This is a genomic window from Winogradskyella luteola, assembly GCF_019203985.1.
GTDB lineage: Bacteria > Bacteroidota > Bacteroidia > Flavobacteriales > Flavobacteriaceae > Winogradskyella > Winogradskyella luteola.
Map to the genome: position 1 here is coordinate 227,567 of NZ_JAGSPD010000003.1, position 57,671 is coordinate 285,237.

General features: G+C 34.4%; 48 protein-coding genes (2 of these 48 running past the window's edge). 14 read left to right on the forward strand and 34 right to left on the reverse strand.

Features of this window, described 5'->3' with window-relative positions; all coding sequences use genetic code 11:
- Together hemN and KCG49_RS05155 are read left to right on the forward strand one after the other, a co-directional pair.
- A protein-coding gene (gene hemN, locus KCG49_RS05150) for an oxygen-independent coproporphyrinogen III oxidase (protein WP_218545127.1) crosses the window boundary here: on the forward strand, positions 1-347 show its final stretch. Its footprint begins 1,018 nt before the window's first position; the window shows 347 of its 1,365 coding nt (coding positions 1,019-1,365); the start codon falls outside the window, past its left edge; the stop codon is at positions 345-347.
- Positions 348-358: 11 nt separating this feature from the next.
- Positions 359-1,192 carry a universal stress protein gene (locus tag KCG49_RS05155; protein ID WP_218545128.1) on the forward strand — a complete coding sequence of 278 codons (834 nt, stop codon included), beginning with the start codon at positions 359-361 and terminating at the stop codon, positions 1,190-1,192.
- Positions 1,193-1,299: 107 nt separating this feature from the next.
- On the opposite strand, the gene KCG49_RS05160 is transcribed toward KCG49_RS05155, so the two are convergent.
- From KCG49_RS05160 to KCG49_RS05195, 8 genes are all read right to left on the reverse strand, one after another.
- Complete coding sequence (locus KCG49_RS05160) at positions 1,300-2,001, reverse strand: sulfite exporter TauE/SafE family protein (RefSeq protein ID WP_218545129.1); 702 nt, start codon at positions 1,999-2,001, stop codon at positions 1,300-1,302.
- Positions 2,002-2,003: 2 nt separating this feature from the next.
- A complete protein-coding gene (locus KCG49_RS05165) occupies positions 2,004-2,450 on the reverse strand; it encodes a FixH family protein (protein ID WP_218545130.1) in 447 nt (148 codons plus the stop codon).
- A 55-nt stretch (positions 2,451-2,505) separates the two neighbouring features.
- Positions 2,506-3,930 (reverse strand): cytochrome c oxidase accessory protein CcoG, encoded by a 1,425-nt coding sequence (gene ccoG, locus KCG49_RS05170; protein ID WP_218545131.1) that lies wholly within the window; start codon positions 3,928-3,930, stop codon positions 2,506-2,508.
- 21 nt (positions 3,931-3,951) lie between these two features.
- Complete coding sequence (locus KCG49_RS05175; protein WP_218545132.1) at positions 3,952-4,926, reverse strand: cbb3-type cytochrome c oxidase N-terminal domain-containing protein; 975 nt, start codon at positions 4,924-4,926, stop codon at positions 3,952-3,954.
- Positions 4,923-5,108, reverse strand: coding sequence for a CcoQ/FixQ family Cbb3-type cytochrome c oxidase assembly chaperone (locus KCG49_RS05180; protein WP_218545133.1), 186 nt, complete (start codon positions 5,106-5,108; stop codon positions 4,923-4,925). The genes KCG49_RS05175 and KCG49_RS05180 overlap by 4 nt, the downstream gene beginning before the upstream one ends.
- A 7-nt stretch (positions 5,109-5,115) precedes the next feature.
- The gene (gene ccoN, locus KCG49_RS05185) at positions 5,116-7,308 is read right to left on the reverse strand and encodes a cytochrome-c oxidase, cbb3-type subunit I (RefSeq protein WP_218545134.1); all 2,193 of its coding nucleotides are present in this window, start codon (positions 7,306-7,308) and stop codon (positions 5,116-5,118) included.
- Positions 7,309-7,318: 10 nt separating this feature from the next.
- Positions 7,319-7,504: a cbb3-type cytochrome oxidase assembly protein CcoS gene (ccoS, locus tag KCG49_RS05190; protein ID WP_218545135.1), complete on the reverse strand. Its 186-nt coding sequence runs from the start codon at positions 7,502-7,504 to the stop codon at positions 7,319-7,321.
- A 75-nt stretch (positions 7,505-7,579) separates the two neighbouring features.
- Positions 7,580-9,955: a heavy metal translocating P-type ATPase gene (locus KCG49_RS05195; protein WP_218545136.1), complete on the reverse strand. Its 2,376-nt coding sequence runs from the start codon at positions 9,953-9,955 to the stop codon at positions 7,580-7,582.
- Positions 9,956-10,065: 110 nt separating this feature from the next.
- On the opposite strand from KCG49_RS05195, the gene KCG49_RS05200 reads away from it, so the two are divergent.
- The gene (locus tag KCG49_RS05200; RefSeq protein ID WP_218545137.1) at positions 10,066-10,743 is read left to right on the forward strand and encodes a Crp/Fnr family transcriptional regulator; all 678 of its coding nucleotides are present in this window, start codon (positions 10,066-10,068) and stop codon (positions 10,741-10,743) included.
- Positions 10,744-10,932: 189 nt separating this feature from the next.
- On the opposite strand, the gene KCG49_RS05205 is transcribed toward KCG49_RS05200, so the two are convergent.
- Positions 10,933-14,151, reverse strand: coding sequence for a WD40/YVTN/BNR-like repeat-containing protein (locus KCG49_RS05205; RefSeq protein WP_218545138.1), 3,219 nt, complete (start codon positions 14,149-14,151; stop codon positions 10,933-10,935).
- A gap of 123 nt (positions 14,152-14,274) precedes the next feature.
- Here KCG49_RS05205 and KCG49_RS05210 point away from each other — a divergent pair, with 123 nt between their 5' ends.
- Positions 14,275-15,411, forward strand: coding sequence for a vWA domain-containing protein (locus KCG49_RS05210; RefSeq protein WP_218545139.1), 1,137 nt, complete (start codon positions 14,275-14,277; stop codon positions 15,409-15,411).
- An 85-nt stretch (positions 15,412-15,496) separates the two neighbouring features.
- Positions 15,497-16,960: a MoxR family ATPase gene (locus KCG49_RS05215; protein WP_218545140.1), complete on the forward strand. Its 1,464-nt coding sequence runs from the start codon at positions 15,497-15,499 to the stop codon at positions 16,958-16,960.
- A gap of 86 nt (positions 16,961-17,046) precedes the next feature.
- Here the strand turns inward: KCG49_RS05215 and KCG49_RS05220 are convergent, their stop codons facing one another.
- A complete protein-coding gene (locus KCG49_RS05220; RefSeq protein ID WP_218545141.1) occupies positions 17,047-19,446 on the reverse strand; it encodes a TonB-dependent receptor in 2,400 nt (799 codons plus the stop codon).
- Between the two features lie 189 nt (positions 19,447-19,635).
- Between KCG49_RS05220 and KCG49_RS05225 the strand changes: the two genes are divergently transcribed.
- Positions 19,636-20,706 (forward strand): sensor histidine kinase, encoded by a 1,071-nt coding sequence (locus tag KCG49_RS05225; protein WP_218545142.1) that lies wholly within the window; start codon positions 19,636-19,638, stop codon positions 20,704-20,706.
- A complete protein-coding gene (locus KCG49_RS05230; protein ID WP_218545143.1) occupies positions 20,703-21,431 on the forward strand; it encodes a LytR/AlgR family response regulator transcription factor in 729 nt (242 codons plus the stop codon). The genes KCG49_RS05225 and KCG49_RS05230 overlap by 4 nt, the downstream gene beginning before the upstream one ends.
- Position 21,432: 1 nt before the next feature.
- Here the strand turns inward: KCG49_RS05230 and KCG49_RS05235 are convergent, their stop codons facing one another.
- From KCG49_RS05235 to KCG49_RS05255, 5 genes are read right to left on the reverse strand one after another with little or no spacing between them, the layout of a single operon-like run.
- Positions 21,433-22,005 carry a YdeI/OmpD-associated family protein gene (locus KCG49_RS05235; protein ID WP_218545144.1) on the reverse strand — a complete coding sequence of 191 codons (573 nt, stop codon included), beginning with the start codon at positions 22,003-22,005 and terminating at the stop codon, positions 21,433-21,435.
- 5 nt (positions 22,006-22,010) lie between these two features.
- Complete coding sequence (locus tag KCG49_RS05240) at positions 22,011-23,645, reverse strand: M1 family metallopeptidase (protein WP_218545145.1); 1,635 nt, start codon at positions 23,643-23,645, stop codon at positions 22,011-22,013.
- A gap of 45 nt (positions 23,646-23,690) precedes the next feature.
- Positions 23,691-25,037, reverse strand: a complete 1,347-nt coding sequence (locus tag KCG49_RS05245) for a M28 family peptidase (protein WP_218545146.1) — start codon at positions 25,035-25,037, stop codon at positions 23,691-23,693.
- A 10-nt stretch (positions 25,038-25,047) separates the two neighbouring features.
- Entirely contained in the window at positions 25,048-26,193 is a 1,146-nt protein-coding gene (locus KCG49_RS05250) for a DUF6265 family protein (protein ID WP_256259874.1), read from the reverse strand.
- Between the two features lie 57 nt (positions 26,194-26,250).
- On the reverse strand, positions 26,251-27,846 hold the full coding sequence (locus tag KCG49_RS05255) for a nuclear transport factor 2 family protein (RefSeq protein WP_218545147.1): 1,596 nt from the start codon (positions 27,844-27,846) through the stop codon (positions 26,251-26,253).
- Between the two features lie 204 nt (positions 27,847-28,050).
- Here KCG49_RS05255 and KCG49_RS05260 point away from each other — a divergent pair, with 204 nt between their 5' ends.
- Positions 28,051-28,890 (forward strand): DUF8693 domain-containing protein, encoded by an 840-nt coding sequence (locus KCG49_RS05260; RefSeq protein WP_218545148.1) that lies wholly within the window; start codon positions 28,051-28,053, stop codon positions 28,888-28,890.
- 123 nt (positions 28,891-29,013) lie between these two features.
- On the opposite strand, the gene KCG49_RS05265 is transcribed toward KCG49_RS05260, so the two are convergent.
- From KCG49_RS05265 to KCG49_RS05320, 12 genes are all read right to left on the reverse strand, one after another.
- Positions 29,014-30,825 carry an acyl-CoA dehydrogenase FadE gene (locus KCG49_RS05265; RefSeq protein ID WP_218545149.1) on the reverse strand — a complete coding sequence of 604 codons (1,812 nt, stop codon included), beginning with the start codon at positions 30,823-30,825 and terminating at the stop codon, positions 29,014-29,016.
- 52 nt (positions 30,826-30,877) lie between these two features.
- A complete protein-coding gene (locus tag KCG49_RS05270; protein WP_218545150.1) occupies positions 30,878-31,216 on the reverse strand; it encodes a four helix bundle protein in 339 nt (112 codons plus the stop codon).
- Positions 31,217-31,253: 37 nt separating this feature from the next.
- A complete protein-coding gene (locus tag KCG49_RS05275; RefSeq protein ID WP_218545151.1) occupies positions 31,254-32,444 on the reverse strand; it encodes an acetyl-CoA C-acyltransferase in 1,191 nt (396 codons plus the stop codon).
- Between the two features lie 51 nt (positions 32,445-32,495).
- Positions 32,496-34,904 (reverse strand): 3-hydroxyacyl-CoA dehydrogenase/enoyl-CoA hydratase family protein, encoded by a 2,409-nt coding sequence (locus KCG49_RS05280; protein WP_218545152.1) that lies wholly within the window; start codon positions 34,902-34,904, stop codon positions 32,496-32,498.
- Position 34,905: 1 nt separating this feature from the next.
- Positions 34,906-35,361: a MarR family winged helix-turn-helix transcriptional regulator gene (locus tag KCG49_RS05285; protein WP_218545153.1), complete on the reverse strand. Its 456-nt coding sequence runs from the start codon at positions 35,359-35,361 to the stop codon at positions 34,906-34,908.
- Positions 35,362-35,491: 130 nt separating this feature from the next.
- Positions 35,492-35,884 (reverse strand): hypothetical protein, encoded by a 393-nt coding sequence (locus KCG49_RS05290; protein WP_218545154.1) that lies wholly within the window; start codon positions 35,882-35,884, stop codon positions 35,492-35,494.
- A 77-nt stretch (positions 35,885-35,961) separates the two neighbouring features.
- Positions 35,962-37,008: a response regulator transcription factor gene (locus KCG49_RS05295; RefSeq protein ID WP_218545155.1), complete on the reverse strand. Its 1,047-nt coding sequence runs from the start codon at positions 37,006-37,008 to the stop codon at positions 35,962-35,964.
- Positions 37,001-37,423, reverse strand: coding sequence for a hypothetical protein (locus tag KCG49_RS05300; RefSeq protein WP_218545156.1), 423 nt, complete (start codon positions 37,421-37,423; stop codon positions 37,001-37,003). Before KCG49_RS05300 ends, KCG49_RS05295 begins: the two co-directional genes overlap by 8 nt.
- Before the next feature lie 120 nt (positions 37,424-37,543).
- Positions 37,544-39,319: an AMP-dependent synthetase/ligase gene (locus KCG49_RS05305; RefSeq protein WP_218545157.1), complete on the reverse strand. Its 1,776-nt coding sequence runs from the start codon at positions 39,317-39,319 to the stop codon at positions 37,544-37,546.
- A 383-nt stretch (positions 39,320-39,702) separates the two neighbouring features.
- A complete protein-coding gene (purL, locus tag KCG49_RS05310) occupies positions 39,703-43,383 on the reverse strand; it encodes a phosphoribosylformylglycinamidine synthase (protein WP_218545158.1) in 3,681 nt (1,226 codons plus the stop codon).
- 174 nt (positions 43,384-43,557) lie between these two features.
- On the reverse strand, positions 43,558-45,414 hold the full coding sequence (locus tag KCG49_RS05315) for an endonuclease (protein ID WP_218545159.1): 1,857 nt from the start codon (positions 45,412-45,414) through the stop codon (positions 43,558-43,560).
- A 103-nt stretch (positions 45,415-45,517) separates the two neighbouring features.
- The gene (locus tag KCG49_RS05320; protein WP_218545160.1) at positions 45,518-46,729 is read right to left on the reverse strand and encodes an RsmB/NOP family class I SAM-dependent RNA methyltransferase; all 1,212 of its coding nucleotides are present in this window, start codon (positions 46,727-46,729) and stop codon (positions 45,518-45,520) included.
- Positions 46,730-46,968: 239 nt separating this feature from the next.
- On the opposite strand from KCG49_RS05320, the gene KCG49_RS05325 reads away from it, so the two are divergent.
- The 4 genes from KCG49_RS05325 to KCG49_RS05340 all read left to right on the forward strand — a co-directional run bounded on the left by KCG49_RS05325 (position 46,969) and on the right by KCG49_RS05340 (position 49,591).
- On the forward strand, positions 46,969-47,547 hold the full coding sequence (locus tag KCG49_RS05325; RefSeq protein WP_218545161.1) for an RNA polymerase sigma factor: 579 nt from the start codon (positions 46,969-46,971) through the stop codon (positions 47,545-47,547).
- Between the two features lie 42 nt (positions 47,548-47,589).
- Positions 47,590-47,901: a hypothetical protein gene (locus tag KCG49_RS05330; protein ID WP_218545162.1), complete on the forward strand. Its 312-nt coding sequence runs from the start codon at positions 47,590-47,592 to the stop codon at positions 47,899-47,901.
- Positions 47,902-47,912: 11 nt separating this feature from the next.
- Positions 47,913-48,368 (forward strand): hypothetical protein, encoded by a 456-nt coding sequence (locus tag KCG49_RS05335; RefSeq protein ID WP_218545163.1) that lies wholly within the window; start codon positions 47,913-47,915, stop codon positions 48,366-48,368.
- Between the two features lie 167 nt (positions 48,369-48,535).
- Positions 48,536-49,591 carry a WD40/YVTN/BNR-like repeat-containing protein gene (locus tag KCG49_RS05340; protein ID WP_218545164.1) on the forward strand — a complete coding sequence of 352 codons (1,056 nt, stop codon included), beginning with the start codon at positions 48,536-48,538 and terminating at the stop codon, positions 49,589-49,591.
- Between the two features lie 60 nt (positions 49,592-49,651).
- Here KCG49_RS05340 and KCG49_RS05345 read toward each other — a convergent pair whose 3' ends face one another.
- The 7 genes from KCG49_RS05345 to KCG49_RS05375 form a co-directional block, all read right to left on the reverse strand.
- A complete protein-coding gene (locus tag KCG49_RS05345) occupies positions 49,652-50,104 on the reverse strand; it encodes a sensor of ECF-type sigma factor (protein ID WP_218545165.1) in 453 nt (150 codons plus the stop codon).
- A 16-nt stretch (positions 50,105-50,120) separates the two neighbouring features.
- On the reverse strand, positions 50,121-50,624 hold the full coding sequence (locus KCG49_RS05350) for a hypothetical protein (protein ID WP_218545166.1): 504 nt from the start codon (positions 50,622-50,624) through the stop codon (positions 50,121-50,123).
- Between the two features lie 83 nt (positions 50,625-50,707).
- Positions 50,708-51,250, reverse strand: coding sequence for an RNA polymerase sigma factor (locus KCG49_RS05355; protein ID WP_218545167.1), 543 nt, complete (start codon positions 51,248-51,250; stop codon positions 50,708-50,710).
- Positions 51,251-51,704: 454 nt separating this feature from the next.
- The gene (locus KCG49_RS05360) at positions 51,705-53,531 is read right to left on the reverse strand and encodes an ABC transporter ATP-binding protein (RefSeq protein ID WP_218545168.1); all 1,827 of its coding nucleotides are present in this window, start codon (positions 53,529-53,531) and stop codon (positions 51,705-51,707) included.
- A gap of 3 nt (positions 53,532-53,534) precedes the next feature.
- Positions 53,535-55,262, reverse strand: a complete 1,728-nt coding sequence (locus tag KCG49_RS05365) for a phospho-sugar mutase (protein WP_218545169.1) — start codon at positions 55,260-55,262, stop codon at positions 53,535-53,537.
- A gap of 78 nt (positions 55,263-55,340) precedes the next feature.
- The gene (locus KCG49_RS05370) at positions 55,341-56,291 is read right to left on the reverse strand and encodes a glycosyltransferase family 2 protein (protein ID WP_218545170.1); all 951 of its coding nucleotides are present in this window, start codon (positions 56,289-56,291) and stop codon (positions 55,341-55,343) included.
- A 55-nt stretch (positions 56,292-56,346) separates the two neighbouring features.
- Positions 56,347-56,862, reverse strand: a complete 516-nt coding sequence (locus KCG49_RS05375; RefSeq protein WP_218545171.1) for a DUF4199 domain-containing protein — start codon at positions 56,860-56,862, stop codon at positions 56,347-56,349.
- 160 nt (positions 56,863-57,022) lie between these two features.
- Here KCG49_RS05375 and KCG49_RS05380 point away from each other — a divergent pair, with 160 nt between their 5' ends.
- On the forward strand, positions 57,023-57,274 hold the full coding sequence (locus KCG49_RS05380) for a type B 50S ribosomal protein L31 (RefSeq protein WP_185789574.1): 252 nt from the start codon (positions 57,023-57,025) through the stop codon (positions 57,272-57,274).
- Positions 57,275-57,377: 103 nt separating this feature from the next.
- Positions 57,378-57,671, forward strand: the 5' portion of a protein-coding gene (locus KCG49_RS05385) for a GlmU family protein (RefSeq protein WP_218545172.1). Its footprint extends 882 nt past the window's final position; only the first 294 of its 1,176 coding nucleotides appear in the window; the start codon lies at positions 57,378-57,380; its stop codon lies off the right edge, out of view.

Consider the following 57,671-nt stretch of genomic DNA (forward strand, 5'->3'; position numbering starts at 1 on the left):
ATGTAAAATCAATAGAGGACTATTATCATTTAGTGAATGAGGATATTATACCTGTTTATCGTGGACATATTTTGAATGCTGAAGATCTTATAATTAGAAAGCATATTCTTAATTTAATGTGCCATTTTAAAACCTCTTGGTTACATGCTGAAATGGCATTTAAAGAACTACCAGAAGTCCTTATAAAACTTAAAGAATTTGAACAAGACGGTTTAATTGAGTTTGAAAGAAGGCAAGTAACCGTAACAGAAAAAGGGAAACCTTTTATTAGAAATATTTGTATGGCGTTTGATTTGCTTCTACAGCGTAAAAAACCAAATACTCAGTTGTTTTCTATGACTATTTAAAAACTGATATTATGAAAAAAATTATTGTACCCGTAGACTTTTCTGAGCATTCAGAATATGCTTTAGAAGCCGCAGCTTATATTGCTAAAAAGCACCATTCTAAACTGATTGTTTTGCATATGCTGGAATTGTCCAATGCTATTATTTCGGTAGGTAATGATACGTTAAACGAAGAGGCTGTATTTTACTTAAAGTTAGCCGAGAAAAAGTTTGAAGAATTTTTAGATAAACCATACTTAGATGGTATTGAAGTCGCACCAATAGTTAAACATTTTAAAGTATGGAGTGAAGTTAATGATGTTGCCAATGAGCACAATGCTAATCTTATAGTAATGGGTTCTCACGGAGCCAGTGGAATTAAGGAAGTTTTAGTGGGTTCTAATACCGAAAAGGTGGTACGTTATTCAGATGTGCCTGTTTTAGTGATAAAACACAACCCTATTTTAATGGAGTTTGAAAACGGAGTATTTGCAAGCGACTTTTCCGATGCAGCTGTTACTCCATACCTTAAAGCAAAAGTAACATTTGATAAGCTTAAAGTGAAAATGCACCTGGTTTATGTGAACTCACCAGACGGTAATTTTAAAAGCTCCACAGAAATAGATAAACAGGTTTCTAGATTCTTGAAGAAAGCAGATGGTGATTTAGAAAATTTGAGTAAAGTAAATGTAGTTTCAGATTATTCTATAGAAAAGGGCATCTTAAACTATGCTAATGTTATTGGAGCTGATGTTATTGCCGTAGCTACACATGGTAGAAAAGGCTTGGCACATTTCTTAGAAGGCAGTATTTCTGAGGATATAGCTAACCATTCTACATTGCCGGTAATGACCTTTAAAATATAATACTTGATATTTGTTAGTTAGTGATTTTGTAATGTCAAGTTAAAACACCAAGGATTAGATTCTCTGGTGTTTTTTATTTTAAATTAACACAGCTTAATATAAATATATTAATGGCATTCTATAGCACTCGAAACTGTTTCAACAACCGGAATGGGAGAGAGGTAAGGAATTCCCAAACCTAGACCACGAAGGATAAACAAAACTCCAATGATTATCACAAAAAAAGGAATTGCTTTTTGGATGCGTTGTTTTACAGTGTGGTTTAGAAATTTTCCTAAATATATCGCTGAAGTCATTAAGGGTATGGTTCCTAATCCAAATAAAATCATATAAAAACTTCCTTGGAGTAAACTCCCCGTTGCTATGGCTCCAAAAACGGCCATATATACCAAACCACAAGGTAAAAACCCATTTAAAAAACCAATAGTTAAAAATGTATCTGCTGTCTTCTTTTTTAAGGCTTTACCCAAATTTGACTTTACTTTTGATATGAGTTTGTTTAAGGGTTGGGACAAATTATACTTACCTATAGTTTTATAAGGTATAATTACCAAGACAATCATAATAATACCAATGGCAATTGATAGCTGTTGCTGAATTCCAAAAATGTAGAGGCTTTTGCCAACCAAGCCAAAAACCAAGCCAATTAAACTATAGGCCAATAATCTTCCAAAATGATAAACACCAATCTGACTTACTTTTTTAAAAGAGTTAGAACGATCTACAGGTAACATAAAGGCAATTGGGCCACACATGCCAACGCAATGTAGACTTCCCAATAGACCTAATATGAGCGCAGAAACTAACACTTTTAGTACACAATTTCTTCTTTAAAAAGATATGGATTAGAATTATACGTCCAATCAATTTTAATGTTCCAGCGACCATCTAGTAAACGTTTGTCAGGTATGAGCAAATTGTGGTCAGATAATGAAATCTTAGTTTCAAAATCCAGATGTTTATTAGGTGGTCTGTATAGGAACACTGTACCTTCAATATTTTTTATGTCCAAATTTTCAGGAAACATAATCACTATACCTTCTTCTGCTTTATGCCAAGAAATATCACTTTTTAGAGTTTTTGAATTTTCTTCTTTTTCAATATCATTTTGAAATTTTAGTTCCTGTTGATAGTAGTCTTCAACGACTAAATCATGGTCGTATTTTTTATCTGTACTCATACTAATAACAAAGTACATAATGAAAGCTATAAAACAAGCAAATGCAATGACGATGGCTGTTCCCCAATTTATTTTCATAACAAAATTTATTTTGCTATCCTGAACTTGTTTCAGGATCTCTTTATTTATCTTTTTAATTATAACTGCGAGGCCCAAGGAAACTAACAGTTGTAGTTTCGATTAATTCCTCATTGCTATAAACGTCTAGTCTCAATTTATTTTTATCGCCAGAGAGATCACTTTGTCTCAATTCTATAAACATGGTGCCTTCAGCAATACCTTGAGCTTCTATTTTAAATGTATCTGAGGTTGATACTAATTTAATTTCTCCCTCAAGACCTCTTAACTTAAAGCTAATGTCTTCTATATTCTCGGTGGTTTTATTCACTAATTTATAGGTAAAGACATTACTTATAATACCATTGTCTTTATGCTCATATAATTGACCTGGTAATCTTAAAACTACAGCTTCAACGTCATTTCTTAAGGCTAGCATTCCTCCTAAAATACCAATTAAAATTACGAGAACTGCTATATAGCCTTTCATACGAGCAGTGAGTTTAAAAGGTGCTTTTTTCTCTATGTTATCTTCACTCGCATATCTAATTAATCCTTTAGGGAGATTAATTTTTTCCATAATGATGTCGCATTCATCGATACAAGCTGTACAATTCACACATTCTAACTGTGTACCATTTCTTATGTCTATTCCCGTTGGGCAAACATGTACACACTGAAAACAGTCTATACAGTCTCCATGACCTAAAGCTGTTCTATCTTCATTTTTTCTAAACTTCTTTCTTCCGTTTTCGCCTTCGCCACGTTTGTGGTCGTAGGCAACAACTATAGATTTGTTATCCAGTAGTACGCCTTGTAATCGCCCATAAGGACATGCGATAATACATACCTGTTCCCTAAACCACGCAAAAATAAAATAAAATACCCCAGTAAAAATCAGTAACGGTATCAAAGTGCCCATGTGCTTAAACGGCCCCTCAACGATATATGCGAGTAATTTATCACTGCCGATTAAATAGGCGAGGAAAACATTTGCGATTAAAAAGGATACAGCTAAAAAAATAAGCCATTTTAAAAGTCGCTTTCTAATCTTTTCTGCATCCCACTTTTGCCTAGCCAGTCGCATTTGTTTGTTTCGATCTCCATCAATCCAATATTCAATACGTCTAAACACCATTTCCATAAAAATGGTCTGTGGACAAATCCATCCACAAAAAATACGACCAAATCCAACGGTAAATAGTGTGATAAATACCACACCAATTATCATTGAAATCACAAACAAATGAAAATCTTGAGGCCAAAACGGAAATCCAAAAATATTGAAACGTCGCTCTAGGACATTAAACAATAAAAATTGATTACCGTTAACCTTTACAAAAGGTGCAGCAAATAGGAACGCCAATAAAACATAGCTAACTATTTTTCGTTTTTCATAAAAATAACCAGAAGGTTTTTTAGGAAATACCCAATTACGTTTACCTTCTTTATTAATGGTACCTATTGAATCTCGAAAAACTTCATTTTCTGGCGTTTCCATTTTTTAGAACAGCATTAGAATTTAATAATTAATAGAAGTCTCTAATGAATCGTTGATAACGTTTTTAACTTCAACTTTTACATCATGTACTTCTTCACCAGTTTCTGTATCTTTTAAGGTGGCGTCTATCCACACTTCACCTTCGGCAGCTTTAGGTTCTGCGGGAGTTGTACCTTGAAATTGAAGAACATAACTGGCTACTTGTGCCATCTCAAGAGGTTTTAACTCAGATTTCCAAGACACCATACCTTTTCCATCACGACCTCCTTCAGAAATTGTTCTAAATACATTTTTAATACCTCCGCCTAAAATCCAATTTTCATCGGTAAGGTTTGGTCCAATTCCGCCACCTCCATCGGCTTTATGGCAAGCTACACAGTTAACTTCAAATATTTTTTTACCAGCATTTAGATCTCCTGCCTCAGTTAATACTTCAACGGTATTAATATCGACTAAATTCTTTGCGGTTCTTTTATATTCTTCAATAGCTCTGTTGGCTTCGGCATATTCAATTTCATATTCAGCAAACTGATCATCAGCATTGAGTACATGGTAACGAATCATGTAAATTACCGCAAAAATTATGGTAAGATAAAAACTATAGACCCACCACGGCGGTAAGTTGTTATCAAGCTCTTTTATACCATCGTAATTGTGGTCTAAGATAATTTCACCCTCTTGTTCAATTGGTTTAGAGCCCAAGAGTTTACTGTATGTATCTTTAATCCATAGACCTAATTTAGAAGGACTATTTCTTTTAGCATCCATACGTGCTCTACCTTCTTCATCTAAACTTTGATACAATATATTATCCATAGAGCTTACTATACCTTCAATGGCAATAAGTATAAGCAGTACTAACAATAAGAATAATAAGATAATTGGTTGTTCCATAAATGCAGGTTGATCACCTGAATCAATGAAGTATTCTACGAGTGCAGCAATGGCAAAAAATACAAGAGGCACTCTTATGTATGATGGGATTAGATTTCTCATGATATAGTGTCGTTTTGGTTATCTAATGGTAAATTACTAACGGTTGATATGTATTCTTTTTTTGCGGTAAATACCCAATAGAATAGTATTACAAAGAAAATAAAGAATATGAGGAGCGATATCATAGGATAGATTTCTATACCTGTGATGCTTTCCATATGATTTTTTACAAATTTTAGCATGACGTTCTTAGTTTTGAGCAGTTTCGTTAGTAATATCCTTTACCTTTATATCGGTTCCTAAACGCTGTAAATAAGCAATCAGCGCTACGATTTCTCGATTTCGCATTTCTACGAAATCTTCACCACCAGCTTGTTTATCTGCCTCATAGGTTTTAACAAAATCAGGATCTGAGTAAAGGTTCTTTTCAATTTGTGTGCCCTGCTCTAACATAGAAGCTTGTGCATTGGCAATATCCTCTTCAGTATAAGGTACTCCTAAACTTACCATGGTTTCCATTTTCTTTTCGGTCATGGACTTATCCAACTCGTTTTTTACCAACCATTGATAAGCAGGCATAATGGAACCACTAGAGGTGCTTTGTGGATCGTACATGTGGTTTAAGTGCCAGTTATCGGAATATTTGCCACCAATCCTGTGCAGATCTGGCCCAGTACGTTTACTTCCCCAAAGGAATGGGTGATCATATACAAACTCGCCTGCTTTGGAGTATTCTCCATAGCGTTCTACTTCACTTCTAAACGGACGTATCATTTGAGAGTGGCAGCCAACACAGCCCTCTCTAATATATAGGTCACGACCTTCCAACTCCAGAGGTGTGTAAGGTTGTACGCTGCTAATAGTAGGAATATTAGACTTTACAACAATTGTTGGTATAATTTGAACAATACCACCAATTAATATTGCTATCGTAGCATATATGGTTAACATAACTGGTTTACGCTCTAACCAAGTGTGCCAACCTTCACCAGCTACACGTCTTTTAGATACACGTTGTAAAGCGGGTGCTTCTGCCAACTCATCAGTGACTTTATTCTCGGATTTTACAACAGTCATTATGATGTTATAGACAAGTATTAGCATACCAGTGATATAAAGTGTGCCACCAATGGCACGCATCCAGTACATTGGCATTATTTCAGTTACTGTTTCTAAGAAATTACCGTAAACCAAAGTTCCGTCTGGATTAAATTGTTTCCACATACTAGCTTGAGCAAAGCCAGCAACATACATTGGTAGTGCATATAGTATAATACCCAAAGTGCCTATCCAAAAATGCATATTTGCTAAGCCTGTAGAATGTAGTTTTGTTTTAAATAATCTTGGAATTAACCAATAGATCATACCAAAAGCAAGGAATCCATTCCAGGCTAATGCACCTACGTGCACATGGGCAATAATCCAATCGGTAAAGTGCGCAATAGCATTTACGTTTTTAAGTGAAAGCATTGGACCCTCAAATGTTGCCATACCGTAACCAGTGATTGCAACAACCATAAATTTAAGAACGGGATCAGTACGTACTTTATCCCATGCTCCACGTAAAGTCAACAATCCATTAATCATACCTCCCCAAGATGGTGCGATTAACATTACTGAAAACGCAACACCCAAATGCTGAGCCCACTCTGGTAAAGCGGTATATAATAAATGGTGAGGTCCAGCCCAGATATATATAAAGATTAATGACCAAAAGTGAACAATAGATAAGCGATAAGAATATACTGGACGATTCGCTGCTTTAGGCACAAAATAGTACATCAATCCGAGGAAAGGTGTTGTTAAGAAAAATGCAACAGCATTATGTCCGTACCACCATTGTACTAAGGCATCTTGTACGCCAGCATAAACAGAATAACTCTTCAGTCCGCTTACAGGCAATTCTAAACTGTTAAAAATATGAAGTACAGCAACGGTAACAAAGGTTGCAAGGTAGAACCAAATAGCTACATACAAATGTCTTTGACGACGCTTTAGAATTGTGGCGATCATATTAACACCAAACGCAACCCATACTAAAGCAATGGCAATATCAAAAGGCCACTCAAGCTCTGCATACTCTTTTGAGGTTGTTATACCCAAAGGCAAGGTGACTGCTGCTCCCACAATGATTAATTGCCAAGCCCAAAAATTGAAATTACTAAGAAAATCACTAAACATTCTTGCTTTTAGTAAACGCTGTAATGAGTAATATACACCTGCAAAAATTGCGTTACCTACAAAGGCAAAAATCACAGCATTAGTGTGTAACGGTCTTAAACGACCAAAACTTAGCCACGATATTCCATCCGTCATATTTGGGAATAAAAACATAAAGGCCAGAATAAGGCCTACCAGCATACCAACAACGCCCCAAAGTATGGTGGCGTAGAGGAATTTTTTAACGATTTTATTATCGTAATAGAATTGTTGCATCTCCATATTAAAAAAATTAGTCAGTTTTTATATCTGTTGATTTTTCGGTTTCTGATTTTACGAGTTCGTCTTCAAAGAGCATACGTACTGAAGGCGTATAACTATCATCATACTGTCCTGATTTCACAGCGGCAATGAATATGAAAAAGAAAGCAACGCCCACAATGACACTAACAGTTAGTAAAATATATATAACACTCATACCTATTTTGAAGTTATGGCTCAAAATTACTCTTGAACTTGTTTTTAAAACATGATATTTATCATGTTGAATTATTTATTTTAATTTTCTCCCTAAAAGATTGGTGGAAATTGTCGTAAAAACCACAATGCTAATAGAACTCAAAGGCATTAATATTGCGGCAACAACAGGTGCCAATTGACCTGTAACTGCAAAATACAATCCAATGATGTTATATATAAATGAGAGAACGAAACTCCATTTAATAATTTTTATAGCTGATTTTGAAGCTTTGATGTATTGATAGAGTTCTTTAAACTTTGAAGCATCTAAAATGGCATCGCAAGCGGGAGAGAAGACATTAACATCCTCGGATATAGCAATACCAACATCGCTTTGTGCCAATGCACCGGCATCGTTTAGACCATCCCCAATCATAAGTACTTTTGCACCTTCAGACTGATGGTATTTGATAAACTCTAACTTGTCCTCAGGTTTTTGGTTGAAAATTAATTTGGTTTTAGCTGGAAGTAATTTTTTTAAATTTTCGCGTTCACCCTCATTGTCTCCAGATAGAATTACCAAATCAAATTGCTTTTTAAGTTGATTGAATAATTTAGAAACCCCTTTTCTATAGCTGTTATAAAACGTAAACTTTCCTTTATAAACTTTATTACTACTAATATGAACGGTAGTGTTTAAAACTGAAGTTTCTTCTGGCTTACCGACAAAACTAGCTGATCCAATTTTAAGATTTATATTGTCGTGCTTGGCTTCAATTCCCTTTCCGATATGTTCTTTAAAGCCATCTAGCGTAACAATATTGTTTTCTTCTAAGATGTTGTAAAGTGTTCTGCTTAATGGATGATTAGATCCGCGAAGCGAATTCTTAAGAACTAAGTTTTCAGATTCAGATAAAGATAGTCCATCGTATTGCGCATTACTGCTTTTATTTGAGGTGATGGTGCCTGTCTTATCAAAAATAATGGTGTTGATTTGCGCTAATTGTTCAATGACACTGGCATTTTTTATGTAGAATTTCAGCTTTCCAAAGATTCTCAATAAATTCCCGAATGTAAAAGGCGCAGATAAAGCAATAGCACAAGGACATGCAATAATCAGTACTGCTGTAAATACGTTCATGGCTTTGCTGGCATCGTTAAATAGCCAAAATGTTGTAGCAACTATGGCAATGGCTAAAATGGCAATAGTAAAATGTTTACTAATATTATTGGTAATATTTGTAAAACCATCTTCTTTGTTTTTGTTGAAAACATCGTTACTCCACAATTGTGTTAGATAACTCTGCTCCACAGATTTAAGGGCTTCGAGTTCAATAACTCCAGCTGTCTGTTTGCCACCTGCAAAGAGTTTGTCGCCAGATCGTTTTGAAACAGTTTGGGATTCACCAGTTACAAAGCTATAATCTATTTTAGCTTTGCCGTTTATTAATATGCCATCAACAGGAATTAATTCTTCATTTCTAATTAAAAGACGATCTCCCTTTTTAATATCGTAAACCTGAATGGAGTTTTCGTTACCGTTTTTTTCAATTTTAGTTATGGCAATAGGAAAGTAGGATTTATAATCGCGCTCAAAGGATAGGAAATCATAGGTTTTTTGCTGAAAGAACTTTCCAACCAAAAGAAAGAATACCAAACCTGCCAAGCTATCAAAGAAGCCTGAACCTAAGTCGAACATAATTTCAACTGTACTTCGAATAAAAAGTACAGATATCCCCAATGCAATTGGCACATCAATGTTAAGGAGTTTTGCCTTTAAACCTTTAAATGCCGAAATAAAATAATCTTGTGCCGAGTAGAAAACCACAGGAACAGAAAGTGCAAACATTAACCAGCGAAACATAGGTTTGTACTGCTCTAGCCAGTATTCATTGACTTCAAAGTACTCAGGAAAAGATAGAAACATAATATTTCCAAATCCAAAACCTGCAACACCAAGTTTATAAATTAGTGTTCTATTGATATGCTTTTTTCCTGATTTAAAATCGTCTAAGCTTATGTAAGGTTCGTAGCCAATTGAGCTAAGTAACAAAACAATGGATTTTAAATCAGTTGTTTTAGAACTGTAGGTAACTCTAACTGTTTTCTTACCAAAGTTGACTTGAGAATCCGATATGCTTGGGTTGAGTTTATTTAGGTTTTCCAATATCCAAATACAAGAGCTACAATGAATATGAGGAATGTAAAGTGTTACAATTTCTATATCGTCACTTCTAAATTCTGTAAGCTTTTCAATGATGTTCTCTTGTGAAAGAAAATCGTATTTACCCTCTATTTCCTTGGGAATGGCACCAGGAGAATTTTGTAAATCGTAATAACAGGTTAAATCATTTTCGTTAAAAATCTCAAAAACAGTTTTACAACCATTACAACAAAATGATTTTTCCTGAAACGTAATTGCGTGATTACCACAATCATCACCACAATGAAAACACGTATCGTTTTCCATTTTTATTTGCTCATTTATACCTGTAACAAAGGTGACACAACATTAACTTTTAAAATATGATATTTGTCATGTAATTAGTATCTTTGAATTACGATCACAAAACAATAGGTATGAGTAAATGTGAATCTTGTATTATTAGAGAATTTAACTCTTTAAAATCGCTGACGCGCGAAGAATTAATGCGTGTCTCTGCATGCAAAACAGGCAAAATCTACAAAAAAGGCCAGGTAATATTTGAGGAAGGTGAAACGCTCAATGGAGTTTATTGCGTGAGAGATGGTGTTTGCAAACTCACTAAACTAAGTGAGAATGGAAAAGACCAAGTTGTTAAATTGGTTGTTAAAGGAGGTTTGTTGGGTAAACGCTCTTTAGTATCTGAGCAGAAAACCAACTTAAGTGCAGTAGCTTTAAATGACATGGAAATGTGCTTTATTCCGAAGAGTGAAATCATGAACGATTTAACAAAGAATCCAAAATTCACCATGGATGTTCTAAAGAAAATGGCTGAAGACTTAAAAGTATCAGATGAATCTTTAGTTAAAATGGCGCAGAAATCCGTAAAATGTAGAATGGCTGAAATCCTTATGTACATTCATGATAATTTTGGGACTGATGATGATGGATATTTAAGTATTGTGCTATCTCGTAAGGATTATGCAAGTATAGTGGGTACAGCTACAGAGTCTGCGATTAGAATACTCTCTCAGTTTAAGAAAGAGGGTATAATCTCAACTTCTGGTAAGCGTATAAAGATCGAAGATTATAGAAGTCTTAGATGGATTGAGTAAGAATGTCACCATCTGAAAAGATGTCATTCTGAATGAAATAAAAAACCTAATTACTTTTATTTTTTTGATTATTAAATAAGTAATGTTTTAGCTTTCACATTCCGGCTTTACTCCAGTGTAAACAGGCTTAGTCTTACAGCCTTGAATTAGAAATCAACTCATTTTTCCAAACAACGTCTTATTCAATAATTAATCTATTTTAAAGGTTTTTATTTCCTTAAAAGGATTGGTTTCAACTTGCCTCATACGAGTTTCGTAGTCTTTCCATTGCTTATTAAAAAAAGTATTTGTTTCGCTGAAAAATTCATTTAGCGCATTTTTAGCATGTTTAATTAAGGTCGTTTCAGTAGAGGTTAAACCCGTTTGACTATTATAAGTATAGCTCTGTGCAGTTCTTAAGCGTTGTAATGGGGTGACTTCGGGATTTCTAGTTATACCTTGACGTTTATCTACTTTACCTAAGTATTTATCTATTAAACTATCTATGGTTTTTACGGTCTCTTTTGAAGCATCAATCTCATCTTTGTATTGCTCTTTATCCAGTTCAGATAACTCTTTTTTATAAGTCTCAGCAATACCTTTACTTTCAACTAATTGTTTTACGGCATCTGCGGCCGTTTTTTGTAATTGTTCGAGTTGTTTAGCTGTAGCATAAACTTCATCAATATTTTTCTGAGATACATTTAGCCTCGGATCCGATTCTACTTTTATTGCAGTTTCAGACGTTAGGTTACCATAATGCAAAACTGCTTTATAAGTACCTGGCTTTACAGATACACCAGCTGGCTCTCTAGTTTCTTTTCTAATTGTTCTTGATGGTCTGCTAACACCTGCCTCATTCATATACCAAGTCCATTTATGGATGCCATTTTCTTTAGGTGCTTTTCGTTTTAAAGTTCTAATTAAACGATTGCCGTCATATAACTTTAAGGTCAGCGAATCCCATTTGATCGTATTTTTTTCATCCATAGATGCTTCATTATTCTTAATAACGTCATCATCCTTTTTCGCTTCCTTTTCCTCTTTATTTGGCACCTCCTGTTTGTTGAAGAGGTAAGAAAAACGAGCACCTCTATCACGATTTTCGCCATTATACAGAGCATCTCCTCCAAAACGACTTCCGGTTGGTTGCTGATAAGCCACTTGATATGCAGTTGGCGGCTCAAACAATTGTATGTTAGAATTTATTGTAGACGCATTTTTTGCCATTGCTCTTAATGGCCTAATATCATCTAAAACCCATGCGGCTCTTCCGAAAGTTCCAATAACTAAATCGTGCTCCCTAGGTTGAATGACTAAATCCTTTACTGATGTTGTAGGAAAGCCTTCCGTCCATTTCGTCCATTTTTTGCCTGCATTTATAGAAATGTACAAGCCATCATCGGTTCCCAAAAACATAAGATTTGGTTCTACTAAATCTTCAACTATGGCTAAAGTGTAGCTTTGTACATCATTCTCATTGACGATACGTTCCCAGGTTTTGCCATAGTTCTTAGTTCTATAGGCATAAGGAGTGTAATTAAAACGTCTATAGTCGTTAGCAATTAAAAGTGCCTCACCTTTATTTATATTCGATGCTTTAATCTGCGCAATCCAACTTCCAGTTGGTAATCCTTTAATGTTTTTTGTGACTTCGTTCCAATTGTTTCCTCCGTCTGTGGTATAATGAACCCTGCCATCATCAGTGCCTGCCCAAAGCATATCTTTTTCAACAGGCGATGGCTCAATCACCAAAATGGTACAGTGATTTTCTGCACCAGTGGCATCCATAGTTAAGCCACCACTTTCAGACTGTTTTTGTTTTTCTGGATCGTCAGTCGATAAATCTGGAGATATAACCTCCCAAGTTTCACCCTTATCAGTGGATTTGTGAACAAATTGACTACCAAAATAAATCGTGCTATTATTAAAAGGATCAATATTTATTGCAGAATTCCAATTGAAACGCAATCGTACATCAGCATTGGGATGTGTAGGTCTTACACCATAGTTGTTTCCTGTTTGCCAATCGTAACGGCTTACAAAACCTTGCTGGCTCATTGACCAGCCATAACGAGAATCATCTCTATCGGGAACTACATCAAAACCATCTCCAAAACTAATTTCTTGCCAATAACTATTTCTAATGCCTTGAGCACGCCAAACATAAGCTGGCCCTCGCCAAGAACCATTATCTTGCATACCACCATAGACATTGTATGGATATTCATTATCGATGTTAATATGATAGAACTGAGCCACAGGTAGGTTACCAATGAACCGCCATGTTTTTCCTCCATCTTTAGTGATATTCATACCACCATCGTTTCCATCTATCATAAAATTACCATTGTTTGGATGAATCCACCATGCATGATGATCTGGATGTACACCATTGCTCACTCCATAAGCTGGCATCAGTTGAGTGAAGTTTTTTCCTCCATCCTCTGAAACATTTACGTAGGTGAATACGGAATAAACCCTATTTTCATTTTGTGGATGTACATAGATTTCAGAATAGTAGAATGGACGATTGCCAATGTCATTTTTGTCATTTATTTTTTTCCATTTAAAACCACCATCCTCGCTTTTATATAGAGCATTCTTTTTAGCTTCAACCAAAGCATAAATAATATTCGGTTTGTTTGGTGCTATGGCTATACCAATTCGACCTAAATTTCCTTTAGGGAAACCATCTTCATCGGTGATTTTTTTCCAAGTTTCACCACCATCATATGTAATGTGCAAACCAGAACCTTCACCGCCAGAGTTAAAAAACCATGGATCGCGTTTGTGCTCCCACATGGCCGCAATTAATTTATTCGGATTTGTAGGGTCCATCACTAAATCTGCAGCTCCGGTTTTATTATTGGCAAATAAGATTTTATTCCAGGTTTTCCCACCATCAGTAGTTTTAAATACCCCACGCTCAGGATGTTCTCCCCAAGGAGAACCAATAGCACCAACATAAACGATATCGGGATTTGTTGGATCCACGATAATTCTATGGATATGTCTTGTTTTTTCTAAGCCCATAGCCATCCATGTTTTTCCTCCATCAAGCGATTTATAAACTCCATAACCGCCATTAAGCGAGTTGCGTGGATTGCCTTCGCCTGTGCCAACCCAAATTACGCTAGGGTTAGATTGTTGAATTTCTACTGCTCCAATAGATGCCGTTAATTCTTCATCAAAAATAGGCTCCCATTTTATACCGCCAGAGGTTGATTTCCAAAGCCCACCAGAAGCGGTGCCGACGTACATTACATCAGGATTGTTAAGGACAACATCAATAGCCGTAACACGACCAGACATACCGCCTGGACCAATATTTCTCGGTGCCATATTTTTGACCATATCCATTGAAAATTCTTGTGCAGAAAGTGTTGCTATACAGATTAGTAAAAGCAGAGATAAATAGCTTCTCATTATTTTTGGGTTAGTTCAGAAAAGTTTAAAATTAGTAAAAAGAAATTTTACAAATCTTAATGTGGTGTTAAGGTGTTTTAAAGCCTGTTTTTTAATTCAAAAAAGCGTTATTTTTACATAACAATGGAAGAGAAAAGAAAAAAAGCGGGTTTTGTCTTTAAAACCTATGAAGCACCTCATCAATCTCCTTTTGATAAATTATTCGAAATCTTTAAGGAATTAATTACCTATACCTCTGGAGATTTTGATGAAGCCATCGATTGGCTACGTCAATTGGATAAAGAATATGAGCTTACTACACCAGAGTATACGATTGATGATTTTATCGAAGACCTTAAAAATAAAGGCTACATAAGAGAAGAGATAGACCCAACAGAAAATGGCGATGGTAAAGGCAAAACTACTATTACGGCTAAAACCGAACGTGCCATACGCCAACAGGCTTTAGATCATATTTTTGGTAAAATAAAGCGCAGTGGTTCGGGCAATCATAAAAGCAAAGGAGTTGGTTTAGGCGATGAGCATACTGGCGATTTTAGGGCGTATCAGTTTGGGGATGCTTTAGATAAAGTATCCATGACCGAAAGTTTACGTAATGCGCAGATTAATAATGGAATAGGAGATTTCAGTTTAACTGAAGATGATTTGGTGGTAGAAGAGACGCTACATAAAAGCCAGATGAGTACAGTACTAATGATTGATATTAGTCACAGTATGATTCTATACGGAGAAGACCGTATTACTCCTGCCAAGAAAGTAGCTATGGCTTTATCGGAATTAATCACCACGAGATACCCAAAGGATACGTTAGAGATTTTAGTATTTGGTAATGATGCATGGCCTATAAAAATTAAAGATTTACCGTATTTAAAAGTTGGACCTTACCATACCAATACTGTTGCAGGATTACAATTAGCTATGGACATGCTACGGAGAAAACGCAACACCAATAAGCAAATATTTATGATTACAGATGGTAAACCAAGTTGCTTACGTATGCCAGACGGTCAGTACTACAAAAACAGTAATGGTCTAGATCCATATATCACAAATAAGTGTTACGCAATGGCACAACAAGCCAGACGTTTGCATATTCCTATAACCACATTTATGATTGCAGAAGATCCCTATTTAATGCGGTTTATTAGAGAATTTACGCAAGCCAATAGAGGCAAAGCATTTTATACAGGATTGAAAGGCTTAGGCGAGATGATTTTTGAAGATTACGAAAACAATAGAAAAAGAAGAATTAAAGGCTAATTAAAAGACAAAAGAATAAAGAGAATAGAAGAAAAACGACTAAATCTATTTTCTTTTTTCTAGAATCTTTTTCTAAAAAATATATATGAAAATAGAGACTATAAAAACACTAGGAGAATTAAAAAAAGCAGGATACCAATCAAAGTCTATTAAAGATGAACTGAGAGATAACTTAATTGAAAATATAAAAAATAAGGTTACTACTTTTAAAGGTATTCATGGTTATGAGAATACCGTGATCCCTGAGTTGGAGCGGGCAATTTTATCGAGACATAATATTAATTTATTAGGACTTCGAGGTCAGGCAAAAACCCGTCTGGCACGTATGATGGTGAATTTATTGGATGAATATATTCCTGTTGTGGAAGGTTCAGAAGTTAATGATGACCCATTACAGCCTATTTCGAGATTTGCTATAGAATTGATTGCCGAAAAAGGTGACGGTACACCAATTACTTGGTTATATCGTAACGAGCGTTTTGCAGAAAAATTAGCAACACCAGATGTTACGGTTGCTGATATTATTGGAGATGTGGATCCTATAAAAGCAGCTAATTTAAAATTGAGTTATGCCGATGATCGTGTGATTCATTATGGAATGATTCCACGTGCCAATCGTTGCATATTTGTAATTAACGAATTGCCAGATTTGCAGGCCAGAATTCAGGTGGCATTATTTAATATTTTACAAGAAGGTGATATACAGATTAGGGGATTTAAATTACGCCTGCCGTTAGATATGCAATTTGTATTTACTGCGAATCCTGAAGATTACACCAACCGCGGCAGTATTGTCACGCCATTGAAAGATAGAATTGGTTCTCAGATTTTAACGCACTATCCTGATACAGTAGAAACGGCAAGAATGATTACTTCGCAAGAAGCAAATTTAGATAAACGCCAAGCAGATGTTGTTTATGTACCTGATCTGGCAAAAGATTTATTGGAACAAATTAGTTTTGAAGCTCGTGAAAGTGAATATGTTGATGTAAAAAGTGGAGTCAGTGCACGTATGAGTATTACTGCTTTTGAAAATCTGTTGAGTACCGCAGAGCGACGTGCTCTAATTGCTGGTGATGATAAAACTACAGTACGTTTATCAGATTTTATTGGAGTGATTCCTGCCATAACAGGTAAAGTAGAATTGGTATATGAAGGTGAGCAAGAAGGTGCTGATTTTGTTGCCAATACTTTAATGGATGAGGCTATTAAAACTTTATTCCCGAAATACTTCCCAAAAATTGAAAAGCTAGAAAAGCAAGGGGAAGAAACACCTTATGATGATTTAGTGTCTTGGTTTTTTAATGGTGAAGGTTTTGAATTGTTAGATGAGTATGATGACGCAACTTATAAAGCTAAACTGGATGAAGTAACACCTTTAGATGTATTATTGGCGGATTACCAACCAGACATTGATAAACGCGATGTTTATTTTGAAAAAGAGTTTATCCTTTGGGGATTGGTACAGTTTAAAAAGCTTAGTAAGTATCGTTATTCAGAAGGTTTGCAGATTAAAGATCTTTATGGCAGTTATATTAGTGGATTATAAATTTTAAAAAAGGAAGCCAATTGGCTTCCTTTTTTATTGCCTTTTTGATGACTTAAAACCCAGTAAAATAATACACAGTTTAAATCTTAATCTATTCTATTTTTTTCGGCTTCTATGCCCGTTTTTCGTTTACGTACTTTTTTAATTTCATTTCTTCCAAAATTATAGGTAGCACTAAAGCGTATTTGTCTGCTATCGCTTCCACCATTGCCATCAATAAATAAGTCTCCAAAACGTGTAGTACCTCGCCATGGAGATGTAAATAGAATGTCATTAAATCCTAATCTAGCAGTGAGTTTATTATCCATGAATTTCTTTTGGAATGCTAAATTTAAAGACCCGAGACTTCGGGTTTCGTAAGTGCCACCCCAAACCGAAGGTGAACTGTACCATCCAGAAACTTCAAACGTAATAGCTTTAGGAAGCTTAAATGTATTTTGCGCATATAGGCTTAATGTATTTTGTCTGGTTGATACAAAGTCTGGGTTAGTAGCTTCATAGATGCTTCGGTAGGCGTTTACACTAAAATAAATACGCCACCAATCATTAAATTTTGTGGGATATGAAATACCGAGATTAATTATCTTTTGGTCGGCTACATTTCTTTGAATGATAAAGTTTTGGTCATCACCAACAGCTTCGGTAACCTGAGCAAAAAAGTCGGATATAAAGCTATAGCTTAATGATGTGGTTAACCTGTAATTATAGGTGTGCGATAACTTTATGTTATCCGTATACTGAGGCTGCAAAAATGGATTGCCCTGTCTAAACGATAACTCATCAATTCTATACTGAAATGGATTTAAACTCTGATAGTTTGGTCGTTGTATACGCTTACTGTAAATAAGAGCTAAGCTGTTTTTTTGATTCATTTGATAGGTAATTCCTCCGCTAGGAAACCAATTGGTATAATTGCGTTTTACACGATTATTAGCATTCACTTGATTACTCTCTAATTGACCATCTGAAATGGTATTCTCCATTCTCAGTCCAAACTGTAAATTCAACTTATCAAGTTTTCGGCTGTAATTAAAGTAAGCGGCACTAATCTGTTCATCATAATTAAAATCATTGGATTGAGATTCGTCTAAATCATTATTACCATTAGTTCTATCATAGGCATCAAAACTGTTTTCGGTATTTACTTTAGAATATTTTACGCCAAGACTCAAGATCCCTTTTAAAAAGTTTTGCTCGTAATCTATTTGGCCAGATATGATTGAAATGTCTATTGGTGTATCAAAGAAGACGATATTTTCACTTAGCACTTGTGTTTCATCTCCGTTAAAATAGCGATTAGGTTGCAGGTTTTCGCGCTCGCTATCATACTTTCCGTAATCTAGATCTATATTTAAAACATGCCCTAAAGTATCTTTAAATCTGTAGTTAATGTTTGTAAATAGGTTAGAAGTTCTGTTTTTAGAATCACTACCAGCTACAAGAACTTCTGAGGGGTTATTTGCGCCACTTGGTGTAATTGGAGTTCTTGAATCACTTTCGGAATTAGAGTTATTAAAATTACCATTAATAATGATTCCAAAAGTAGATTTCTTATTGGCATAGTAATCAAAACCAAGCTTTATATTGTTACGATTACTGTCAAAAACACTTTCTGTTCTTGCATTAAAGTTTGTCTCATTTTGCGTACGATTAAGATTGATGAAACCGGTGCTTTTTCCAAAGAAGTTATTATAAGTACCATAGATACTTGTTTTTTTATTTCTGTTGTTAAAGGATATAGAATTACTGGTTCTGGCAAAATCACCAATGGTTAAAGACGATGCCACTGTACCATTGGTACCTAATGACTTATCTGTTTTTAATATTATATTTATAATACCTGCATTGCCTTCGGCATCATAACGTGATGAGGGTTGAGTTATAATTTCTATGGACTCGATATCTGCTGCTTGTAAAGTTTTGAGAAAGTTTACCAGATCTGACCCTCTTAATACAGAGGGTCTACCATCTATGTAAAATAGTACACCAGTTTTACCTTCAACAATAATACTATCTGAGTTGTCAATAATGATGCCTGGTGCTTTTCGTAATAACTCAAAGCCAGAATCTCCAATGGCATTTATGGTTCCTGCAACATTAAAAATAGTTTTGTCTGCTCTAACTTCTATCATTGGCTTTTCGGCAACAATAGTGACTTCGTCTAACTCGGCGGAATCTTCAAGCATTATAATATTAGAGAAGCTTTTATCATTATTGCTCAATACAAAAGCTTCTGACTTATAATCTTTTAGACCAAGGCTGGTTATCATAAGCATATACGAACCATTTTTAATATTTTTAAATTGAAAGTTTCCTAAGTCATCAGAAAGTTCACCTTTTATAAACCCACTGGTTTCAGTATTTAATAATGATATAATTGCTGATGGAACTGGTTGTTGGTCTTCTGATATGATTTTTCCTGTAATAGAATTTTGTGCTGTAATGGACCCAAAAAGCAATAGCAAGAGTAGTGTAAACGGTTTCATAGAATTGTATTAAAATTTCTGTGAGACAAATTTGAAATACTTGTGTATTTTACACACGTCATAACTGTTGAGTTGGGATATAAGACGATAAATAGGGATTCCCATTCGTCGGTATATAGGTCAACTCGTCTTTTTTTGATGATATAGAGCCTATATATAAAGTATATTTGAATATTAAATCTTATTTATATGAAAAAGAAGTTTTACAATAAGAGGTTTATGTCAATAAAAGTTGGCGAACTCTTATGTTTTATTGGTTTCTATTTCTTTTTTGCAATTTTTTACTACGTTACATTATATATAAATAGACAAGGTTATACAGATAAGAATGACAAATTTTTTAATCTTATAACGGTTATCGATGATAGTGGTTTAGACTATTTTATTAAATTTTTAATTACCATTCCTATTTGGTATTTATTATTTAGAAAACTTAGACATTGGTCAATGTCTAAAAGATTACTTCTGCATATAATTTTACTACCAATGTTTGTTATCGTTTGGCAGCAGCTATACTATATTATTTGTGAAAAAATCGGTTTTTATCATTTGGGAGGAACAGGTCGTGTTTGGGATATATATATACCTGCATTATTCTATATTCTTCAGTTTGGTATTATGCATTCTTATAACTTTTATCTCGAAAACCGACGAAAGCTAAAGTTAGAAGGTGAGTTAAGGACAGCAGCCCTAAAAAGTGAATTATCTGCAATAAAAGCACAATTGAACCCTCATTTTTTGTATAACATATTTAATACCATAAGTGCTTCTGTACCGCCTAAGAATGAGAAAACCCGACATTTAATCGCTGAACTTTCGGACTTGTTTCGTTACCAGTTAAAAGCTTCTCAGGTAGAAAAAGTACCTCTAAAAGAAGAATTGGAATTTGTCAATAAATACCTGGATTTGGAAAAGGAGCGCTTTCAAGAACGACTGCAGGTAGAAGTAAATGTTGAAGATAATTTGAAGCATGAAATGGTACCTCCTATGTTGTTACAGCCTTTAGTAGAAAACTCTATTAAACATGGTTTGTCATCATTGATTGAAGGTGGAAAAATTAGTATTTCAATATTTAAGAAACATGATAAATTACATTTTGAGATTTCAGATACTGGTATAGGTGTTAAAGACAAAACTTCTGTTTTTGAAAAGGGTATAGGGCTAACCAATATTAAGCTTAGACTCGAAAAAATGTATCAAAGCACCTTAAGTTTATCAGATAACCAACCTCAAGGTTTAAAAATATCTTTTGCGATATGAGAAAAGTAATTATAGTAGATGATGAGGTTGCAGGACGTCAATTAATTAAGGAATATTTGGAAGACTATCCAGAGTTAATTTTATTAGGTGAGGCAAATAATGGTGTAGATGCGGTGAAGATAATCAATGAGTTTAAACCAGATTTAGTTTTTCTGGATATACAAATGCCTGGTATGACAGGTTTCGATGTACTTACGCATTTAGAAGAATTACCACAGATTATATTTTCTACAGCTTATGATCAATATGCTCTTAAAGCTTTTGAAGTTCATGCTGTTGATTATTTGTTGAAGCCTTATACTAAAGAGCGTTTTAAGGTCGCAGTAGACCGATTAAAACATAATACTGATGAGAATAAAGCTAGACCTTTAACAGAAAGCTTATTAATGGATGCACCAAAGTTCCCAGAACGTATTTTAGTGCAAAGTCAAAATAGATTAGTGACTATAGCTGTGGAAGAAGTGATAAGAATTGAAGCTTATGGTGATTATTCAAAATTGGTAACCGAAAGTAAAACTTATGTTAGTAATTATGGTATTTCTATACTCGAAGAGAAACTAAATGATGCGATTTTTATAAGGGTTCACCGTTCGTCTATAATTAATCTTAAGGCTGTTAAGGAATTAAATAAGTATACCAAAAGCTATGATGTTACTATGCTAAATGGAGATGTTGTTAGAGTAAGTAGAGGATATATGGGAAATATTAAAAAACTAATGTATTAGTTTACCAAGTATCACGGCTTTTAATATTGGCATTACAAAGTCTTATAATTTCTGAGATTCTTTTTTCTTTGGTGGCATCGCGTTTGCCACTGTTTAGCCATGATAGATAGCCTTTTCTATAACTTTTAGAAAAACCTAAATAATTCTCGTAAGCTTGTGGATTTTTATAAAAGGCCAATTGTAAGTCTTTTGGAATAATACCATTTTCAACATCATCCATTTCGGTCCATTTGCCGGTTTTCTTTGCTAACGTAATCATTTTATAACCAGACTCCTGAATTAACCCCTGAGCTTCAAGTTCAATGATGTATTTTTTATTGAGTGCACTCCAAGAACTTTTAGGGTTTCGTGGCGAGAAGTGTTGCCTACGTTTGCCATTGCCCAAACTTTTAACGGTTGAATCTATCCAGCCAAAGCACAGAGCTACCTTAACAGCTTCTTCCCAGCGCATGGTTGGTATTCCTGTTTCGAGTTTGTAGAAAATGAGATAAACTACTTTGTGTTTGGTATGATTGTTTAATAGCCAATCATACCAGTCTGTATCACGTTCAAAATAGAGTTCGGGAAATTCCACAATATTTATAATTTCTTTGAATAAATATAATAATCTCTGTCTATTTTAAAGTCTGAACTTTCAACAGTTTTTGTTTTCCACTCAGATTTTGGAAATAACCATTCGGTCTTTCCGTCAATTTCAACTTCAATAGGCATGTCAAAGCCTTCAACAATATTTATATATCTATACTTTAGCTTACCATTTTTAATTTCATACTCTAAAGTTGGAATACGTACATCTCTTAAATATTGATTGAAAAAAGCGGTTAAGTCTTTATTGGTCTTTTCACTAATATAATCTTCTATTTGTTTTGTAGTTACTGTCTGGTGGTAGAATTTTGAGTTTAAACCTCGAAGAATTTCCCTCCATAATTTGTCGTCCTCAATTAATTGACGCAAGGTATGTAGCATGTTTGCTCCTTTGTAGTACATGTCGCTAGAGCCTTCTTTGTTGACTTTATAATAGCCAATAAGAGGTCTGTCGTTCTGAATATTTGCTCGTGTACCGATTACGTAATCAGCAGATGCCTCCTTACCATAATAATAGTCTAGGAATAAGTTTTCCGAATAGGCGGTAAAACCTTCATGAATCCACATATCTGCCGCATCTTTATTGGTAATGTTGTTTGCAAACCATTCGTGTCCACCTTCATGTACGATAATGAAATCCCATTTAAGTCCCCAACCTGTACGCGATAAATCGTTGCCTAAATATCCTTTTTTGTATTGGTTGCCATAAGTAACTGAACTTTGATGTTCCATGCCCAAATATGGTACTTCAACAAGCTTAAAACTATCTTCATAAAACGGGTAGGGGCCAAACCAATGCTCAAAAGCTTTCATCATTTTTGGCGCATCTTTAAAGTGCTCTTTAGCTTTTTCTAGATTATATTTTAAAACCCAATAATCCATATCCAATTTTCCTTTTTCTCCATCGTAGACTTCCGAAAAGTTAGTATAGTCACCAATATTTACATTAACTCCGTAATTATTAATCGGATTGGATACAAACCAATGTGATGTTGCGGTATTATTATCATTTTCTACTAGCTTTCTTAGTCGGCCGTTGGAAACGTTCATTAAGCCTTTAGGGTAAGTAACACTAATCAGCATACTATCAACCTCATCGTACATATGGTCTTTGTTTGGCCACCACACACTAGCACCAAGTCCTTGACATGAGGTTGCTACGAAGTGTTTTCCGTTTTGATCTTTTTTCCAAGAAAAGCCTCCATCCCAAGGAGCACGCTTAGCTTCTCTTGGTTGGCCTTGGTAATGAATTTCTATTGAATTAATATCTCCTACTTTTTGAGTTTGTAGCATTATGTAATACACGTTTCCGTCACGTTTAAAGCTTAGAGATTTTTTGTCTTGAAGTACTTTCGTGATTTCCATAGGCTCTTGCAAATCAATTTGCATCACTGTATTAGGTTTCAGAACTTTATACTGTACGGTATTCTTGCCTGAGATATATTTCTCATCAGGTTTAACTTCAATATCCAAGTGGTAATAGGTTAAATCCCACCATTCGCGCTCTGGTGTGATGCTTCCACGAAGTGTGTCTTGATGCGTGAAGTTTGATTTATCTTGAAGTAATTGGCCATATGAGGCAAACATACTGAAAAAGAAAACTATAAAAGTCAGCAATTGTTTTAACATGCTTTGATTTTGTTTTTTAGATCCCTATACTCGCAGGAATGATAGTTATTTTGTTATTTTATTCGGAAATACAACTATGCTTTCATGACCATTATTTCCAACCGAAGCCACACCGAAAAAATAATTATCAATAACAATACCATCTAAGGTGAATTCTGTAGTATTTTCTACATATCGACTATTATCCCAAGTTGGACTTGTAGTATCGCGCCAATAAATTTTATAACCCTTGGCAGTTTCTACTTTACTCCATTGTAATTTTACTGAAGCTTCTACTATGCCACCAATAGCAACTTCCTTAGGTGAAGGTGGGGCAGAGGCCAAGCAAGCCATAGTAATGGCATTAACAGCAGTTAGCTTTTTACAATATGGAAAGTTGACATGCTCAAACGTATCTCCGTAATCAATACCATTTTCTGTTCTAATATCTTGGTGTTGTTGTGTGTAGTTTTCGTGCGCTTCCATTATTCTAATTCCTGCGAAACCAACATCATTAAAAGGTCTGTGATGCCCACCACGGCCAAATCGATCTAAACGATAAACCATCATCGGGTTCATTTCTGGCATATAGGTTTTTGTGGTTTTATAAACGTAACGTGCCAATTGACGCGAAATTCCATCAACTTCACCACCATAAAAACGTCTTGTCCTTGCTTGCTGAGCTAATTTTTTAGGATCTTTTTCTCCTGTTGTTGTTGGTTCTGAAAATATTCTAAATGTACGGTTATCAATAACACCATCTATTCCAGATATATTGCCAATCATATCATTGTTTAAAACACCAATGATTTGCCAGCTATTGTCTTGAGCGTATTTTGCCATGCCTTGTCCACCAAATAAGCCTTGTTCCTCACCAGATAAGCCTAAGTATACAATGCTATTTTCAAATTTGTATTTAGATAAAACACGAGCGGCCTCGATTGCCCCAGCCATACCAGTAGCATTATCGTTAGCACCTGGAGAATCCGATGTATAATCTGTTGGGTCTGATACTCTAGAATCTATATCGCCACTCATAATTATGTAACGATTTGGATACTTTGTACCACGTTGAATCGCTACCACATTAACTATCATAACATCTTTTACTATACGTTGGTTTCGTCCTTTTTCAACTAAATCTTTTTGATAAAAAACTTCTAGGCAATCATTGCAATCTTTAGAAATAGTATCGAATTGCGATTTTATCCAGCGTCTTGCCGCGCCGATGCCTCGTGTATCAGAAACGGTGTCACTCAAGGTATGTCTTGTGCCAAAATCTGCTAGTATTTTTACATCATGTTGTAAACGTTCTTCTGAAATGGCATCAATTATGTCATAGATTTTTTGGTCAGTTTGTGAATAAACTGCTATGGAATAACAGAGTGTAAAACAGATGAATAAATATTTCATAAGAGATTAGTTAATTAAGTTTTAAAGTTCCGAAAATATTAGCGTCTATCCAACCTCTATTTTTGTCATCACCTTCAACTTTTACAGATCCTATAAAATTTTCGCGATGCTCACTTGTATCGTTATCACAATAGGCGAGTGCAAAACCAATGATTTTGCCTTTCTGCAATTTTACAATTTTATTTTCTTCATTTTCCTTATAAGAATCATCATATAGAGAAATTTTTACTTCCCAAATAGTTGTATTGCCTGTTGTTTTACGTTTAGATTTTATGTGCGAATTATAAAGCTTACCTTTTTTGTTTGGTGACATATCCACAACATTTCCATCTAAATCAATATGATATGCAAAAGCGTTGTGATTATATTGATGTTCGCCACCGCTATTGTCTTCATCTATAAAAATCTCTAAACAATCATCGTCCCACCAAGCTATTAATGGATCGGGATTATTATCTATGAGTACATCATCTTTAATTTCTGCCAAAAGGTAAAGTGCATCCTCTGACCACGATAACTTATAACGACCAGAAAAATCTTCTTCTGAATACGCATTGCCAAGCCATAATTGATCTAATGGTTGCCATGAGGTATTGGACCAAATTTTATCATCTGCTTTTCCATCAATAACAGGCTTATTTTTGGCTTTCTTTACTGTAATGAGCTGGTTAATAGGTTTCGGTAAGCGGATTTTCTTTTTATAATTGAATTTAACGGTCTCGGTTTTTTCTTCGCTTTTAATATCTACGTAGACATTCATTTCTATATCACTAACTTTTTCGAAGTTAATACCTTCAAAAACGATTTTATTTTCTGTAATATATTTTAAAGGAAAATCAACGGTTTCATCTTTGGTCTCCCAGCCCTTTAAATCTGGGCCAAAGTGTTTTAATTGCAGAATAAGACTGCTTTCGATTTCGCGTATAATTACAATTTCGTAGAAAGTAACTTTTTCGTCATTTATTAATTTAAAAGCGGCCATCATTGAACCACCAGAAGGCTCACTCCAGATTTCTTCGGTTTGTCCACCAAATGCATTACCATGCCATGCACCAGCAATCCATGCTATATTTTCTAGTTTTGGTTCTAGTGTTTTCTGTTGCGAATACGTAAAAGTGCATATTACTAAAAGTAAAATTGTGACTAAAAGTTTCATATGGTATTTTATTATTATAACGTTTGTCTCAAACAAAAAAGGGACACTATTATAGTTTTATTGTATAAAAGTCACTTTGGATATTAGGCCATCCTTAACTTCATAAATGGCTATTGCATAATAGATTTTACCGTTAATTGTTACTTTTTCTTTATCTATAACTTTATTGCCCAGTACAATTCTATTGACAATCTCAGCATTAAGATCAGGTACTTTTTCGAACATAGCATCATATCGTTTTTTTAGGTCAGCATTACCATTTGTTGTTAGATCATCTGGAAATAAGTGTAATGTGATGTCCTTAGAATACGTCTTTGTAAATTCGTCAATATCCTTTGTGTTATAGGCTTCCAGTTGTTTATTTACTATGGTTTCTGGATTAGAGGTTGCGTTTTTGTTTCTAATGAAAGTCATGGCGTTTATGCCATCCTTGTCTACATCATATATTGTGGCTTGTCTAACAGTTATATTGTTAATAGTTACCAGTTCTTCATCAATAACTTTATTCTTCAGAACCATGCGGTTAAGAACCTTAATGTTAGCCTTCTCATTGTTTTTAAAGAATTGTCTATAATTTTCTTTTAATGCATTTCTGCCAGAATACATATAATCTTTTGGGAATCTGTTAACCACTACATCTTTATCAAATGTGTTTGCAAAATCATTTAATTGTCGTTTGTTAAATGGCTCCACGTGTTTTTGCACTGCAGCTGCTGCTTGTGCTTCAGTTAATATGGATTGGGTAGTAATGGCGTTAGGTGTGTTGGTATCTTCAACAGTATCTGGCATTTCTGAGATTAAGTCACCAGCAATTAATAGTTTTGTACCTTGAGGATTAGTACTCAATCGTGTAATATTAGCAATGCCATAAGATGAAAGGTCAGCAACTTTCTTCCAATTATTGTCACGTTTTAATGTGAGTTTATATAAAGTTCCATTTTTCCCAGAAAGAAGCGTCCTGCCATTTAGCCAACAAATATCTTCAACACCTTCCATGCTATTGGCAATGAGTTTATTTTTGCCGGTTAAAGGATCAAGAGATCTTATTTGCCACTGTTTATCACTTTCTTTGTAAATAAAGCTTACAAGCTTGGAATTAGGTATTTTATGAAATGAACGCCCTACGTTAGTAGCATATTTTCTGCTTTTGTTTTCTGAAATATTGGTAACAAATAAATTGAGTTGCTCATCTTCGATTACGGCTGAAACTGTTGTATTTTCATCATACCAAGTGTAATAAGCAACAACTAAGTCATTGATAAGTTCGGTAGATTCACCGTTGCTTAAGTCATAAGCATACAACCTTTGCTTTCCATCTTTATCCAATCTTACAGCAGAAACAGCATTTTTATTAGGAATTTTTAATGGTGTGTATTCGCCTCCTTCGGTTGAGTTGATAAATATCTTAGAATTATAATTAACATGATATTGTGCTATATCAGTTTGCCCGTTTCTTGTAGAAGCGAATAGTATTTTATCATCATTTAAAAATGCGGGCTGATTATCATAGCCTTCATTATTAGAAATATTCTTCCCATTATCAACTTCTATTTTATTGTCAGTCACTTCTAGATCAAATAAAAAGACTTCGGTGTTGGATTGCCCAAAACCCATAAGAACAGAAAAAAAGCTGAGTATTATTATTACTTTCATATATAGTTTGTTTGTCGCATTTAAAATTATGAAATAATAAGTTTAAACGGAATATTTGAGCTTGTTGTTATGCGTTTTTCATCGGAAATATGTGCAAAGTTTAGATTTTTAACGATTTATCGTACGTTTTGTAGAACCAATAACAATACACAGGGAAATTTCAGTTGGTTTGTAAAGTCCTTTATAACTTATAATAAACTACTTATGAAAGCTACTATATTAAAAATTGCATTTGCTTCCGTATTAATTTCTGTAGTTTTTATTGGGAAATCATTTGCGAATACTAACACATTACAATACGATATTTGTGTCTCGAACAAAAATTCTGCAATCTCAAATTCTTATAATGATAACAGACGTAAAATAAGAATAGGTTTTACTGCACCTAACACTTTACATAGACAATTACTTTTAACCGAAGATACGAATGCAACTTCAGGTATTGATTGGGGTTATGATGGGGCATATTATGTAACAGAATATGATGATATGTATTGGTTAATTGAAGGGCAAATGTTTACAATTCAAGGAACAGATATTGTAGATGAAACTTCAAGTTTTCCATTGGGATTTCATACAAACACTGATGGTTTAAGTACAATCGGTATTGATGGATTAGAAAATATTTCTGAAGAATTTAATATATACTTGTATGATAAAGAGCTTGAGGTATACCATAACTTAAGAGAGAGCATATATGAATTTTATGCTGATGCAGGTGAATATTTAGATCGCTTCGAATTGGTTTTTACAGATTCGCAACAACCTTCATCATCTTTATCAATCAAAGAAAATGAAATTACAAATTTAGAGATTTATTATAGTAGCACTATAAATGCATTGGTATTGAATAATAAGTCTAACACAACATTAAAAGGGTTATCAATCTATAATACAGCTGGTCAGTTGGTTTATAATTATGTTTTAAATGAATCCTCAACAAGGCAAGAAATTCAATTTAATAATCAACTACCTACAGGCATTTATATTGTGCTTATAGAAACAGGACATGAAACCTTTTCTCAGAAAATGCTTATATATTAAATTGACTTTTTATCGATTTTTATTTCCCTAGTTTTTTTTAAATAAATTAGTTAATAAAAAAAACCAATTCAAATCCGATGGTAGTCGGTAGAATTGGCTTTTAAGTTCTAACTTAAACTTAATCTAAAAACAGTATTTGTTTTCTGTTTTTACTTTTTCAGCAATCTCGTTGCGTAAATCAACGATATCTGGGTAATTCTGATATTTTGTAAAACGCTTTAAGCCCATAAGCATCATACGTTGTTCATCACCTTCAGCAAATGAAATGATACTTTCTCGACCTTTATCATCAACAATATTTACGGCATTATATAAATACAATTTAGCCATTGCTATTTGTGTAGATTGTTCTGCTTCACCATAACGCTTAGCGTTTTTCTCTGTTCTTAGAATTGCAGATTCAGCCATATAGATTTTGATGAGCATGTCTGCTGCTGCAACCAATAACTGCTGGTGTTTTTCCATCTCTGGTCCAAATTTTTGAACTGCAGCACCAGCAACCATTAAAAATGCTTTTTTCAGTTTGCGAATCATCGCTTTTTCTTCTGAGAACAACTCTGAATAATCTGGAGTTTCAAATGAAGGAATGCCCATTAATTCTTCTTGTACTTTCATTGCTGGACCTAAAAGATCTACATGGCCTTTCATTGCTTTTTTAACGAGCATACCAACTGATAGCATTCGATTAATTTCATTTGTACCTTCATATATACGTGCAATACGCGCATCTCTCCAAGCGGCTTCCATTGGCGTTTCTTCAGAGAACCCCATGCCACCAAAAATTTGTATCCCTTCATCAGAACAATTCTGTACATCTTCTGATACTGCTACTTTTAAGATAGAACATTCAATAGCATATTCTTCAACACCTTTAAGTTCTGCTTCTTGGTGTGAGTTTCCAGATGCTTCTCTAATCGCAATTCGGTCTTCAATGTTTTTCGCAGCCCTATAAGTTGCCGACTCACCAGCGTAAGCATCTGCAGCCATTTTAGCTAATTTCATCTTTATTGCACCAAAGTCTGCAATAGGTGTTTTAAACTGTTTGCGCTCGTTAGCATATTGTACAGCCGTAGTTAAAATTCGTCTTTGTGAGTCTAAACATGCTGCTGCTAATTTAATACGACCAACATTTAAGGCATTCATGGCGATTTTAAAACCTTCACCACGACCAGCTAACATATTTTCTACAGGAACAACAGTATCATTAAAGAATACCTGACGTGTAGAACTTGCTCTAATACCTAATTTATGCTCTTCTTCTCCTAAAGTTACACCGTTAGGATTTTCGGGATCATATTCTACGATGAAGCCCGTAATATTTTTATCATCTTCAATACGTGCAAAAACAATCATCAAACTACAAAAACCTGCGTTTGATATCCACATTTTTTGCCCATTAATTTTATACGATTTACCGTCTGATGAAAGTTCAGCAGTGGTTTTACCAGAATTGGCATCAGAACCAGCGCCTGGCTCTGTTAAGCAATAAGCTCCAAACCACTCGCCAGTGGCTAATTTTGGTACGTATTTTTTCTTTTGCTCTTCAGTTCCGTATAACGTTATTGGCATGGTGCCAATTCCTGTATGTGCACCAAAAGCTGTGCTGAAAGAACCTGTTCCGGAAGAGATATAATCACATGTTAAGCACGTGGAAACAAATCCCATTCCTAATCCTCCATAAGCTTCGGGTACGGCAACCCCTAAAAAGCCAAGTTCACCAGCTTTGCGCATAACCTCTTCCGTTAAAGCATAGTCTTTTGCTTCAAACCTATCTTTGTGAGGAATGATTTCACGGTCGTTAAATTCCATAACCGCTTCTTTCATCATTTGTTGCTCCTCCGAAAAATCTTCGGGTGTGAATACGTCTTCACATTTTGTTTCTTTAACTAGAAACTGTCCGCCTCTTAATAATTCTTTTTCTTTAGTTGCTTCCATTCTATTCTTAGATTAAAGAAGATAGAAAATAGAGAATAGACCTTAATTGAGACTATTTTGAAATCCCATTGTCTTCTATTTTTTCTTCAAGTGTTTTTAAATTATTTTCGTTTATGTAATTTCTATGTTTTGCTACTAATAATTGTGTTCCTAGTTCAAAAGAAGACCCTAAAGAGATGTCTAAGTAATGACTGAAAGATTTATCGGTTCTTGATGAACCTTCAGCTATATTACTTGGCATTGAAACTGAATATCTACTAATTTGAGAGCTTAAATCATATCTTTCGTGCTTTGGAAAGTTTAATAATAAATCTGAAATATCATTTGTAATCTCTAATCCAAGTTTCCAAATTTTCAGATTCTTATAATTATGTCTCTGTTTAGCACACATAAGTCTTTTCTCTTTACTCTACTCTCTGCTTTCTTTTTTAATTAAGGAATTCAAAAACCCCACAAGCACCTTGACCAGTACCGACACACATGGTTACAGCACCATATTTCCCTTTCATATCACGCTTTCGCATTTCATCAAACAATTGAACAGATAGTTTCGCTCCTGTACAACCTAATGGATGCCCTAAAGCAATCGCTCCACCATTAACGTTTATAATATCAGGATTTAAGTCTAATTCCCTAATTACCGCAAGTGATTGAGAAGCGAAGGCCTCATTTAATTCAATTAAATCTAAATCAGATTGTTTTAAACCTGCTTGTTTTAATGCCTTCGGAATTGCTTTTACTGGACCGATACCCATAATACGAGGCTCAACACCTGCAGCTGCATAATTTACTAAACGAGCAATAGGCTCTATGTTTAATTCTTTAACCATATCTTCACTCATCACCATAACGAATGCTGCGCCGTCGCTCATTTGAGAGGAATTACCAGCTGTAACGCTTCCCCCTTGAGCAAATACAGCTCTTAGTTTTGCCAAGGCTTCTTTGTTAGTGCCTTTTCTTGGACCTTCATCTTTTGTGACTGTGTACGTTTTTGTTGCTTTTTTCCCATTTTCATCTATATACGTTTGCTCAACTTCTATAGGTACAATTTGATCCTGAAAACGATCTTCGGCTTGTGCTCTCAAGGCTTTCATGTGTGAATTGAATGCAAACTCATCTTGGTCTTCACGAGATACATTGAATTGTTCGGCAACAGCTTCTGCCGTATTACCCATTCCCCAATAATACTCTTCATGGCCCGCTTTAACTGTATCATAGTTTAGTTCTGGTTTAAAACCTGTCATAGGGACAGAGCTCATACTTTCAGATCCACCAGCAATAATACAATCTGCCATACCAGCCTGAATTTTTGCTGTTGCGATACCAATGGTTTCAATTCCCGAAGAACAAAAACGATTTACCGTGACACCGGGAACATCAACGCTATTTAATCCGATTAAAGAAATAAATCGTGCCATATTCAATCCTTGAGAACCTTCGGGCATGGCATTACCAACAATAACATCATCAATTCTTGAAACATCAAGGTTTGGCAATTCTTTCATCATGTGCTGAATGGTTTCAGCTCCCAACTCATCTGCTCTTTTAAATCGGAATACACCTTTTGGTGCTTTTCCAACTGCTGTTCTGTATGCTTTTACTATATATGCTTGTTTCATATTTTTATTGTTTATTTTGAAGTTCGAGCCTAGCTTCTAATCATCTAGCTTCTAGTTTCTAAGTGGCTTACCAGTTTTTAACATGTGTTGGATTCTTTCTAAAGTTTTACGTTCAGTACAAAGTGAAAGGAAAGCTTCGCGCTCCAAGTCTAATAAGTATTGTTCACTCACTAAAGTTGGTTCAGATAAATCACCACCAGCCATAACATATGCCAATTTATTAGCGATCTTTTGGTCGTGTTCACTGATATAATTACTTGCATTCATTGCGTCAGTTCCAACTAAAAACATACCTAAAGCTTGTTTACCAAGCACTTTAATGTCTTTGCGTTTAACAGGTTGTGTGTAACCCAAATCTGCCAAGAATTTAGCCTGTTGTTTTGCAACAGCAATTTGGCGGTCTTTATTGACTACCACAATATCTTTCCCCTTTTGAAGAACACCTAAATCGAAGGCTTCATAAGCAGAAGTAGCTACTTTAGCCATTCCTATGGTTAAGAAATATTCTTGAAGTACATTTAATTCTACATCTCCTTTTCTAAAAGTATCTTGAGCTCTGAGTGCCATTTCCTTGGAACCACCACCACCAGGAATCACACCAACACCAAACTCTACAAGTCCGATGTAAGTCTCTGCTGCGGCAACCACTTTGTCTGCATGCATTGATAACTCACAACCACCACCAAGTGTCATACCATGAGGTGCTGAAACCGTTGGAATAGAAGAGTAGCGCATACGCATCATAGAATCTTGGAAATATTTGATTGCCATATTGAGCTCGTCATATTCTTGCTCGGCAGCCATCATAAAAATCATTCCGATGTTAGCGCCAACAGAAAAGTTTGCTGCTTGATTACCAACAACCAATCCTGCAAAATCTTTTTCAGCAATATCAATGGCTTTATTTAACCCAGCTAAAACATCACCTCCAATGGTGTTCATTTTAGACTGGAACTCTACATTAAGAATACCATCTCCTAAATCTTCAACAACTACACCAGAGTTTTTAAATACCTCATTTGATTTTCTGATATTATCTAATATGATAAAGCTGTCTTGACCAGGAATTTTTTCTTGTGATTTCTTCGGAATATCATACGCATAAGTTGCGCCATCTTTAACGGTGTAGAAAGATGAACTTTCTGATGTCAACATTTCTGTTACCCAAGCATTGGGTTCTAAATTTTCAGCTTTCATCATTTCGATACCAGCTTCAACCCCAATAGCATCCCAGATCTGAAAAGGACCATGTTCCCAACCAAAGCCAGCTTTCATGGCATCGTCTATTTTGTATAGATCGTCAGTGATTTCTGGAATTCTATTTGAAACATAAGCAAACAATGCGGCGAAACTTTTTCTGTAGAATTCACCAGCTTTATCTTTTCCTTTTACCAATACTTTAAAACGATCTGCAACTTTGTCGATGGTTTTGGTCAGTTCTAAAGTTACAAACTTGGCACGTTTTTTCTCCCTGTACTCCAGAGTGTTTAAGTCGAGCGAAAGAATTTCTTTTTTTCCTTCAGCAGATACATGCTTTTTATAAAACCCTTGTCCTGTTTTGCTTCCCAGCCATTTATTTTCCATCATTGTACTGATGAAATCTGGAAGAACAAATAATTCATTACGCTCGTCATTAGGACAATTTTCTTTTATTCCGTTAGCTACATGCACCAAAGTGTCTAACCCAACAACATCAACTGTTCTAAATGTTGCTGACTTGGGACGACCAATAACAGGACCTGATAGTTTATCAACCTCTTCAATGGTTAAGTCTAAATCTTTAACCGTGTGAAACAAACTCATAATACTAAAAATCCCTATTCTATTACCTATAAAAGCAGGTGTATCTTTAGCTAAAACAGAAGTTTTGCCTAAGAATTTTTCGCCATATTCATTTAGAAACTCTAAAACTGAAGCATCAGTTTTTGGGCCAGGGATAATTTCGAATAATTTTAAGTAACGTGCAGGATTGAAGAAATGTGTTCCACAAAAGTGTTTTTGGAAATCTTCACTACGACCTTCACTCATAAATTTAATAGGAATGCCAGATGTGTTTGATGTAATTAGTGTTCCTGGTGTTCTATGTTCTTCTAGTTTTTCAAAAACCTGCTGTTTTATATCTAAACGCTCAACGACAACTTCCATAATCCAATCCACGTCTGCAACTTTTGCGATATCATCTTCAAGATTACCAGTTGTAATTCGGTTTTCAAATGACGGATGATAGAGTGGAGCAGGCTTAGATTTTATGGATGCTGTAAGTGCATCGTTTACTAATCGATTTCTAACCACTTTATCTTCCAAGGTTAAACCTTTAGCTTTTTCTTTATCATTAAGTTCTCTTGGTACAATGTCCAACAACAAGACATCGACACCTATATTGGCAAAGTGGCATGCAATACCGCTTCCCATAATACCAGAACCAATAATGGCTATTTTTTTTATTCTACGTTTACTCATCTTATTTTAGAATGTGTTCTTTTTGATTGTATATTTTTTTATTAGAAATCATGTTATTGATAACTTCAGCAACTTCATAAAAATGATTTAATTTCTCTTCGGAAATATTTTGACGGATTGCATCATTAAATGTCAGTACGCGTTCTCTGGAATATTCTCTTTTTTCTTTACCAAATTCAGTTAAGAAAATAAGCACGCCACGACCATCTTCAGGGTTTGGTTTACGAATTATCAACCCTTTTTCTTCCATCATTTTTAATGTACGAGATAAGCTTGTGGCTTCCATTCCCATTTTTGGGCCCAAAGAGGTTGAAGGTGTTCCTTTTTCTGGGTCGATACTGAGTAAAGCAAAGCCTGTTGCCATCGTTGTATCGAATTTTGAAGCCTCCTCATTGTACATTTTGTTAACTGCTAACCAAGTGGTTCTCAGTACATAATCTATAGTTTTGTCTTTCATACTTTTAGATTGAACACCAAATATAATAAAAAATACTATGCATGCATAATAAATTTATTTAAAATTTAGTTATAAAAAAGCGCTTCTGAATCAGAAACGCTTATAAAATATTAATATATCTTATTGTTTGCTAGTCTACTTTTCCATTTACAAGACCTATTACTGCACCTACAATTGTTGCCATTACAATGGATATAGCCATATCTATAGCAAATTTCTCATAATCAACGGCAATATCCATTGCCATACCAAAGAAGTTAGCTATTAGCCCCATAAAAAGTCCGATTACAGCACCAGCTTTAGCACCACCAGCCAAGGTAGTTATTTGAGCCCATTTGTTGTAAATGTAAGACATGAAAAATGCAAATGCAAAACAACCAAGTGTAATGAATACCATTGCATTGCTGCCTTCTTCAGGTTGTGGAAAAAAATCAGCGAATAGAATACCATAAAATAGCCAGCCCAATAGCCAATCTACTACGCCTCCAACAAGTCCTGCAATTACAAAAGTTTTTGTTTTCATAATATTATATAATTTTAGTTAGTATACTCAAATATATAACAAAATACATAAAGTATTGTAAATCAGTAGGTAAAGGCTTACATGTTGTTTAAACTAACAATATCTTTTCGCGATTTTATGTTAAGTTTATTGTAAATAGAGCTCACATGTGATTTCACAGTGCTCACACCAATGTTGAATTCTTCTGAAATTTCTTTATTAGATTTACCCTCTACTAATAAGCTATATATTTTCCGTTCTTGAACACTTAATAGCTTTAATTGTTTATTTGCTTTTTTTCTTCTCGAGCCAACAATATAATTAATAACGTATCCCAATAAGAAGAAAAAGATTGCTGAAGTTACAATCCAAAAAGTTGAATTGGTATTTTCTTTTGGAAACTTAGAACGAAGCTCATTAAAATAAGATGAGTTTTCACTTTTCCATTTTTCGAGATAGCTCTCATAGAATTTTTGGTTTTCTAAATAAGAAGATTCAAATTTACTATTGGTTAATGCATATAATGAAACAATAGGGTGCGAAGCTGTATCTGCAATATTTCTAAGCTCTTCGTATATGGTTTTATTAATAAACTCCTTTTTTAAATTTCCTTTTATAGCGCTTATATTATCATTGTTTATAATATCGTGTACCGTCTTAAAATCAATATTTGGTTGATATCCATTAATGTTATAGTTGTAGAACAAACTATCTTTAGTAGCATTGTTAATGGTAATGCTAGAGTTCTTGTTAGCAATAAGGAAAATATGATTCTCTTCTTTTCCTCCAATGATTAATGAAGCTGCTGGTGATGCCTTTTTGGAAAGATGCAACCTGTATAGGTTATCTTGTTTAGGTAAGGACTCAGTAGAAAGATAAAAATAACCTGAGCTATCCACTTTTGCATCTGCGATTATGATCTCATTAGACATGGTGTACATATCTGTAAAAGATGGGATATGGGATAGGTAAACTACAGGTTTCCATATAGAATCTAACTGTAGTTTACCTTTAATTGATTGATTTAGTCCGTTTTTTGATTCTGATTGTGAAAAGCAATACTGATTCGATATAAAAATAGCGAACAACAAAAACCCAAATGATCTAAAACAAATGTGATTAATGTTGATTTTTGGTCTATTCATCGTGCAAAGAAGTACAAATTGAAACGTCTCCTATTACTTTATTTGGTACAAGTTTAATTACCCATTTTCCTTTTATGGGATCATCAATATGTTTTTGCATCTGACCACAGACTTGTTCTTTTTTTTGTGAACTGTTAACTTGGCTTTCGATAGAAAAATTACCCTTTTTATTTCCTTTAGGGTCGTAAAGTTCTACAGTTAAGTAACCAGATTTTACAGTACTGTTTATACTAACGTGCATTTTACTGGTGTTTTTGGAAACATCAATGACTATGTTTTCTTGATCTGAACTGTCATCAAATTGAATGGTACGGTTTAGGGATACAGCATTACAACTATGCTGACTTTGTTGTTGTGCTTGCAATAGTGTTGTAAATAGGAATAAGCAAGCAAAAAATTGAATTGATTTTTTCATGATTGATAAAATTTAAAATTAATACTACAAAGCTATTTTAATGCGTAGTACTTTTAAAATTTCATAGGTCTGAAAAAGGTAGTAATAAAGTTTTAAAAACGTGCTAATCCTTTAAATATTCTAAGGTCTGTAGATTTTTTCGTAGAGTGCATCGTACTTTTCTTTGATAATGCTTCGTTTCATTTTCATAGTGGGTGTAAGGTGACCTGCATCAATAGTCCAAGCATCTGGTGTGAGTTCAAAACGCTTAATTTGTTCCCATTTTCCAAAGTTCTTATTGTATTTGTCAACTTCTTTTTGGATACGTTTAATGACAATTTCTGAAGCAGAAATTTCCTGTTCACTTTTACCAATGGTATGTCCTTTATGGTCAATCCAATCTCTTACAAAATCAAAATTTGGCTGAATAATGGCACCAGGCATTTTTTCACCTTCACCAATAACCATTACTTGTTCTATGAACAAGGACTGTTTTAGGTCATTCTCTAATAACGTCGGGATGATGTATTTACCACCAGAGGTTTTAAACATTTCTTTTTTACGTCCCGTTATTTTTAGGAAGCCGTCTTCATCAATTTCGCCTTTATCGCCAGTATGAAAATAATCATCGGTCATTACACTAGCTGTTTTTTCTGGATCCTTGTAATAGCCTAGCATAACATTTGGTCCTTTTATTAGAATTTCTCCATCATCGGCAATCTTAACTTCAACATTGTTGATCGGTTTTCCTACAGTCCCTATTTTATAATGGCTATCCTTATACTTGCCAACGGAAACCACTGGTGATGTTTCGGTTAAACCGTAACCTTCCATAACTTTCATTCCTGCGGCACCAAATACCCTTGCCAATCGAGGCTGTAAAGCGGCACTGCCTGATACCATAGTACTCAATTGGCCACCAAGCGCATCCCTCCATTTACTAAAAATGAGTTTGCTAGCTATTTTTAACTGAAACTCATACCAAGCACCATTTTTACCATATGGCTCCCAACGTTCGCCTAAGCCTACTGCCCAGAAAAACAATCCTTTCTTTATTCCTGAGAGTTCTTCACCTTTAAGCATTATTTTATCGAATACTTTTTCTAGTAATCGAGGTACAACACTCATTAGATTGGGATTAATTTCTTTAGCGTTATCTCCAATTTTATCCAATGCTTCAGCAAAGTAAATTGAAGTTCCGGCATATTGATAAACATAAATTAGTACACGCTCAAAAATATGGCATATTGGTAAAAAACTTAATACGCGTGTTTCTCCCGATGGTGGAAGCGGTACTCTTGGTGAGCTATCTAGAACATTGCTTGTTATATTCCAATGCGATAACATAACACCTTTTGGTTTTCCTGTAGTACCAGATGTATAGATGATGGTTGCCAGATCATCTGGCTTTACAGCATCTTTTCTGGCTTCAACCTCAGGTTGATTGATTTCATCTTTACCGAGTTCGAATAATTCTGAATAGTGCTTACAGCCTTCAATATGATTAAATGAATAAACCTCCTTAACAATGGTATTAGCTTGTACTTTTCTTACCTTTTCAAGAACCTCTTCATCCGAAACAAAGCAATAAATCGATCCGCTATGGTTTAATACGTATTCATAATCCTCAGCAGAAATGGTTGGGTAGATTGGAATATTTTGAGCCCCAGTTTGTAGGATTCCAATATCCATAATATTCCATTCCGTTCTGTTTGTAGAAGAAATAATAGCTATTTTATCATTTTTCTGAACTCCCATTTTTAAAAGTGCGCGACTCACGGTGTTTGCCTTGTCTAAATATTCTTTAGTGGACATCGGAGTCCATTTACCGTCATACTTGGTTACCAAAGCACTTTGACTTGGCTTGTGCTTGAGTTGATAATATGGGAAATCGAAAAGGCGTGTTACTTCTGTCATAATCTTAAATCAGCAAAATATTATTAGGAGTTTTACGAAAATAAGAAAATTAAGATTAATTATTCTGAAGTACTGAAATTAATCAGCTTTGAAAAGATTTTGGTCTATGGTATGGTAAAAGGGCTTTAATAAGTTAAAGCCCTTTTGAATTATGATACTTTTCACCCTAACTACTAATAAAATTTAAGTAATAACCCTAAGTGATTAATCAATATCATTAGTAAAAAAGTACCAGGTCAAATGTAAAAACAATTTATGACCAAATAATGTAAATTATCGAAATTTTATTTGAATATTTTTTAAAGTTGGGTAATTAGATTTTTAAATAATCTTTAAGTAATTGTTACAAGAAATGCTTTCGAGCTTTTAATACAGTTTTTGTATTATTTGTTTTCTATCCATAGTCTTGCATTTACAAAAGCTTCTAACCAAGGAGAGACATCATCCTTTCTGCCTTCAGGGTAATTTGCCCAATTCCATTGAAACGTTGATCGCTCAATATGTGGCATAGTTACTAAATGTCTTCCTGTGGCATCACATAGCATTGCTGTGTTGAAATCTGAACCATTAGGGTTATGTGGATAGCCATCATAGCTATATTTTGCCACAATATCGTATTGGTCTTCAGAATAAGGAAGGCTAAACTTTCCTTCTCCATGAGAAATCCAGACTCCTAAAGTTGTACCTTCTAAAGTGGATAGCATTACAGAATTATTTTTCTGAATTTTTACCGATGTAAAGGCACTCTCGTGTTTTTGAGAATCGTTATGAATCATTTTGCCATGAACTTTATGGTCTGGATTAATTAGATCTAACTCCATCCAAAGTTGACAGCCATTACATATACCAACAGACAGAGTATCTTCTCGGGCAAAAAAATCTTTTATGACTTTATTGGCCTTTTCATTGTATTTTATAGCTCCAGCCCAACCTTTTGCAGAACCTAAGACATCAGAATTACTAAAGCCGCCAACAGCACCTAAAAACTGAATATCCTCTAAAGTTTCTCTACCAGAAATTAAATCGGTCATATGTACGTCCTTAACGTCAAATCCAGCCAAATACATGGCATTTGCCATTTCGCGTTCTGAGTTGCTTCCTTTTTCTCTTAATATTGCAGCTTTTGGTCTTACTGAATTTACTTGTGGAAGTTGACCTGTAAAATTTGCTGGAAACCTATATTGTAAAGGTTGATTTTTATAATTTTCAAATCGCACATCTGCTAAATCATTTGCAGTTTGTTTACGGTCGAGTAGAAGCGAAGTTTTATACCACACGTCTCTTAATCGAGAGACAGTCATTGTAAACACTTGGTCGCCATTGATGACACCCAAAAGATCACTTTGGGTTACGTCACCTATTTTGCAGAATTCAATATTTGCTTCCGATAATTCTGCTTCAATTGAAGCATCTTTTGATTGAATGACAATACCTGCATTTTCGGCAAATAATACCTTAAACGCATCTTTTTCATTAAGACTTGTGATATCTAATTCTGCACCAATATTATTATCGGCAAAACAAAGCTCTAATAATGTTGTAATCAATCCTCCTGAAGCCACATCGTGTCCTGCAACAATTTGATTATCTTTAATTAATTTCTGAATGGTATTGAATACCTTTTTTACATAAGACGCACTTTTTACCGAAGGTGTCGTATTTCCTATTTTATTATTAATCTGTGCAAAAGAACTGCCTCCGAGTTTATAAGCGTCTTGCGATATGTTGATATAGTATATTGAGCCTTTTCCATGTTGAAAAACAGGTTCTACAACTTTTGTAATATCGTTACAGTTGGCAGCAGCTGAAATAATAACTGTGCCTGGAGATATAACATCACCATCAGGATATTTCTGTTTCATGGACAGTGAATCCTTTCCTGTAGGTACATTGATGCCCAAATCAATTGCAAATTCTGAAACTGCCTCGACAGCTTTATATAATCTGGCATCTTCACCTTCATTTTTACAAGGCCACATCCAATTTGCAGATAACGATACACTTTTTAAACCCTCTTTTAATGGTGCCCAAATTATATTGGTCAAAGCTTCGGTAATTGAATTTCTGCTTCCAGCAACTGGATTAATTAATCCTGAAATTGGTGAATGCCCAATGGATGTTGCTATTCCTTCCTTTCCTTTAAAGTCAAGAGCCATAACACCAACATTGTTTAGAGGTAATTGTAGTGGTCCAACGCATTGCTGCTTGGCTACTTTACCACCAACACAGCGATCTACTTTATTTGTCAACCAATCTTTACATGCTACGGCTTCGAGTTGTAAAACTTGATCTAAATAATGGTAGAAATTATCTTTATTATAAGAAAGGTCACTATAGTTTTTTTCTACGGTATTATCTTTCATTATCGTTTTTGGAGAACTGCCAAACATATCTTCCAAAGCCAAATCCATTGGCTTATCTCCGTTGGTTTTAGATTCAAAACAAAAATGTTTATCGTCTGTAACATCTCCAACAGTATAGAGCGGAGATCTTTCACGCTGTGCAATTTTACCAATATGGTCAAGGTTTTTCTCTGCGATCAGTAATCCCATACGTTCTTGGGATTCGTTACCAATAATTTCTTTTGCCGAAAGTGTTGGGTCACCAACTGGCAATTGGTCTAAGTCTATGCAACCACCTGTGTCTTCAATAAGTTCGGAAAGGCAGTTGAGATGGCCACCAGCCCCATGATCGTGTATGGAAATAATCTGATTGTCATTGCTTTCCACCATACCACGTACAACATTGGCTGCACGTTTTTGCATTTCAGGATTAGAACGTTGAACTGCGTTAAGCTCAATTCCTGAGGCAAACTCGCCTGTATCAGCAGAAGAAACTGCCGCACCTCCCATGCCAATTCTATAATTATCTCCACCGAGAACAACGATTTTATCACCTGCTACAGGCGTGTCTTTTATGGCCTGATCTAATTTGCCATAGCCAATACCTCCAGCTTGCATAATAACCTTGTCATAGCCCAGCTTATCTCCTTGTTCTTGATGTTCAAAAGTTAAGACCGAACCACAGATTAAAGGTTGACCAAATTTATTCCCAAAGTCCGAAGCTCCGTTTGAAGCTTTTATGAGAATATCCATTGGTGTTTGGTACAACCATTTACGCTCAGGAAATACTTTTTCCCACGGACGCTCATCATTTAAGCGAGAATAAGATGTCATATAGACCGCAGTACCAGCCAAAGGAACAGACCCTTTTCCACCAGCTAATCGATCTCTAATTTCGCCGCCAGAACCTGTAGCTGCACCATTAAAAGGCTCTACTGTTGTTGGGAAGTTGTGTGTTTCGGCTTTTAATGAAATAACAGATTCAAAATCTTTTGTAGCGTAATAATCTGGAATATCGGCACGTTGAGGGGCAAATTGCTCAACAACTGGTCCTTTTATAAAGGCTACATTGTCCTTATAGGCCGAAACAATATCGTTAGGATTTTGTTTTGAGGTTTCCTTTATAAGTTTAAATAAGGATGTTTCTTTTTCTACATTGTCAATAACAAATGTACCGTTGAATATTTTGTGACGGCAGTGCTCTGAATTGACTTGCGAAAATCCAAAAACCTCAGAATCTGTTAAAGGTCTCCCTATTCTTTTTGAAACATTTTCTAAATACTCGACTTCTTCATCACTAAGAGCCAAACCTTCTTGCAAGTTATAAGCAGCTATATCATGTATATTTTGGATAGCTTCAGGCTCTATGTTGATAGTGAATATATCTTGGTTGAGACACGAAAATTTTTCAGAGATCATTGGGTCAAAACCTTTGAAATCTTCAGTTACTGATGTAAACTCTTCAATTCTTAAAATATCTGAAATACCCATGTTCTGAGTTATTTCAACAGCATTGGTACTCCAAGGGGTGATCATGGCTGCTCTTGGGCCAACAAAAAAAGCATCAATTGATGCTTTTTCTATTTTTGGCTGATTGCCAAATAGCCATGTGAGTTTAGAAATGGTTTCAGTCGATAATTCTTTTGTTGCCTGCCCGTCGTCATCTAGGCGGGCTTGAACAGCAAAAACTTTACTGTTTTGGTTTCCAAAGAAATGAATCATTTAGGTTTTGTGTTTGGTGTGAAAAATAAAAACACAAAGTTAATCCATTTTGTGATATTCTAATCAAATATTGAAATCCAAATAGTGAAGTATTCAACAAGTTTTAAACAAAAAAGCAGCTGTACTTCAACTATGCTCAGTAATCAACTGCTTGTATTGTTTAACGTTAAGATATTAATTCTTAACTAATCGTTTAGTAATACTAGAATTTTCTTGAGATATTTTTAAGATATAAATTCCATTTTTCAAGGCCTGTAAATTTAATGCTTTGGATGTATTTATCATTTTGGTATAGACACGTTTGCCTAAAACATCATAGATTTCTACATTGGTTTCTACATCAGATTTTAAGTTGATGTTTAACAGAGATTTTATAGGGTTTGGAAATATATTAATATTTTGATCCTTAAATTCTGTTGCGCTTAGTATGCCACAAGTCCAAGATAAATTGTCAAATCTTACTCTATTTGATGGATTGCTATTATTATTGATGTTCAAAGTATTGAATGGGTTTATATCTACATTGATTGTTGTTGTAGTTGGCGTGTCATTATAAGGAATTGTTCCTACAATATTTCCATTAACTACCAAATCAAACGTACCAGAATCGCCACTAAAAACACGTTGAGTTGTTACCGTAACAGTTTCAATTAAATCACTGAAGTTATCTGTATATTGCAATGTCCCATTTCTTATGGTTATAGCTCTACCATCTAGAGTCTGGTCTGTTCTGGCATCAGTGGCATTGAATGTAAAACCATCACTGCCAACCCAGGAAAAATCTGAATATTGACTCGAAGCAGCAGGTATGTTCTCAAAGGTCTCGTTGATACAATTTAAATTTGTATTGCCATTGTCTGTGGTAACTTCGCAAGACTGATTGCTAAAGTTAGATTCATTACCAGCGGCATCTCTCGCTTTTATAGTAAAACAATACAGTGTATCTGCGGATAAGCCAGTAGCTATTGTGTTATTGGAAACACTACCAGTGTTAAAAACAAACGAGCCATCGATATAAATATCGTAAGAAGTGACCCCAACATTATCAGTGGATGCCGTCCAGTCTAAATCTACAGTAGTATCTGTTGGGTTTGAAGCTACTAAGTTGATTGGATCAGAAGGAGCTTCAGTGTCTGGGGTAGTATTCCAAATTAAATCCACATATTGAGGATTGTCTACAAAGGGATTTCTGTTATTTTGATGATTGTAGTAAATATTGTTATTTCTGTCAATTTCTTTTTGTGACACAGGATCATTTTGATGCCACGTAATCAAAATACTTAAGAAAGGATCTGCGATGGCTTTATCTGAACTTCCATCAAACATAGGATAAGCGTCCCAAGATGAAATTTGATCTTCATAACGTGTTACGAAATAGAAATAAATTCGAGCTATATCTCCTTTAAATTCGTCAATCGGTTCAAATACTGTTGCAGAATATCCAGCGGAATATCCACTGTTTAGATTGTTTCCAAGTTTAGATCCGTTTTGGGTCGGGTTAGAAATTCCGGATTGGTTTACTAATTGATTATCATCAACACGTCCAAATGGAAAATTACTTCTAAATCCGTTAACACGACCATCAGTTGGAATTAAATGATGCGCATCACTATACATTGGTAATTGCGAATTAAATACTGACTGTGGGATAACATGCTCTTTATTATAGCAATCACCTTCGCTATTGAAGTTGCCACATTCATCCGAAACAGGAGAATAATTATAGGGATCATTTCCATTTGGATTTTCAGAGTACATATCTAAAATGGTGTTATCTCCATTAACCTCGTAATAGAAATCTCTTTCGTAAGTAGCGTTAAAAGGATCTAACGAGTTGTAGGTCTGCTGATTGTGCTCTTCTTCAATAGTATTGTTTATTTCAGGATCATCAATATCATTAATGATTCGTTTTAATTGTGTTTTTAAGGTATATCCAGTACCGGTAGCATGATCGTAATAACCAGCAGGTATTTGAGCAAATCCCAATGCTGATGTTAATATTGCTAATAGTAAAATGTAAATGTGTTTCATCTATTTAAATTTTTACAAAATCGGTTTTAAATCACTAATCATATTGGTAGGTATTAACGACCTTTATTTGCCAAATGCCCATTACGGTATAGTATTTTTTAGATTATTTCTTTTCTAATAATGCCATGTAAAAGCCATCATAACCAGATTTATGTGCTAATATTTTTTTATCCTTTGCAAGTTTAAACTCTTTACCGCTTTCCGAAGTTAAGAAATTATCAACTTGTTTTTCATTTTCTGATGGTAAAATAGAACAGGTGGCATAAACCATTTTTCCGCCAGGTTTAACCATTTTTGAGTATTGTTCTAAAACTTCAGATTGTGTTTTCTTAATATTATCAATAAACTCTGGTGTGAGTTTCCACTTAGCATCTGGATTACGTCTTAAAACACCCAAACCGGAACACGGTGCATCAATCAATAGGCGATCTGCCTTTCCATATAGTTTTTTAATAGGCTTGGTAGAGTCAATGACTTTCATCTCAATATTATGAACACCGTTGCGACGTGCTCTAATCTTGAGTTTTTTCAATTTACTTTCGTAAATATCCATAGCAATAACTTGACCCTTATTTTGCATTAAGGCTGCTAAGTGTAATGTTTTTCCACCAGCACCTGCACAAACATCAACAACTTTCATGCCTGGTTTTACATCCAAAAAGTCGGCTACGAGTTGTGAGGATGCATCTTGTACCTCGAACCAACCATTTTTAAAAGCTTCGGTTTTAAAAACATTTGCACGTTCTCTTAATTTTAGAGCATAAGGATGGTTTGGTAATGTTTCAGTTTCTATATCTTCAGATTGAAGTTTAAGCTGCAAATCTTTTTTATTGGTTTTTAGGGTGTTTACTCTTAGAATGACATCGGCTTGCTCATTTTGCATGGCGATTTCATCTGTCCATATATTTTCGCCTAGTTCTTTAATTCCTAAGTCATCCATCCAATCTGGTACACTCTCGCGATACTTCCTAATTTTAGACAATTCATCAAAGCGCCCTTTGATTTTTCGGGTAGGTGTATCCGTAAAGTATTTCCAATCGGGTAGTTTAATGCCTTTCAGTGTTGCCCAGACAGCAAAAATACGCCAGAGATTATCTCTATCGTAAGGGGCTTTTACATTAGCAATTTCTGCATAGAGTCTTTGATAACGGACAATACTATAAACCGTTTCTGCTACAAAACCACGATCGCGACTTCCCCAACGCTTATCTCGCTTTAGCAATTGCTGTATCACTTTATCGGCATATTCGCCTTCATTGAAGATTTTATGTAAACCGTCAATTACTGCAAAGCATAAATTTCTGTGTAATCGCATTTTTATTAAGTTTTCAGTCTCAGTTTCCAGTTAACCAGATATAATGTTGGTTACGTACATTTAAGCAATTGTTCGATATGATTATATTGGTGGCTGATAAAGAGCACGCAAAGGTAATATAAAAGTTGAGATACAAAGTAGTGGACATTATAAAGTGTAATCTTTTATTGTAAATTATTTGCGCAAGTTTTTTGTTGTGTTTGCATCTAAATCTAATTGTACTAATTTTAAATTAGAGTTTGACTGAAGAGACTATAATAGAACAACTAAAACTGAAAAATACTATTGTATTTTCTAAGCTAATTGATAGTTATCAGCAAAAAATTTTTGGGACTTGTATGTCTTTTGTCCCTAATAAGGAAGATGCTGAGGACTTAGTACAAGAGGTGTTTTTGGAAGTTTTTGATTCTATCCACAAGTTCAAGGGCAATTCTAAATTATCAACATGGATTTACAGAATTACAACGAATAAGTGTTTAGAATTCATTAGAAAAAGAAATACTAAGAAACGCTCAGGCTTTCTTAGACCTTTGTTTAGCGATGATTTTTCAATAGATAAGACCAATTACTTTACAGAGTTTAACCATCCGGGGTTTTTATTGGAAAACAAAGAATTAAATGAAACTTTGTTTAGGGCAATCAATAGTTTGCCAGAGAGCCAATGTGTTGTGTTTACATTGCATAAGCTAGATGGTAAGAGTTATCAAGAAATTGCAGTTATAACCAATAAAAGCCTTTCTTCTGTTGAATCAATAATGTTTAGGGCAAAGAAGAACTTACAAAAACGACTAGAAAACTATTATAAAACTGAATTTTAGCACAAGTTATTTTTAACTTATGCATCTATATAACAAAACAATATGATGTCTAATCCTGAAATTGATAAAAAAGTAAAAGCAACGTTAGACGCTATAGAAACTATTGAAGACGTTAGAGTATCATCTTTTTTAAAAGATAGAATTCTCGCTAGTACCAATAATACTGATACCGTTGAAATGGATAATTTATGGTCATGGTTTACACCAAGTTTACAATTTATAATTTTGGTAGTTTTTATGGTACTGAATATCTATACATGTATCAATTTAGATGCTGAAGATTACAATGCTTCTGTGGATGAATTTATAGAAGCCTATAATTTGGTTGAAGATAATGGCAGCACTATTTTTTAATTTATCTCATTATGAAAAAGCAAACTGTACTCTACATTCTATTAATATTTCTTATCATTTCTAATGGATTTTTCCTAGTGCACTATTTGTGCAAAAATTTTAGAAAAGGGCATAAGCCAGGATATTTTATCGTAAAAGAATTAAATTTTGATGAAAAGCAAATGAGTGATTATGATTCTGTTAGTGATTTACATTTTGATAAGATGAAATCCGTTTCTAAAGAAATAATGAACTTGAAAGGAGCCATGTTTTCAAAAATTTCTGATGATGGTGTTCCACAGGCTTATTTAGATTCCATAACTGATTTAATTGCCGTTAAAGAAAAGGAAAGGGATATGGAAGTCTTTAGGCACCTTCAAAAAGTAAGAGGTATTTGTAATGCGGAACAAAAAGAGCGATTTTCAAAAATTGTTGGGGATGCAATGAAGAGGCGTGGTCACAAAGGTAAATATCGAGGAAGGAATTAAATTATTTTAATATGGCAAATATTAGTTAAGTTAAACATATTTAAAATAAATACAAAATGTAACTAAATCGAATACGTTAGTTTAAAGTTTGATTGATTGTTGTTAATTTGAAGAGCTTTACGGTTATATCGTAAAGCTTTTTTATTTTTAGGGGAAATCAGAACATTATGAAATCTATAATCCTTTGTTTATTTCTTACTTGTTTGAGTTCATGTAGGCCTAAGGAACCAGCCAAGCATAGAAATATTTCTAAAGTTGAAATTGAACATCTAATTCAAGATTCTCTTTTGAATGTTAGGGCATTAGAAGTAGAAGTCAGTGGAACCGTTAGTTTTGCTACATCAAATGGCTCTATAGGTGGGAATTCACTAGATATTTATGGTAAGGAAAATGCGAGTTTATCTTATTATTTAGGGCATGATACTATTAAACCAAACTTTAGATCATTAGCGATCACCAATAAAGCCGGTTTTGCTTTAGGAATAGGTTCGCCCGCATTAGTGTTCAAAATTTCTGATTCTTTAAAACTGGTTTATAAAGAAAACCACCCAAAAGCCTTCTACGATTCCATAGATTTTTGGAATGATCAAGAAGGGATTGCTATCGGTGATCCAACGGAAGATTGTATGAGTATTATTATAACAAGAGATGGAGGAGAGACATGGAATAAACTTTCTTGCGATGATTTGCCCAAATCTAAAGAAGGTGAGGCCGCCTTTGCTGCGAGTGATACTAATATTGCTATTGTTGGTAATCATACTTGGGTAGCCACAGGCGGTAAAGTAAGCAGGATTTTATATTCATCAGATAAAGGCAAAACATGGCAAATCTTTGAAACACCAATTGTGCAAGGCAAGGAAACCACAGGCATGTATTCTGTAGATTTTTATGACGAAAAGAATGGCTTTGCTATTGGTGGTGACTATACAAAGCCCAATGCTACTTTAGCAAATAAAGTTAGAACGAAAGATGGTGGAAAAACTTGGCAGGTAGTTGCAGACGGAAAAAGGCCAGGTTATAGAAGTTGTGTGCAATATGTGCCAAATAGTAATGCGAAAGAGCTGGTATCCATTGGTTTTAAAGGTATTGATTATAGTAACAATGCTGGAGATACATGGAAACACCTAAGTGACGAAGGATTTTATACCATTCGGTTTTTAAACGATTCTGTAGCTTATGCTGCTGGAAAAGGTAGAGTTTCTAAATTGACTTTTAGAGAATAAAAGGTGTTCTTAAAAATGAATTAATTTGTCATTGTATTCAGAATAATATTTATTCAGATATTAGTTTCTATTATGTTCACGCTTTTCACGCATATTTTTGAGACGTTCCAAAAGTTTTCTGTTAAACTGATCTTCAGCTGCTTTGAGCTTTATGATTTTTTTTGAGGGAATAACCTTCTTTAAATCTTTAACAAGTTGAATTTTAGCATCATGCATATCAGATTCTGCTTTCATCAATTGTTCTAATATTTCATCGGCTCTTTTATCAGATACTTCACCATCTCGCATTTCTATTTTTAAGGGTTTTAAATCTTCAGATCTAATTTTTTGTACTCTATCTTCATATGTATTGTAAATAGGCCAAAACTGCTGAGCTTCTTCAGAAGTTAAACTCAGTTTTTCTGTAATAAATGCTATTTTTTGAGCTTTAATACGCTCTCCCATTTTACCATCACGTTGGGCAAAAGCTGAAAGGCTTATAAATAAAATGAGTATTGGGATTAATTTTTTCATTTTTATACTTTATTGATTATTCTAAATAAGTTTCTATATCTGCATTATCGAGAAGATAGTTTTCTAGATTCTCTTCTTGGTATGGCGTATTTGTAATTGTAAAATCGTCCTCCAATAAATCGGCATCAGATAAAAGTTGTGCCAACTCATAACTGTCTAAATCTCTGTTTTCTATATAGGTTTCTACCATTTCTATCGATAATGATTCTTCAGGCACATCATTATTAAGGAATATGGCAATCAGTAAAACTAAAGATGCGGCAATACCAGCAATGTAATAAAAAGACTGTCTAGACTTTAATTTTACAACAGATGTTTCATTAGTATGTATTTTGTTAAGCACATTACCCTCAACGGAATCAAAATAGTTTTTTGGTACAGTATAACCGGAATCTTTAATGTCTTCTACCGATTTTCCTTCAGATAGACGCTCAAAGAATCTGTTTTCAAAAGACTCAAAGTAGTTGTCAGGTGTTTTATAACCTGTCTTTTTTATGTTATGTAATTTGTCTTTTTTCATTTTATGCTGAACTCTATTCAGTATTTGTTTCTATTCAACGGTACAACGTCTGTGTATATATGACTTCAAATTAATAAAATAGTTTAATCGGACTTTAAAAAGGTTTCAATTTTCTTTACTGCAATATGATATGATGCTTTTAGCGCACCTTCACTTGTTTCTAAAATATCTGCGATTTCTCTATATTTTAAGTCATCAAAATACTTCATATTAAATACTAATTGCTGCTTTTGTGGTAAAGTGGCAATGGCTTTCTGTAATTTTAATTGAATCTCATCTCCTTCAAAATATACATCTGCAGTTAAATTATTAATGGCATGGGTCTGATGTTCTTCATTCGTAATTTGTAAACGCTTTGCATTTTTATTGATATGCGTAATAGACTCGTTGGTGGCTATTCTATATAGCCAAGAATACAGTTTGCTTTCTCCTTTAAATTTATCTATGCTTCGGTATACTTTGATAAAGGTGTTTTGTAACACATCGTCTGCATCGTCATGAGAGATAACAATCTTTCGTATATGCCAGTACAAGCGTTCTTTATAGAGTTTCATAAGTTCTCTAAAAGCCTTTTCTTTAGATTTAGGGTCTTGAAGTCGTAATATGAATTCTGATTCGCTAATCAAGTAATTTACTTTGGTATTTAGACTTGTTAAATTACTAAAAGTTTAATGGATGAAATTTTTAATTTAGTCAATATGTGTTATATGCTGATTATCAAATATTTAATAAATTTAAATTCGATAAAAAGCAAAAAAAATCGATAAAAAGCATTTTTTTCTTGTTTAGTACTATTATTTATTATATGTTTGACACAGCTTAACCTATTAACTGTTATCAGTTTCCCCAAATCTGATAACGAAATGAGAAGAGTGCATGTAAAAGTGCACTCTTTTTGATTTTTAGCAAAGTATCTATTGAACTGTTATTTTTGGTGTTATAACCAGCAGAATAAATACAATAGCTCATAGGTTAGTTCTGTTTCTACAAGACTCAAACTGCCACTTACTTTATTGGCAATATAACTTTTGATATAATTAGAGGGAAAACTTATGTTGAAAAACAACAGATTAGGCGTAATTACTCAAAACTCTGCATTTCTACAAGTTTTTTGTAAACGCCATTTTTTGCCATAAGCTCTGCATGTGTACCTTGTTCTGCAATTTCACCTTTTTGCATCACCACGATTAAATCTGCATTCTGAATTGTAGACAATCGATGGGCAATAACAATTGAGGTTCTGTTTTTCATCATGTTCTCTAAAGCGTCTTGCACCAAACGCTCACTTTCCGTGTCTAAAGCTGAGGTAGCTTCATCTAGAATCATAATTGGCGAATTTTTCAAGACAGCTCGGGCTATACTAATACGTTGTTTCTGTCCACCAGATAATTTTCCGCCAGAATCACCTATGTTAGATTCGATACCTTGAGGCAAATCTTTTACAAATTCCCATGCATTGGCGATTTTTAAAGCTTCAATAATCTCCTCGTCTGAAGCATCTTCTTTTCCAAGTAAAATGTTATTCTTAATACTATCATTAAAGAGAATGGAATCTTGTGTTACCAATCCCATCAAACTTCGTAGTGAGTGTTTGGTAAGATTCTTAATGTTTTCACCATCTATGGAAATACTACCTTGGTTGACATCATAGAAGCGTGTTACCAAGTTGGCTATGGTACTTTTTCCACTACCCGACTGCCCAACCAAAGCTACGCTTTTACCTTTGGGAACTTTAACCGAAAAGTTTTTCAATACATAATCATCTTCATATTTAAACGATACGTTATTTATATCAATTTCGGTTTCGAAATCTTCTTTAATAATAGCGTTACTTCGGTCTTCTAAAATATTGTCAGTTTCTATAATTTCTAATATACGTTCAGCAGCAGCATTCCCTGTTTTTACTTGGTAACTAGCTTTGCTAATAGCTTTTGCAGGTGTAAGAATTTGATAGGCCAATGCCATATAACCTATAAAAGCTCCTCCAGAAAGCGTTTTTTCTACCATCACCATATTGCCTCCATACCATAGTAATGCTGCAATAGTAGCTATACCAAGAAATTCGCTGGTTGGAGATGCCAGATTTTGACGATTTATTAAAGTGTTGGAAAAATTATAGAAGCGATTTGTAGAACTCTGAAATTTTTTATGAAATCTATTTTCGGCATTGAATCCTTTTATAACCTTTAAGCCTCCTAATGTTTCTTCTAAGGTTGAAAGAAAGACACCTTGCTCTCTCTGTACTTTATCTGATTTACGTTTTAAACTTTTCCCAATCCTAGAAATAATAAAGCCAGCAATGGGTATGAAGATAAATACAAAAATAGTGAGCTTAACAGAAATCATGAACATTGCCACAATAGCAAAAATAATAGTCAATGGTTCTTTTACAATGAGTTCTAAAACTGATAGCATGGAGTTTTTAACTACATTAACATCTCCAGAGATTCTGGCAATGACATCACCTTTTTTCTTTTCAGAATAATACGAAATAGGTAACGTAACGACTTTGTAATAGATTTCGTCCCTTAAATCTCTCAAAACACCATTTCTTAAAAAAGTGATAAAGAAAAGTGCTAGGTAATTGAATAAATTTTTTAGTAAAAAAAGACCAATAATTAGAATTATCATATAAAGCAAGGCTTGTTGAGGCCCATCAGTTTCAGTTGTCGTGGTAACGACATAATTGAGATAATTCTCTATATAATCCTTTAAGTATTTTATGCCTTTATAAATGGGTTTGGTATATACCTTTTTGCTCTCACCAAAAAGTACATTAATCATTGGCATCAATGATACCATGGCTAATGTGCCAAATAAAGCATAAAAAACATTACAGATAATGTTTAGTATGGCATAACGCTTATACGGAACAATGAAACGGAAAAGCTTCTTTATATAATTCATGTATTATAAGTTCATATCCTTAAGGATAGCATCAATTTGGTTTTCCAATAATTGCTCCGTTTCTTTAAAAGCAGACACATTGTCTAGTTTGGTATTAACACTGATGTAAAATTTTATTTTTGGTTCTGTACCACTAGGCCTTAAAGCAATTTTGCTTCCATCCTCAGTATAGTAGATCAATACATTAGACTTAGGAATATCAATAGTTTCTTCGGTATTGTCGTTTAGGTCTTTTGCAATGGATAATTGATAATCCTCAATCCTTATCACTTTAGAACTATTAACTGCTTTTAAAGGATTTTTGCGTGCATCGATCATCATTTGTTTAATTTCATTTGCTCCTTCAATTCCTTTTTTGGTCAATGATACTAAACGTTCTTTATAAAACCCGTGCTCAACATATAAGTCGATTAGCTTTTCATAGAGTGTTTTGCCTTCAGCTTTTTCCTGTGCAGCAATTTCACACGCTAAAAGGGTAGAGGTAACTGCATCTTTATCGCGAACAAAATCACCAACCATAAAGCCAAAGCTTTCCTCACCACCACCAATAAAGTCCAGCTCAGGGTAATCTTTTATCATTTTGGCTATCCATTTAAAACCTGTAAGACCAATTTTGCATTCTACATTGTAGGCTTCTGCTAAAACTGACATCATTGGGGTAGATACTATGGTAGAACCTACAAATTGGTTACCATTAATTTTATTTGCACTTTTCCACTGTTTTAATAGAAAATCTGTCATTAAGATCATGGTTTGGTTACCATTTAGTATCACTAATTCGTTATCTAGGTTTCTTACAACAACTCCTAAGCGATCACAATCTGGATCTGTACCAATGACAATATCTCCATCGACTTTTTCCGCAAGCTTCATGGCCATTTTTAAAGCTTCAGGTTCTTCAGGGTTTGGAGATACAACCGTTGGGAAGTTACCGTTTGGCTCGCGCTGTTCTTCAACTATATTAACGTTGGTATAGCCAGCACGGTTTAAAGTTTCGGGAACTGACATAATCGATGTGCCATGCAAAGAGGTAAACACAATGTTAAGGTTGGCTTTAGCTTCAGAAGTTGTATCAAAACTTCCATTTTTAACTGAAGCATTGATAAATACATCATCGATATCTTTTCCTATATATTGAATTAAATCATTGTTGGCTTCAAACTTGATTTCAGAATAATTTAAGGAATTAATTTCCGAAATAATTTCTTCATCTTGTGGAGGAACCAATTGTCCACCATCTTGCCAGTAGACTTTGTAACCATTATATTCTGGTGGGTTGTGCGATGCCGTTAATACAATACCACAATGGCAGTTTAAATGCTTTAATGCAAAAGATAGCTCTGGTGTTGGTCTAAGGTCTTCAAACAAATAAACCTTAATATCATTCGCAGAGAATACGTCGGCAACTACTTTCCCAAAGGTTTTGCTATTGTGCCTGCAATCGTAAGCAATGGCAATTTTTACTTGCTCATTTACAAACGATTGCTTTAAATAATTACTTAAGCCTTGTGTGTTCTTTCCTAAGGTGTATTTATTAATACGGTTGGTGCCTAAGCCCATAATGCCTCGCATTCCACCAGTACCAAACTCTAGGTCCTTGTAGAAACTCTCTTCTAAACCCTTTGGGTCAGAAGCTATCATATGTTTTATTTGGTCTTGAGATTCGTTATCAAACGTTGGCGTTAGCCATGAATTAACACGTTCTAAAATTTCGGGTTTTATATAAATCATTTGTAATCGTGTGGTTATATTACAAAAGTAAGCATTTCGGTTTTTGATGCTTAAAATTAGCCCTATAATTTAATGGTACTATTCTAAATTAATTTGCGCTTTGATATGGTAACGTTGTTGTTGGCGTTTTGAGCGTAATATGAGCTCTCCCAAAAAGCCTGCAATAAAAAACTGTGAGCCAATAATCATAGTAGACAATGCAATATAAAACTGTGGCCTTTCAGTGATGAGACGACCAGTCGGATTAAAAAACAGTTTATCTAATCCTAAATAAAATGCAAATCCAAATCCAATGGCAAACATAATAACGCCTAGAGCACCAAAGAGATGCATTGGTCGTTTGCCAAAGCGCGAAACAAACCAAATTGTAATTAAGTCTAAAAAACCGTTTATAAAACGGTTCATGCCAAATTTAGTTTTTCCATATTTACGCGCTTGATGTTTTACAATCTTTTCTCCAATATTCATAAAACCAGCATTTTTAGCTAGTACTGGAATATAGCGATGCATTTCGCCATAGACATCGATATGTTTTACAACGGAGTTGGAATACGCTTTAAGACCACAATTAAAATCGTGCAATTTTACACCAGATGTACGTCTGGCTGCCCAATTGAATATCTTAGAAGGTAGGTTTTTTGTGATTATAGAATCGTAACGTTTTTTCTTCCAGCCCGAGACTAAATCATAATGATTTTCAACTATCATTTTATAAAGTTCTGGGATTTCCTCTGGATTATCTTGTAAATCGGCATCCATAGTAATGACAACATCTCCTATGGCATTAGTGAAGCCAGCATGTAGTGCTTGTGACTTTCCGAAGTTTTTTAGAAAGCGAATGCCTTTTACGTTACGGTTAGCATCGGAGAGCTTAGAAATAACTTTCCAGGAATCATCGGTACTACCATCATCAATAAACAGAATTTCGTAAGAAAACGAATTGGATTGCATCACCGATACAATCCAATCGTGTAGTTCTTTTAAAGATTCTTCTTCGTTAAGTAGTGGTATAACTACTGATATGTTCATATTGATGTGGTCTATTAATCTAGACTTCAAAAATAGAGAAATTATTTATCTATTGTTAAGAGTTGTTTTTCATTACTAAACCACCTATAAGCGAATAGATTAAGCCAAAAAATAAACTCATTGCTATCCAAAAAGCTGATGCAGCTGAAGGACTAGAAAACATTTCGGCCCATTCTAAACTTTGTTTGATTTGCTCTTCGGTCATGTTTGGGTTTTCTAGCATTTTATCTTTTACAATCTCTAAGGATTGAGCAGTAAATTCTGGGTCTATAACATAATTGAAAAGAAATATCCAAACTACATATACCAATGCACTAATAATAGCAATAGCTAAACCAACTTTTAAGGCATCTCCAAGACTTAAAGTATTGGCATTACTTTTCTTATACTGACTTATGCCATAAATAATTGCAACAGGAAATGCTATGTAATAAATAACAGCAGGCCATTGAACTCCCTCAAGTGCCATCCCAGTAACATACATTATTACAGATATGCTTAACATTACCATTCCCAAAACGACTCCGTAGTTAAGTGCGAATTTTCCAGCTGTTGGTTTTTGATGTTCCATAATTAAAATGAGTTTTATAGTTAATTGTTTAGTTAGTACCCAAAGATAAGTATTTGTTACAGGAATAAGTAAAATAAAAATCATTAAAAAGATTGTACATTTATAAAAAATATTTAAATTTGCACCTCGAAAAAATCGAATTATTTTAAAGCATTTAGTGATGAAAGCAGGAATACATCCAGAAAATTATAGAGTAGTAGCATTTAAAGACATGTCTAATGACGATGTGTTTTTAACGAAGTCTACAGCAGATACAAATGAAACTATTGAGGTTGATGGTGTTGAATATCCATTGGTAAAATTGGAAATTTCTAGAACATCGCATCCATATTACACAGGTAAATCTAAATTAGTGGATACTGCTGGTCGTATCGATAAATTCAAAAACAAATATGCTAAGTTTAAGAAATAAATTTAGCTTACAGATAACGAAAAAGCCTTTCTAATAACAGAAAGGCTTTTTTGTTTTCTATAATTAGGCTACTTTTAAAACTTTAATTTTTAGACGTAACAATATGAACTATATACTATTTGACGGTCCTTATCGCAATAATCTCTTACCATTTACTTACACAAGACCTGTAGCAGATATTAGAGTTGGTATTTTAACCATTCGTCAGAAATGGGAATCGTATTTAGAATATACAAGTACTACCGTAACTGAGGATTATTTGTCCGATAAGTTTCCTATGGTAGAAATGGAGGAAAACATTATGATCAATGCCTCTTTTTTACCGAATTTGGAGCTTGTTACGTTGATAAAGAATTTAAAGCATAACCAAGCTCTATTTAGAGGAGAAGATGTTATT

Bases quoted from the DNA above. Each gene is read 5' to 3' on its own strand.
- KCG49_RS05295 (WP_218545155.1), bottom strand. From the start codon at position 37,008: ATGAATAGACCAAAAATCAACATTAATCACATTTGTTTTAGATCATTT.
- KCG49_RS05245 (WP_218545146.1), bottom strand. From the start codon at position 25,037: ATGAAATATTTATTCATCTGTTTTACACTCTGTTATTCCATAGCAGTT.
- KCG49_RS05225 (WP_218545142.1), top strand. From the start codon at position 19,636: ATGAAAAAGAAGTTTTACAATAAGAGGTTTATGTCAATAAAAGTTGGC.
- KCG49_RS05380 (WP_185789574.1), top strand. From the start codon at position 57,023: ATGAAAGCAGGAATACATCCAGAAAATTATAGAGTAGTAGCATTTAAA.
- KCG49_RS05265 (WP_218545149.1), bottom strand. From the start codon at position 30,825: ATGGAAGCAACTAAAGAAAAAGAATTATTAAGAGGCGGACAGTTTCTA.
- KCG49_RS05350 (WP_218545166.1), bottom strand. From the start codon at position 50,624: ATGAAAAAAGACAAATTACATAACATAAAAAAGACAGGTTATAAAACA.
- KCG49_RS05205 (WP_218545138.1), bottom strand. From the start codon at position 14,151: ATGAGAAGCTATTTATCTCTGCTTTTACTAATCTGTATAGCAACACTT.
- KCG49_RS05345 (WP_218545165.1), bottom strand. From the start codon at position 50,104: ATGAAAAAATTAATCCCAATACTCATTTTATTTATAAGCCTTTCAGCT.
- KCG49_RS05275 (WP_218545151.1), bottom strand. From the start codon at position 32,444: ATGAAACAAGCATATATAGTAAAAGCATACAGAACAGCAGTTGGAAAA.
- KCG49_RS05320 (WP_218545160.1), bottom strand. From the start codon at position 46,729: ATGCGATTACACAGAAATTTATGCTTTGCAGTAATTGACGGTTTACAT.
- KCG49_RS05315 (WP_218545159.1), bottom strand. From the start codon at position 45,414: ATGAAACACATTTACATTTTACTATTAGCAATATTAACATCAGCATTG.
- KCG49_RS05290 (WP_218545154.1), bottom strand. From the start codon at position 35,884: ATGAAAACAAAAACTTTTGTAATTGCAGGACTTGTTGGAGGCGTAGTA.
- KCG49_RS05230 (WP_218545143.1), top strand. From the start codon at position 20,703: ATGAGAAAAGTAATTATAGTAGATGATGAGGTTGCAGGACGTCAATTA.
- KCG49_RS05270 (WP_218545150.1), bottom strand. From the start codon at position 31,216: ATGTGTGCTAAACAGAGACATAATTATAAGAATCTGAAAATTTGGAAA.
- KCG49_RS05200 (WP_218545137.1), top strand. From the start codon at position 10,066: ATGAGTAAATGTGAATCTTGTATTATTAGAGAATTTAACTCTTTAAAA.
- KCG49_RS05305 (WP_218545157.1), bottom strand. From the start codon at position 39,319: ATGACAGAAGTAACACGCCTTTTCGATTTCCCATATTATCAACTCAAG.
- KCG49_RS05155 (WP_218545128.1), top strand. From the start codon at position 359: ATGAAAAAAATTATTGTACCCGTAGACTTTTCTGAGCATTCAGAATAT.
- KCG49_RS05180 (WP_218545133.1), bottom strand. From the start codon at position 5,108: ATGCTAAAATTTGTAAAAAATCATATGGAAAGCATCACAGGTATAGAA.
- KCG49_RS05240 (WP_218545145.1), bottom strand. From the start codon at position 23,645: ATGTTAAAACAATTGCTGACTTTTATAGTTTTCTTTTTCAGTATGTTT.
- KCG49_RS05250 (WP_256259874.1), bottom strand. From the start codon at position 26,193: ATGAAACTTTTAGTCACAATTTTACTTTTAGTAATATGCACTTTTACG.
- KCG49_RS05255 (WP_218545147.1), bottom strand. From the start codon at position 27,846: ATGAAAGTAATAATAATACTCAGCTTTTTTTCTGTTCTTATGGGTTTT.
- KCG49_RS05210 (WP_218545139.1), top strand. From the start codon at position 14,275: ATGGAAGAGAAAAGAAAAAAAGCGGGTTTTGTCTTTAAAACCTATGAA.
- KCG49_RS05165 (WP_218545130.1), bottom strand. From the start codon at position 2,450: ATGAAAATAAATTGGGGAACAGCCATCGTCATTGCATTTGCTTGTTTT.
- ccoG (WP_218545131.1), bottom strand. From the start codon at position 3,930: ATGGAAACGCCAGAAAATGAAGTTTTTCGAGATTCAATAGGTACCATT.
- KCG49_RS05215 (WP_218545140.1), top strand. From the start codon at position 15,497: ATGAAAATAGAGACTATAAAAACACTAGGAGAATTAAAAAAAGCAGGA.
- KCG49_RS05220 (WP_218545141.1), bottom strand. From the start codon at position 19,446: ATGAAACCGTTTACACTACTCTTGCTATTGCTTTTTGGGTCCATTACA.
- purL (WP_218545158.1), bottom strand. From the start codon at position 43,383: ATGATTCATTTCTTTGGAAACCAAAACAGTAAAGTTTTTGCTGTTCAA.
- KCG49_RS05280 (WP_218545152.1), bottom strand. From the start codon at position 34,904: ATGAGTAAACGTAGAATAAAAAAAATAGCCATTATTGGTTCTGGTATT.
- KCG49_RS05335 (WP_218545163.1), top strand. From the start codon at position 47,913: ATGAAAAAGCAAACTGTACTCTACATTCTATTAATATTTCTTATCATT.
- KCG49_RS05195 (WP_218545136.1), bottom strand. From the start codon at position 9,955: ATGGAAAACGATACGTGTTTTCATTGTGGTGATGATTGTGGTAATCAC.
- KCG49_RS05260 (WP_218545148.1), top strand. From the start codon at position 28,051: ATGAAAGCTACTATATTAAAAATTGCATTTGCTTCCGTATTAATTTCT.
- KCG49_RS05300 (WP_218545156.1), bottom strand. From the start codon at position 37,423: ATGAAAAAATCAATTCAATTTTTTGCTTGCTTATTCCTATTTACAACA.
- ccoN (WP_218545134.1), bottom strand. From the start codon at position 7,308: ATGGAGATGCAACAATTCTATTACGATAATAAAATCGTTAAAAAATTC.
- KCG49_RS05330 (WP_218545162.1), top strand. From the start codon at position 47,590: ATGATGTCTAATCCTGAAATTGATAAAAAAGTAAAAGCAACGTTAGAC.
- KCG49_RS05365 (WP_218545169.1), bottom strand. From the start codon at position 55,262: ATGATTTATATAAAACCCGAAATTTTAGAACGTGTTAATTCATGGCTA.
- ccoS (WP_218545135.1), bottom strand. From the start codon at position 7,504: ATGAGTGTTATATATATTTTACTAACTGTTAGTGTCATTGTGGGCGTT.
- KCG49_RS05340 (WP_218545164.1), top strand. From the start codon at position 48,536: ATGAAATCTATAATCCTTTGTTTATTTCTTACTTGTTTGAGTTCATGT.
- KCG49_RS05285 (WP_218545153.1), bottom strand. From the start codon at position 35,361: ATGAAAGACAAAACTATAGATTATGTACTGAGAACCACTTGGTTAGCA.
- KCG49_RS05360 (WP_218545168.1), bottom strand. From the start codon at position 53,531: ATGAATTATATAAAGAAGCTTTTCCGTTTCATTGTTCCGTATAAGCGT.
- KCG49_RS05370 (WP_218545170.1), bottom strand. From the start codon at position 56,291: ATGAACATATCAGTAGTTATACCACTACTTAACGAAGAAGAATCTTTA.
- KCG49_RS05175 (WP_218545132.1), bottom strand. From the start codon at position 4,926: ATGAGAAATCTAATCCCATCATACATAAGAGTGCCTCTTGTATTTTTT.
- KCG49_RS05375 (WP_218545171.1), bottom strand. From the start codon at position 56,862: ATGGAACATCAAAAACCAACAGCTGGAAAATTCGCACTTAACTACGGA.